Here is a 57,671-nt window from a genome sequence, read left to right as displayed (position 1 = left end):
GAGTTGAACACGCCGACGGCGACGACGCTCTTGCCGTGGTCCTGCGGGGCGGGCAGCACGTCGTCCAGCGCCGACTGGTCAAGGAGCGTGTAACGTCCGGCCAGCATCACCACGTCGGCCGCGGTCTCGCGCAGGAAGCGGGCGAGCATGGCTGACTGGTTCATGCCGGTACCGATCGCGCCGATCACCTTGGTCGCGCAGGTCCGCGAGGATGGGCAGGGCTTCCTCGGCGGCCTGCCGCCAGCGGGCGTCGGGATCGTGCACGTAGACGACGTCGAGGCCGGATCGGGGGTCACCGTCCCAGCCATCCGCCGTCGACCGGAGGCACGGTGCCGTGGACATAGGCGGCCGCGTCGGAGGCCAGGAACACGGTGGCGCCCGCGAGGTCGTCGGCGGTACCCCAGCGCCCGGCAGGGATGCGGTCCAGGATCGCCTTGCTGCGCACCGGATCGTCCTGCAGTGCCTGGGTGTTGTCAGTCGCGATGTAGCCCGGGGCGAGAGCGTTGACGTTGACGCCGTGCGGTGCCCACTCGTTGGCCAGGGCCTTGGTCAGGCCGGCGATGCCGTGCTTGGCGACCGTGTAGCCGGGGACGGTGATGCCGCCCTGTCCCAGTCGGTGTCGGTGTGTTCGGCCGCGGGTGCGCGACGGATGGTGCCGGCGTTGTTGACCAGGATGTCCACCGGCCGCGCCCGTGCGGCGAGGTCCGCGCCCAGAGCACGTACGGCGTCGATGTCGGCGAAGTCGGTGCGGATCGCCTCGAAGGTGCGTCCCGCGGCGAGGACATCCTTCTCCACCTCGCTCCCGGACTCCTCCAGACTGGCGCTGACGCCGATGACATCCCTCGGGGTCGGTCACCAAGCAGTGGACCTACGGAAGCAGCACCAACCTGCTGTGGACGTTCACACCCCTGTGACCAGGACGGACGCGGCCGGCGCGAGCGCGTGCCCGTGGCTTGTGCAGCCATGGCGATCCCCCGAGGAGACATGGGATGAATTTATAGGGTGCCACGGAAATGGTGTCCGTACCTCTCGCGCGCAAAAGTGACCGAGACGCGATCACCTGCGGGTACGGGGAAGTCGATGCGAACCCTGATGATGCGATCACTCCGCTCCTTCCTGGGCTGTGGGATGTATTGGTACGCTGCCGACGCTCGGGGATGAGCAGGGGGTAGCGCGGCATGTCACTCACCGACAAGGCCATCGACCGCATCAGGGAGCTCGTCCAGTCGGGCGAGCTTCCCCCGGGTGCCAAGCTGCCGCCCGAACAGCAGCTCGCCGCGGAGCTGGGGCTGTCCCGCAATCTGATGCGGGAGGCGGTCAAGGCGCTGGCTGTCTCGCGGGTGCTGGAGATCCGGCGCGGCGACGGCACGTACGTGACCAGCCTGGAACCGGAACTGCTGCTGAGCGGCATCGGATCCGCAGTGGAGTTGCTGCGCGGCGACACTCTGCTGGAACTCACCGAGGTCCGCCGACTGTTCGAGCCAGTCGCCACCGGCCTGGCCGCCGGCCGCATCTCGGCCGAGGGGCTCGCGGAGGTGGAGCGACACCTGGAGGCCATGCAGGCGGCCCGCGACGACGTCGAGGAGCTCAACGAGCACGACGCCGCGTTCCACCGCGCGGTGATCGCGGCCACGGGCAACGCGACGCTCGCCACTTTGCTGGAGGGCATCGCGAGCCGGACGCTGCGCGCGCGTGTCTGGCGCGGACTGGTCGACGAGGATGCCGCCGGCCGCACGCTGGCCGAGCACAAGGCGATCTACCACGCGCTGGCCGCCGGCGATGCCGCCCTCGCGCAGGCCGCCGCCCTCATGCACGTCAGCACCACCGAGCAGTGGCTGCGCGAGCACCTGGACCGGGACGGCGCCTCGTAGCCGCGAGCGCTGCGCGTGGGCCCGTGGGCTCCGAAGCCCCATTGACCGCTGACATCGACGGCGCGTTCCTGGCCGTCACAAGCGCTCAACGGGAGGTGTCAGAATGGCGGCGGGAGCAGGCGAGGCGACGGGGAAAGGCGATTGTGCCGGACAACCGATCGGGAAGATCTTCGGCGGATGACGACAGTGAGGGTGGCGCGGGACCCGCGTTGGTGACGATCGCGTACATCGCCGAGTCGGCGGGCGTCTCGGTTCCCACCGTGTCGAAGGTCCTCAACGGCAGGTCCGGCGTGTCGGACGAGACTCGCGCCCGCGGATCGACGACACGGTCGGACGGCGCCCCCATTGCGTTCTGTCGGTGGCACAGCTCTCCGAAGCGGAGCGGGAACAGCTGAAGCGAATGGCATCCCGTTCGTCGTCTTCGACCCGATCGACGAGCTGCCCGACGACGCGCCGTTCGTCAGCGCCACGAATTGGCGGGGCGGCCAGACGGCGACCCGGCATCTGCTCGACCTGGGACACCGGCGCATCGCCATGATCAGCGGGCCGGATCACCCCTACTGCCGCGCCCGGCTGTCCGGTTACTTCTCCGCTCTCTCGGAGGCCGGTCTGCCGATGGCACCCGAACTGGTGGTGAAGACCCAGCTCACGCGCGAACACGGGTACACCGCGGCGCGCGAGCTGTTGTCCCGCCCTGATCGCCCCACCTCGGTGTTCACCGCGAACGACATGCAGGCGCTCGGCGTCTACCAGGCCGCGCGCGAGCTCGGTTTGCGCATCCCGCACGATCTCAGCGTGGTGGGCTACGACGACGTCCCGGCCGTGGCCTGTGCGGATCCTCCCCTGACCACTGTCCATCAGCCACTGGCCGAGATGGCGACAGCCGCCACCGAGCTGGCCCTGGCGCTCGGCCGCGGCGACGATGTGCCGCGGCTCGGACTGGAGATCGCGACGACCCTCACCGTCCGGGAGAGCACGGCTGTGCCGAAGGAGGAGTGAGGTCGCGCGGAGTCGCGGGTGTGCCCTGGCTGCCCGGGGAGCGGGCAACCAGGGCGACGGGCCGGTCGGTCAGGATGTCGTGCCGGTGACCGAGGATCCGGACTTGGCGACGTGGTACGTGACGGTGGCGCCGCTCCAGAAGTGGAACGTCAGCGTCACCGGTGCGCCGTCGCGGAGTGCGTTCAGGAAGTCGGAGGTCAGGATGGTCTTGCCGCCCGGGTAGTCCGGCGAGAAGGCCGCGTTGAACTCCTGGAACGGAGTCCAGGTGGCCTGACCGGCGTTGCTGCCGTCGGCGTACTTGGCCTCCATGGTCGCCAGCACGTCACCCCGGTACTGCGTGGGGATGGTGAACGAGCCGGTCGTGCCGGAGGCGTTCGACAGCACCGGAGGGTCATAGGTGATGATGTCGATCTGCCAGGGCAGCCCGCCGGAGAACCGGGCCTGGAGCGTTGCGTTGACCCCGTAGTCCCGGTTGCCGGTCAGCCGGGTCAGCGCGGCGGCCGTGAGGGTGAGCTGATCGCCGGAGACGGAGTAGTCCCGTCCCTCGACCAGCTTGGTGTCGCCCTGCCACAGGCCCTGGAAAGTGGTGCCGTTCGGGTTGAGGGTGAGTGTCTGGGCGGTGATCGGGCTCGACTTCCGTACGAAGACCTTGTCGAAGGAGGCCGTAGCCGAGCGGGTGGTCCAGCCGGACTTGATCCAGGCGAACAGGGCGGGGTCGCGCCATTGCATGGTGGAGCGGTTCAGGTAGGCGAAGCCGGGGTCCCACAGGGCGGTGGTGACACCGGCGGCGCGTGCCGCGTACCCGACATGCTCGTAGTACTTCAGTGCCTCGCCCCGCTCGATGCGGGAGGGGTGGTTGTCGTCGGGATATCCGAGCAGACCGTACTCGCCGAGGTAGACGGGGATGCCCTTGGCGACGAACGTGTCGCGCATGCGGGCGAACGCGTCGGTCAGGTCCTTCTGGGCGTTGTCGTCGTACCGGGTACCGCCCGCGATGTTCACGCTGAACGGGTACCAGCTGTAGTAGTGCACGGTGGCGACCAGGTTGCTGTCGCGCAGTGCGCCGATCGTGGTGGACAGGTCGTCCATGAGGGTCTGGGACGGGGTGCAGGCCTGCGTGGGCAGGACGAGCAGGCGGTCGGTGTTCCCGCCGCCTGAGGAGCGGACGACCTTGTGGAAGGAGGTGTTCAGCTCGTTCAGGAGCTGGGTCTTCTGCGCGTCCGTGGCGTTGTCGAAGACCGGCTCGTTGACGCTCTCGAAGAGCAGGGTGCGCGGCTCGTCCCGGAACGTCGAGGAGATCTGGGTCCAGGTGGCGTTGAAGCGGGCGAGCACGTTGTCATGGTCGGTGGGCATCTTCGAGATCCACTGCCACGAGTCGTGGTGGACGTTGAGCACGACGTAGAGGCCGTCGGCCAGCGCCCAGTCCACCACCTGCTTGACGCGGCTCATGTAGGCGGCGTCGATGGTGTAGGGGGCGGTGGCTGACTGGTGGTCGTTCCAGGTCACCGGGATGCGGACGCTGCGGAAGCCCTGCGCGCGGATGGTGTCGAACAGGTCCTTGGTGACCTTCGGGTTGCCCCAGGACGTCTCGTCCGGAATCGCGTCCAGGCTGTTGCCCAGGTTCCAGCTGGGCTGCATCGCCGCCACGGCGTCCTTGGCGGCGGCCGGAACCCTCACCGCCGCCCGCGATGGCTCCCTGGTGCCGTCGGGCGCGGCGGACGCGCTGCCACCGGACAGCCCCAGGATGACGAGCAGCGCCAGCAGCAGGGCCGCCAGGCGTCCAGGACCCCGGTTCCGGTGGTGCGCGGGTTGCCGTATGTCCTTCACGTGCCGTTCCTTTCGGTCGGTCGTGCGGATGGTGATCCGATCCCTGGCGATCAGCCGCCACAGTCGGCCCTGCCTGTCCGTGCAGGTCCATTGGGTGGTGCCGGTTCAGCGGCTGATGGGCTCGTAGTCGAACCAGTCGAAATGGACGGTGCCGGCCGCGGCGTACATGCCGATGACGCGGCCGGTGAAGCCGCCGGCGACCTCGGTCGACAGGTAGCGGCCGTCGAGCGTCGCGAGCACGCTGAGGGTGCCGTCGGGCTGCTCGACGCCGAAGGAGACGGTGTCGGGGCCGGTGCGGGCGTCGTGCGGAGGCGGCGGGTCGCCGATCATGAGGCCGAGGACCACCGGCCCGTCGGGTACGGGCTGTGCGGCCACCACCGTGCGCAGGGAGCCGACGCGCGCGACCACCCGCACCTCGCCCCCGGACACCTCGATGGCGTAGTGGTGCCGCTCGTCCAGCCGCACGGCCAGGCCGCCGCGTCCCTCCGAGGGATCGACCAGGGTGCGCGCCCGGCACGACAGGTGCTGCTGACGCCGGCCGGTGAAGACGACGTCGGGCTCGTCCAGGGAGCCGCCCCGCGCGCGCAGCGTCAGCCATCCGGGGCGCTCCTTGGTGGTGCAGTGCTCTGCCGGGCGGTCCCGCACAGAGATCCACAACGGCCGCAGTTCGCTCAGGTCGAAGTCGTCCCGCTGCTCCTCGACGGGGCCGGGGACAAGGGGCCAAGGGAGCTCCGGCAGGTCAAGTGCGACCTCGCCGACGACTGGCCAGCCGTCCACCCAGGTCACCGGCGCCAGAAAGGTCTCCCGGCCGAGTACGTGCCAGCCGGGCGTGCCGCCGCCCGGCCGTACCCCGAGCAGCACCATCCACCACGAGCCGTCCGGGGCCTGGACCAGATCGGCGTGCCCGGTGTTCTGCACGGGATGGTCGGTGCTCCGGTGGGTGAGGATCGGGTTGGCCGGGCAGGGCTCGAACGGGCCGCTCGGCGTACGGCCGCGGGCGATCGCCACGCCGTGGCCGCGCTCGGTGCCCCCCACGGCGATGAGCAGGTACCAGTAGTCGCCGATCCGGTACAGATGCGGCGCCTCCGGCGCCTTGGCGCCGGGTGTGCCGGACCACAGCTCCTGCGGTGGTCCGTACGTCCGACCGGTGTGCGGGTCGATGCGGACCTGCGCGATCCCGGCGACGGTGCACCAGCAGGTGCCGTCCTCGTCCCAGGCCAGGTCGGGATCGATGCCGGGCACGCCGGGGAGCCGGACGGGATCCGACCACGGTCCGGCCGGGTCCGTGGCGGTGACGACCAGGTTGCCACCGCCCTTGCTCACATTGGTGACGATCAGCCAGAAGCGTCCGTCGTGGTACCGCAGGGTGGGGGCGTAGATCCCGGCGGAGGACGGCACGTCGGCCGCCAGAGGCAGCTGGCTCGGCCGGTCCAGAGCGTTGCCGATCTGCGTCCAGTGCACCAGGTCACGGCTGTGGAAGACGGGCACACCGGGGAAGTACTCGAAGCTCGAGCAGACGAGGTAGTAGTCGTCGCCCACCCGGCAGATGCTGGGATCGGGGTGGAAGCCGGGGATCACGGGGTTGGCGGGTCCGGTGTCTGACAAGTCACCAGGTCCTTTCGAGGTGTCGGGTGTCATGGCCTGCGCAGCACTGCGCAACCACCGGGTGGCAGCTCATGGGCCGTGGTGTCGGTGAGCAGGTCGTGGACGGGCTCCGGCAGGGGCACGGCGTCCGCGCCATGGTTGATCAGAACTTGCCAGCGGCGGCCGTCGGGCGCGTGCCGGGTGACGGCTTCCACACCGCCCGGCAGACCCGGCGCTTCCGGGCCGGCACCGGCCTCGTCGAGCAGTCGGCGGATCAGAACGCCGTAGTCGGCGTCGTCGAGGCGAGTGGAGAGATACCAGCCCTGTCCGGTTCCGAATCGGTGCCGGGTCAGCGCCGGGCTGCCGGCCAGCATGCCGTGGGTGTAGGCGGCGAGCGTCTCGGCGCCCTTGGTGTGCAGGGACTCGCTCCAGACCGTGCCCAACGACCCGTCCGACAGGGCGATCCGTTCATCCGCCCGCAGCGGTCGGTGCTCCTCGACACGGATGCCCAGGGCGTCGCGCAGCGGCCCGGCGGGATAGCCGCCGAGCCGGGCCTGCATGCGGTCGTCGACGCATCCGTTCGCGTGCTGGACGAGGAGCGTCCCGCCGTCGGCGACGTAGCGGCGCAGGTTCTCGGCGCCCGCGTCGGAAAGGAGGAACAGGGCCGGGGCGATGACGAGCGCGTAGCGGTTCAACTCGTGCTCGGGATGGGCGAAGTCGACCGTGACCCCGGCGTCCCACAACGCCCGGTGCGCTCGGCTCAGCTCCTTGTGGTAACCGAGGCCGGCGGAGGGCAGGCCGTCGACGCTCAACGCCCACCAGGCGTCCGCGTCGTGCAGGACGGCCACGGACGCGTCGACCGTCGAGCCCGCCAGCTCGCCGAGCCGGGCGACCGCCTCGCCGAGCTGTGTGACCTCCCGGAAGATACGGCTGCCGGGCCCCGCGTGCGGCACCATCGCCGAGTGCCATGTCTCGGCGCCGGCCCGGGACTGCCGCCACTGGAAGAAGAGGGCGCCCTCCGAACCGCGCGCGATGTGGCCGAGGGTGTGGCGCAGGATCTCCCCGGGCTCCTTGCCGAGCACCCGGTCACCGTCGTAGACGGTGTTGGTGCCCTGTTCCATCAGCAGCCACGGGCGACCGCCGGCCAGGGAGCGGGTGCGGTCGGCGTGGAAGGCGACGTCGGCGGCGGCGTCCAGACCCGGTGACCCTGGGTAGTGATCGGAGGCGACCACGTCGAGTTCGCGGGCCAGGGCCCACAGGTCCAGGTTCTGGTAGGCGGGCAGCATCAGGTTGGTCGTCACCGGCCGGTCGCTGTGCGCGCGGATGGCGTCGCGCTGCTCGCGGAAGGCGGCGATTGTCTCGTCGGACCAGAAACGGCGGAAGTCCAGGGTCTGGCCCGGGTTCTTGTGCCACTGCGTCGCGCGTGGCGGCAGCACCTGCTCCCAGGAGGTGTAGCGCTGGCTCCAGAAGGCCGTTCCCCACGCCTCGTTGAGGACGTCCAGCGAACCGTGGCGCGCGCGCAGCCACTCCCGGAAGGCCGCCGCGGCGTACTCGCAGTAGCAGAGGGTGGCGTACTCGTTGTGCACGTGCCACAGCGCGAGGGCGGGGTGGTGGCCGTACCGTTCGGCCAGGGCGGAGGCGATCCGGCGGGCGGCGCTGCGGTAGGCGGGCGCGGCCAGGCAGTAGGTGTCGCGGCTGCCGTGGGTGAGGCGGGTGCCGTCGGGGGTGACCGGCAGTGCGTCGGGGTGGGTGAGGGTGAACCAGGGCGGCGGGGAGGCGGTCGGGGTGGCGAGGTCGATGGCCACGCCGTTCGCGTGCAGGCGTTCGATGTGGGCGTCGAGCCAGGCGAAGTCGTAGCGGCCCTCCTGCGGTTCGAGCAGGGCCCAGGAGAAAACGCCCACGGTGACCAGGTTGACCCTGGCCTTGCGCATGAGTGTGTCGTCCTCCTTCCAGACGGGCTCGTCCCACTGCTCGGGGTTGTAGTCCCCGCCGAAGGCGAGGCCGCTCAGGCGGTCGGTGATGCTGCGGGTGGTCATGGCTGCTTCTCCGGTACGGGAGTCGGGTCGTGCTCCGGCGGGTGGCCGGCACCGGCGCCGCCAGGAGGTGAAGGCCGACGGCCGTCGCAGCCGTGGCGGGGGAGCGATCCCTGTCACGTGGCGGCATAGTCCGACACCCCCTCAGCCGGACAGCAATGGTGTCGGTGCGGCCGTTCCCGCGACCGTGGCTGCTGCGCCGACGAAGCTTGTGCGGTTCAACTCGTGCGTCATGGAGGCGGCCCTTCCCCTGGAGAAGCGTCGAAGCGCTTCACTTGCAGGGCGAAAGGTAATGGACACGTTTCGGGCGAAACAAGAGGCTGAACACAACGAAAGTTTCTTTATGCAGGTCATTGACAGCCCCGCCACGGCGGTGGCAGCGTCGATGCGCTTCGACATTCCGGCCTTCAGCCCGCCATCCACATCCGTCTGTTGAGGGGTCTGACTCGTGGGATCTCCCTCCCTTTCCGCCGCTGGCGTCCGGCTGCCGTTCCGTGATCCCGCGCTTCCGCTCGGGGAGCGCGTCGGCGACCTGCTGGACCGGCTCACACTGGACGAGCGGGTCGCGATGCTGCATCAGTACGTCCCGGCCGTCCCACGCCTGGGCATCGCCTCGTTCCGCACCGGAACGGAAGCGCTGCACGGGGTGGCCTGGCTGGGAGTGGCGACCGTCTTTCCGCAGGCGGTGGGGCTGGGAGCCGCATGGGACGAGGATCTGGTGCGTGCCGTTGCCGAGGCGGTGTCGGTCGAAGTGCGCGCCTTCCACCGGCACCGGCCGACCTCGACCGGGTCCGGCACCAACGGCCTCCAGACCTGGGCGCCGGTGGTGAACCTGCTGCGCGATCCGAGGTGGGGCCGCAACGAAGAGGGTTACTCCGAGGACCCGCTGCACACCGCGCGCCTCGCCACCGCCTACTGCCAGGGCCTGGCCGGCGACCATCCCGACTTCCTGCGCGTCGCCCCGGTGCTCAAGCACTTCCTCGCCTACAACAACGAGACGGATCGCTGCGTCACCTCCTCCGGCCTGCGCCCCCGTGTGCTGCACGAGTACGACCTGGCCGCCTTCCGCCCGGTCGTCGCCTCCGGCGCGGCCACCGGCGCGATGGCCGCCTACAACCTGCTCAACGGCCGCCCCTGCCACGTCAGCCCGCTCATCGAGACGGAGCTGCGGACCTGGGCCCGGACCACCGGCCACGAACTGTTCGTGGTCAGCGACGAGGAAGCACCCTGCAACCTGGTGGAACTGGAGCACTACTTCGAGGACCACCCCACCTCCCACGCCGCCGCGCTGAAGGCCGGCATCGACAGCTTCACCGACCACCGCGAGGACAGCGCCACCGTGATCGGCCGACTGCGCGAGGCGCTGGAGCGCGGACTGATCGAGGAGGAGGACGTGAACCGGGCGGTGCGCCGTCAGCTGCAACTGCGCTTCCGCCTCGGCGAGTTCGACCCCGACCTCGACCCGTACGCCGCGATCGGCCCGGAGGCGATCGACAGCCCCGAGCACCGCGCCCTCGCCCTGCGTGCCGCGACCGAGTCCGTGGTGCTGCTCAAGAACGATGGGCTGCTGCCCCTGAACCCGAACCGCGCACCGCGGATCGCCGTCATCGGGCCACACGCCGACACCTTGTACGAGGACTGGTACAGCGGCACCCTGCCGTACCAGGTCGGCGTCGCGGCCGGCCTGCGCACCGCCCTCGGAGAAGACAGCGGCGAGGTGGCCTGTGTGCCGGGCGCCGACCGGATCACGCTGCGATCCCGCACCACCGGCGAGCCTCTGGGCGGGACCGCCTTCGACGCCGAGGAGTGGGGCGATGGCGTCCTCACCCTGCGCGACGCCGACACCGGCCGCTACCTCAGTCTCCAGGACGACGCCTCACTCGTCGCGGACCGGACGGTGCTCAAGACCTGGTTCATCAAGGAAACTTTCCGTCTGGAACCGGACCCGGGCGGCGACAACGACACCTTCCTGCTGCGCAACGTCTTCACCGGCCGCTACGCCGCCCTCGATCCCACCGACGGCCGGGTGCGCGTCACCGCCCGTACCCCCGAGATGGCCGAGCGGTGGCAGCGCGAGCTGCTGCGCGACGGCGCGGCCGAAGCACGGGCCGCCGCGAAGGAGGCCGACGTGGCGATCGTCGTCCTCGGCAACCACCCGATGATCAACGGCCGTGAGACCGAGGACCGTACCGGAACCGGCCTGCCCCAGACACAGGAAACGCTGCTGCGCGCGGTCGCCGCCGTTCGCCCGGAGACCGCGCTGGTCGTCATGAGCAGTTACCCCTACGCCGTCGACTGGGCCGATACCCACCTGCCGGCCGTGCTGTGGACCTCCCACGGCGGACAGGAAACGGGCCGCGCCCTGGCCGACGTCCTGCTCGGCGAAGCCGAGCCCGCCGGCCGGCTGCCACAGACCTGGTACCAGGGCGGCGACGCACTGCCGCACCCGCTCGACTACGACATCATCAAGGCGGGCTGGACGTACCAGTACCACCGGACAGCACCCCTCTATCCCTTCGGACACGGCCTGTCCTACACCGACTTCGCCCACCGTGACCTGCGGCTGTCCACGCCCCTCATGGACCAGGACGGCGCGGTGCACGTCTCGGTGACCCTGACCAACACGGGCACGCGCTCCGGCAGCGAGGTGGTCCAGCTCTACGTCCGAGCGGTCGACGCCCGCTACGAAGCCCCCCGGCTCCGGCTCGCGGACTTCCGCAAGGTGCGGCTCCACTCGGGGGAGAGCCGGGAGGTGACCTTCGACCTGTCTGCCGAACGACTGGCCCACTGGGATGTCGCCGCGGGCGCCTTCACCGTCGATCCCGGCCGTTACCAGGTGCTCATCGCCCGCTCGGCCGAGGACATCGTCCTCAGCGCGCCGCTCGTCGTCAGCGGTACCGCCCCCACGCCGCGCGAACTGGTGGGCCGACGTACTCTGGCCGTCGACTTCGACGACTACGCCGACATCACTCTTGTCGACGCCACCCGCGCCACGGGCGATGCCGTCACCCCAGCAGAACCCGCTCGCCCCGCGACCCTGCTGTTCCGCTCCGCGGACCTGACCGGTGCTTCGCACTTCGAAGCCGAGGTCGCGCGCGAGGCCACCGGACCGGGTGAGGCGCGACTGGAGGTGCGGGCGGGAGACCAGCTCCTTGCGGAGTTCGCCGTACCGGTCACCGGCGACCGCCACACCTGGACGACCGTGACCGCCGCGATGGCGGCGCGGGGCGACGGCCACCACGACCTGTGCCTCACCCTGCACGGCGACTTCCGACTGGCTTCCTTCCGCTTCACCGCGCCCGACGGCCCCGCCACCTAACCGCTCTTGCCCGGAAAACGCCAGTCCGCCCACGCCCACGTGTGCGGGTCGCCCGGCGCAGCCGAGAGGCTGCAGTACTCCATGGCCCGAAGCAGGTGTTTCAGCGGGTCGCCCAGTCCCGGGCACCACTCAACCGCCCGCGAACGTCACCACGCAGTGCGCATGGCCAGCCAGGCCGCGACGCCTTCGGCGAGGGGCTGGCCGGTCTCCAGCTGTTATATGGGGGTCACGTTGGCCTGGTGGCGCCGCTGGCGCCCGCCTCCGGCACCCGGGTCATCAGCCATGGTGGGCAGGGCGCCGCCAGCGGAAGTGGCGCAAGTGCCGCTGCCACCGTGGAAAAGTATCGCGGTGCCGGTTGCGAGGACCGGTAGCGCGGCCTCCCGGGGGCAACCTGGAGGCGTGAGGCGTGGCGGCGTCCGACTCTGTCGCCGCGAACTCCTGGACCCGACCTTGATCCGTGATCAGCGGCGCCTCCTCCACGCCCTGCGCGATTTCCAGCAGTTCTACAACGCATACCGACCACACCAGGGCATCGCGAACGCCAGACCGCTGCACCCATTACCTCCGCCGATCGACGATCCAGAAACGTGAGCCCGCCTCGACATACGAAGACGCGATCGCATCCGCGGCATCCTCCACGAGTACCGACGTGCAGCGTGAGTGCACGGATGACATTTTCGGCAAGGGCATCGATATGCCAGAAGCCAATGCCTCAAGGGGCCGTCGTCAGCCATGCGCCCCCTTCCTACGGCGGCGCGTGCACGCCTGCCTGGGGCGACCGCTCTTGCCGTGGGCCGCCCCAGGCGCTTCAATGCCTTCACCTCCCGCAGGAGAACACCCATCTCACGCCCATCGAAGGGGTTCTTCTTTGACCACCGTCCGCTACACCGCCGTCACCGCAGTGGCCTGCGCCACCGTGCTCGCCACCGCGATGCCCTCCTCCGCGATCAACTCCTACAACGCGACACCCGCCCCCGAACGCACCGAGGTCGGCGCACTCGTGGCCACCTGGGACAACGACAATGACTCGGCGACCCCGGACCGAGTCGACTGGGTCTGCTCCGGCACGATGATCGACGCGGACACGTTTCTGACCGCGGCGCACTGCACCACGGACTGGCCGGACAACGTGAGGTTCTACGTCTCGCTCGACCAGGACGTGCAAGCCGGACTGGACGCCGCCGCGGAGAAGTACCCGGCCGATCCGGCCGCCCAGGCGAACGCCGTCGCCGTCCAGGGCACGGCCCACAGCCACCCCGACTACCCGGGCCCCGCCTCGGACCCGCACGACATCTCGGTGATCGAGCTGCCCGTCGCGAAAGTCACGTCGCGGTGGTCCTTCACCCCGGCCACCCTGCCGACCGCCAACCAACTGGGCGCACTCGGCCCGCAGGGACTGAACACCACCGACTGGTTCGTCGCCGGATACGGCACTCAGGAAGCGGCCAACGGTCCAGGCGGCCAGACCCATCCGGGCGGCGGCGTCCGCATGAAGGCACCTGTGACCTTCGACGCCCTCAACCACGCCTGGGCGCGTCTGGCCATGACCGCGCCACAAGGCAACGGCGGTGCGTGCTACGGCGATTCCGGCGGCCCCAACTTCGCGATCCTGGGCGGCAAGAACGTCCTGGCGGCCACGACCATAACCGGCGACACCCCGTGCTACGCCACGAACGTGACGTACCGGCTGGACACCCCGGGCGCACGGACCTTCCTGTCGCCGTTCGTGAAACTACCGTAGGTCCGGCCGGCCCTTTCACGGACGAGGCCGTCACGAGGGCGGAATCACAGGCAGCATTTTCAGGTCCTGTTCGCGCCGTCGCACCAGTCGATACCGCAGGCCCCTTCGCGCACCATCCGGTGCCCAAAGGGGCCCACGAGGCCACGACTGGCAGTGCGGGCAGTTGCATGTTGCGGTCGGCTCCAACGGCTCTGGGCCGGGCCCCGAGCGGCTGATGGGTCGTCGGGTGGAGACGGAGACTCGGAGCGTGGCGATGACGGGTGGGGTGGTGCCTGAAGCTCTTCAACCGCCTGCTCGGCTGCCTCCACCGCTGCCTGACGCACGACATCCGTTACGACGAAGCAACAGCATTCCCCTGTGCGACTCTGTCGCCCGATTCTCGAGAATCGGGCGACAGAGTCGCACAGGCCTGGGAAGTGATGCGCCCGTCAAGTCGCCTACCACCCCGCGAACATGACAACCCGGGGCTCGGCGACCTTGATGTCAGATATGCCGTTGGCGCCGTTCCCACCGAGGATGTCGTGCTGCGAAGCCAGCATTCTTGCGGACGTTGCGGCGCGAAACCCAGCGATCAGAGCACAAGCAACAGCAGCCGGTCTACAGCGCCCTGTCATGGGCGGTATCTCCAGGACGACAGTGCCGCACGATCGTCAGCCGGTGAGGACCGGCCTCCAGCCACGGGCTCTTGGGCCCCGGAGGCACCGCCACTGAGGGTGATGTGGTGGCCGGCGGCGGGGTGCGACAGCCGTGCACGCATAGTCAAGTCACTGTGGACTGAGGGTCAAAGACATGCGGGCCCGTCACGGATAACTTCGAATCGGGGATCACGCCGACGGAAACGGCGCTCCTCTCAGAAATGCCTCACGGCCAATCACCGAACGCCCTTCCGTCAACGACGGCCTCTTCGTAAGAGGTAGAAGAATTCGGAGGCAGAAATGAAGAGAATGTCAACGAAGGTGTCGGCCCTGACCGCCGCTGTCGTTGCCGCTACCTGCCTGTCAGCTGGCGCCGCAAACGCCGAATCCCCGCGCCTCCTGGCAAGTACCGAATGCTCCAACACAAGCAATGGAAAGCTCTGCGTCAAGCTTCACCAAGACCCCAAACGCATCCAGGTGTGGTATGACAAGAATTACGGTGACGACATCATCGCCAGGTTGGGGGTCCGAGCAGTTGGGAGCGCCACTACCTGGGATCCAACCTGGTACAGGGTGAAAGCCGGACAAACCCTGTCTCGTACCTTCCCGGTCAACTACAATTGCAACTTCGATTGGAAGGGATTGATGCAAGTCGACGGACAGGGCACCTTTGATACCCCTCCCGCCACTTGCTGAAGCCCAACAGGCGCAAGGCTGTACCCTTCGTGACGGTCCGCACTTGTTCTGGCGGACCGTTTCGGCTTGCCGGGCGGCAAATGGGTACGCCGCCGGCCCGGCTATCGCTTCCATATCGAGGCATCCTCGGCCTTGGATTACTGGTCGGCTCTCGTATTCAACTGTCGCCGGTTCCCCGAGGAACCCAGCCCGCTGGTGACCGGCCATGATCACCAGCGGCGTATTCGCTCCATGTCCCACCGGTCTCTCTGAGGAGGCGGCTGGTGGTTTTGTCGTGGTAGCCGAGAGCGTCCGCAACAATGGGGGCCGGCAGTTCAAGGAGCTGCTGGCGGATGGCGGCGCCGTGGGCGGCGGCAGCCGGGACCCCGGTCTCGTGGAGGAGCGCGGACGGGTGGTCGGGACGGGCCGGCCGGCCCGCCCGGCGGCAAGGGAACAGCCAGCGGCTCGCCGGGTTTGTGACCGTGTTCATGTTGTCGCGGTTGTTGATGTACTCCAGCAGCAGTGAGGCGACAGGTGCGGGAACGGGCGAGGCGGGCTCACCGAGTCGTAGCAGTACGAAGTCGCCGTTGAGGACACGTCGTCCACGTTGAGCCGGACGATGCGGCTCACGGGCTGCGCGTGAAGGAGCACGATGACTCCCACGACACGGGGACGCATGGATATCTCCGTGTCGGTCAGCGGTCGACGAGCAGTACGAACGCTGGTACGTGGCCGAGTGCTGCCGCTGCGGCCGCCGCAGACACAAGGACGGTGCCGTTGTCAGGACGACTAGCCGCGGCCAGGACCGCGGCCTGGGCGACGTGCAGTATGGCGGCCTTGTCTGCGTGCGGTGCACGATCGGCCCACGAAGTCGCGGCCGCTCTGTCGGCGACCCACAGTGACCTCATGGCGAAGCACGAGGATCTCAGCGCTGCTCGCGGCAGACCAACGGCCAACAGCAGAAGGCAACCCAGTAGCCGAGCGCAAGCGGCTCCAATCGTTCCGCTGAAGCCTGTCGCCGAAGGGGAAGCGAGTAGGCACGGATCGGGGCGTCATGGCCACCGTCAGCAGGCGGGTGGTTGTGCTGTTTCCAACCAGGCGGCGTTGCCCAGAGCATTGAATGGCCGAGGGTGGAGGACGCCCTCAGAGGGCGAGGGTGCAGACGACCGAGGGGACGCGCGCGGCCGGGGCGGGCCGGCTGAGGGCTCCGGTGGGCAGGACGCGGAGCGCGGCGAGTGTGCCGCTGTGCTGGTTGGCCACGAGCAGATGGCCGGCGACCAGGGCAAGGCCGCGGGGCCAGATCCCGCCGCTGGGCACCTCGCCGATCGGCTGGAGGCCGGTGCCGGACACCCGGAAGGCGGCCACCGTGTCGGCGCCGCGGTTGGTCACCCAGACGAAACGCCCGCACGGCGAGGCGACAATTCCACCGGGCTGGTTGGAGACGTCCCGGACCGTGGTGGCGGGCACGCGGGAGACCGCGGTCAGGGTGCCGGCCTCGGGGTCGTAGCGGTGGCAGGTGAGGGTCGAGGACAGTTCGTCCGCGCTCCAGGCACAGGTGCCGTCGGGCGCGAAAGCCAGGTGGCGCGGTCCGGATCCGGGGCGTGCCCGGTTCACCGCGGTCTGCCGCAGGTATCCCGTCCGGGTGTCGAGACGGTAGGTGAAGACGGCGTCCGCCCCCAGATCGGTGGCCAGGACGAAACGGCCGTCCGGGGCGACCACCACCTGATGGGCGTGGCTGCCTTCCTGCCGTCCGCGGACCGGGCCCGCCCCTTCGTGGACGGCGACGTCGGTCAGTTCGCCTATGCGCCCGTCCGCGTCGAGCCGGTGCACCGCCACGCTGCCCGGCATGGTGTCGCTGCCGTAGTTGGCCGTCAGCAGCCAGTGCCCGTCGGGGTGGACGGTGAGGTGGCACGGGTTGGCGCCACCGCAGCCGACCGGGGCTCCGAGGGGGGACAGCGCATCGTCGGTCCCCCGCGCGACGGCGCTGACGGCGCCGGTGTCGGCCTCGTTCGTGCTGTAGACGACGTCCAGGGACGGATGCGCCGCGAGGAACGAGGCACCGCTGACGGGCACCGGGGACACCCGGGGCTCGTCCGTCAGCGAGCCGGTTCCCGGGGCGAACCGTACGGCGGCGAGCCCGGCACCGCTGCCGCCGGTGTCCGGTGTGTAGGAGCCCGTGAGGACGAGGAGCTCGTCGGGGGAGGGGGTCGGTGTCGGCATGCGGAGTCCTTGAGGGGCCGGAGGCGTGTTCAGCGGAGTCAGCGGAGGATGTCGTCGTGATGGTCGAGCAGGGCCAGCTCGGCGCGGCGGGGCAGGCCCTCCCAATCGCCGGTCGAGCTGACCGCGAAGGCGCCGAGGAGCGCCGCCGTCCTCAGCCGGCGCTCCGGCGGCTCACCCGCGAGCAGTTCGGCCAGATATCCGGCGGCGAAGGCGTCTCCCGCGCCCACCGTGTCGTGGACGCGGATGGGCACGGCGGGCTGCCGGTACGCCTTGCCGTCCAGGAGGGCGAAGGCTCCCGCGTCTCCTAGCTTGATCACGGCGCCGGCGGGCCCGAGGGCACAGATGCTCTTGGCGAGCTGCTCGGGCTCGCCACTGTCGGGCGTGCCGGGAACCATCAGCCGGGCTTCGTACGATCCCGCGAAGACCAGGTCGGCCCTGCGCAGCAGGGGCCGCAGGGCGTCCCCGGCCCTGGTCTCGTCCCACAGCAGGGAGCGGAAGTTGATGTCCAGCGAGATCGGCACTCCGGCGGCGGAGGCGATGTCGACCGCTCTGCGGACGGCCAGGGCGGGGGCGGCGCCCAGGGCCGGTGTGATCCCGGTGATGTGCAGGATCGCCGCGCCCGCCACGATGTGCTCGGGGATGTCCTGTGGGCAGAGCCGGGATCCGGCGGTGTGGGTGCGGTAGTAGCGGGTGCGGCCGTGGGTGGTGGTGCGTTGTTCCTTCAGAAGGAGCGAGGTGGGGGCAGTGTCCCGGGTGGCGACGGTGGTGACCCCTTCCGCGCGCAGTTCGCGCAGGATCAGCTCGCCTAGCCCGTCGTCGCTGACGCGGCCGATCCAGGTCGCGGACCCGCCGAGACGGCTGACCCCGATGGCGACGTTCGACTCCGCTCCGGCCACCCCCAGGCGCATCGTCGTCCCCAGGGCGAGCGGCCCGGGTTCCGGTGAGGACAGGACCGCCAGTGCTTCGCCGACCGTCACGAGGTACGGCTCCTCGCCCGGACCTTTCACGAGTCGGCCTCCTTTTTCAGTGCGGCTTCCGGTGCGGTGGCATTGACCGCTTCCAGCAGCGTTGCCGCTCTGTCGGTGAGGCGGTCCAGGGCTTCGGGGGGCGGGTCGCGATCCGCTCCGCGCAGCAGCGGGGAGCCGATGCCCACGGCGTGGGCGCCCGCGTCCAGGAAGAACCGGGCCTGGGTGACCCCGACACCGCCGACGGCGATGATCGGGACATGCGGCAGGGGCGCCCGCAGCTGTCGCAGATGGGCGGGGCCACCGGTGGAGGCCGGGAAGAGCTTGACGGCCGCCGCGCCCGCCTCCCAGGCGGTGGCCACCTCGGTCGGCGTCCAGGCGCCCGGATAGAACGGAGTGCCGCCGCGGGCCGCGTCGCCGATGACGGCGGTGTCCACGTTGGGCGCCACCAGGAACTGGGCTCCGGCGGACAGCGCGTCCCGGGCCTGGCCGGTGGTGAGGACCGTACCGGCGCCGACCGCGACGCCGGATCCCAACTCATCGCGGATACGGGCCAGGACGTCGAGCGCGCCGGGCGTGGTGAGGGTGACCTCCAGGCAGGTGATGCCGCCTGCCGTCAGGGCCCGGGCCACCGCGGGCAGCCCGGAGCCGTCGTCCGACCGGAGGATCGCCATGACCCGGGTGCGCAGCAGCTGCGGTGTGATGTCCGGACGGCTGGTCACTTGAGGCCCGAGGTGCTGATGCCGGAGACAAAGCCGCGCTGCATGATCAGGAAGAGGACGAGCACGGGCACGACGTACATCACGGCGCCCGCGGCGACGAGGTTGCTGAGCTGGGCGCCGTGTTCGTTCACGTAGCCGGTGGCGAGCTTCACCGCCAGGGTGGTGCGGTCGCTGTCCAGCAGCAGGGCGGGGGCGATGTAGTCGCCCCAGGTCCAGGAGAAGGACAGGATCAGGCTGGTGGCGATGACCGGCCACGACTGCGGCAGGAAGATGCGCCAGAAGATACGGATATGTCCGCAGCCGTCGACGATCGCCGCCTCCTCCAACTCCTTCGGCATGTTGGAGAAGAACTGGCGGAACAGGAAGATCAGGTACGGGGCGCCGCACAGGCCCCACAGGACCCACGGCATATAGGTGTTCAGCAGATTGAACTTGGCGAACACCAGATAGGTGGGGATGAGGGTGATGACGGCCGGCAGCATCATCGTCGACATCAGCAGGCCGAAGATGACGCGCTTGCCCGGTGCGTCGAGGCGGGCGAAGCCGTAGCCGGCCCAGGCCGAGGCCAGCGTCACCAGCACCGAGTAGATGGTGGCTATCGTCAGGGAGTTGCGGGCGTAGGCGAGGTAGGGGATGCGGGTCAGGGCCTCTTGGAAGTTGCCGAGAGACGGGTGGTGGGGCCACCAGTGGATGGGCAGGGCCCGCAGTTCGCCGACGTCTTTCAGTGCGGTGATGGCCAGCCAGCCGAACGGGCTGAGGAAGAGGACGAGGAGCGCCACCAGAACCATGTAGACGGCGCTGCGCTTGGCCAGGGTCATCGCTTGCCTCCGAGCGTGCGCGGCTTGGTCGTGGCCGTTTCCGGGGCTGTGTTGTAGAAGACCATGCCCTTGCTGAGCCTGAAGACGAGGAAGGTGATGACCAGAATGCAGGCGAACAGGATCCACAGCAGGGCCGAGGCGTACCCGTACCGGCCGTTGGCGAAGTACTGGGCGAAGACGTTGATCATGTAGAAGTAGTTGCTCTCGGGCACGGCGGTGACGCCGTGCGGGGTCGGGTCGAGCGCGATCAGCAGCGGCATGAAGCTCTGTAGGGCGGCGATGATGCCGGTGACGACTTGGAAGAAGAGCACGGGGGAGAGCAGCGGCAGCGTGATGCGGGTGAAGGACTGCCAGGCGCTGGCCCCGTCCATCCGGGCCGCCTCGTGCAGCTCCTTGGGGATGTCCTGAAGCCCCGCCAGCGAAATGATCATGACATTGCCGACTCCCCACAACGTCAGCATGATCAGCACCCAGCGGGCGTAGGGGTCCATCAGCCAGGCGACACCGTTCATGTTCAGGGCGTCCAGCACGCCGTTGGCGGCTCCGGAGTCGCGGTCGAAGATGAGCTTGAAGGTGAGCGCGGCGCCGACCGGCGGTACCACCGCCGGCAGATACAGCAGGGTGCGGAACAGACCGCGGGCCCGGATCGGCTGGTTGATCAGTACGGCCAGCAGGAGCCCCGCCACGATGGTCAGCGGCACGGTGATCGCGGTGAACACTCCGGTGCGGGCCAGGGAGTGCAGCGTGTCCGGATCGGTGAGGGCCTCTTTGTAGTTGGCCAGGCCCACGAAGTGGGTGCGGGGGGAGAGCCCGTCGGAGTCGGTGAAGCTGAGCCACAGCGCGTACCCCAGCGGGTAGACCGTCAGCGCCAGAAAGCCCACCAGCCACGGGCCGGCGAAGAGGTAGAAGGCACGGGCCCGGCGCCCTCGCACCGAGCGGAGAACGCTCGCCCGTGCCGGGCGGGAGTGGCGGGCCCGCCCCGCCGCCCGCCTGTCCGGGGACGGCGCGAGGGACTCGGCGGCCCTGGCGACCTCGACGCTCACCCCAGGACCTTCTTTCCGTTGGCGAGTTGCTTGTTCATGTCCGCGTTGAGCTGGTCGGCCACCTTGCCGGCGGCGGACTTGGACTTGACCGCGCCCGGCAGGATCTTGTTGATGGACGCGTCCAGGGCGGTGAGCTGGGCGTACGGGGAGAAGGTCAGGATGGAGAAGTGCTTCAGCTCCTGCTGCTGCACTTTGTACGCCTGCTTCTGGAACGGCTGGCTCTGGGGCATCTGCGAGTGCAGCGACTTCAGGGTGGGGATGCCCCAGCCGCTGGCCGCCCGGTCCTGGGCCGGCTTGCCGCCGAAGTACCACTCGAAGAACTTCCAGGCCAGGTCCTTCTTCTTGGCTTCTTTGGGAATCCAGTAGCCGGTGGCGCCGAAGCAGGGGCTGATGCGGTGGCTGCCGAGCTGGGGGGCGGGCGCGAACCGGGACACCTTGGCCAGCTTGGCGTCACCGCCGATCGAGCCGCCGAACCAGTAACCGTCGCCGGCCATCGCCATGCGCCCGGCCTGGTACGTGGGCCAGTCCCAGCCGTCCGGGTTGGGGTTGGACACGCTCGGGCCGATGTCGGCCCGGGCGTACTCCAGATACCAGTTCAGCGCCTTGAGCGCCTCAGGCGAGGAGAAGTCCACCGAGGTCAGGTCCTGGGAGAACAGGCTGCCCCCGGCCGAGGCCGTCATCCCCATGATCGTACAGAAGGTGCTGAGCCCCGAGGCGTTCATCCCGTACACCTTGACCTTGCCGAGCCGGCGCTTGACCAGGCGCTTGCCCATGTCCAGCCACTCGTCCTGGGAGAGCGGCTCGGTCTCGCTGGGCAGGTCCAGCTTGGCCTCCTCGAGCAGGTCGGTGCGGTACCAGAACATCGAGTCCTGCGAGTAGTCCTTGGCCATGCCGTAGCGGGGGCCGGCGCCCTGCTTCTTTCCGTCGAAACGCCACACGTCGTTGACCGGGTCCAGGTCGGAGGCCTTGAGCGCCTTGCTCTTGGCGAAGTACTGGTCGAGGTCGGTCATCACCCCCCGCGCGGCGAAGTACGGCGTGTCCGTCGCGCCGAGACCGCGCACCACGTCCGGCGGGGTCTTGCTGGCCAGCATGGCGTTGAGCTTGGTGGTGTCGTAGAGAACGAACTTGACCTTGCAGCCCAGTGCCGCTTCCGCGGCCTTGATCGTCTTTTTGTCCATCTCGCTTTCGACGGACATGATCGTGAGCGTCTCGCTACCGCCGCCGGAGCCGCTGTCGTCGACGGAAGCGGCGCAGCCGGGCAGCGCGGTGGCGGCCAGCGCGGCACCGGCCGAGACGGTGAGGAAGCGACGCCGTCCGAGGGGAGCCGTGTCAGGAAGGGACATCTTTGTCAGCCTTTCGTGTGCGGGTGTCCGGGCAGGGGGAGGAGGGCAGGCCGCAGTGGCCGAGGAGGAAACCGTTCCGGCCAGGGCAGAGGAGGGGGCGCGCGGCGCGTGGTGCCGCCTCGAGATGCCACCGGGCGTGGTGGGTTCGACACAGCTCCGCCCGCGGGGTGAAGTGGCGTCGGCGTGTCGGTTATGGGCTGAAACTTTCGACCTTTGGGCGTCTGCTGAGATTCAGGTACTTCGCCCAAGGAAACCGGTTGACTGGAGGTGCGGCGAACGTTAGGTTCCGGCGTCATAAGGTGTCAAGGGGTTGAACATCGTTCGACTGGTCGAACATCTAGGGGTGTTGGGCCATTGAGAAGGAGAACTGGAAATGCCGGACCCATCCGTCCCCGTGCAGCCGGTCCGGGCGAAACTCGTGGACGTCGCCCAGGCGGCCGGGGTCTCCAAAGCCACCGTGTCCAAGGTGCTCAACGGCCGCGACCTGTCCGTTCGGGAGGAAACCCGGCAGCGCGTCCACGAGGCCGCCCGGACACTCGGCTACCGTCCCCACTCCGGGGCCCGGGCGCTGGCCGGCGCCAGCACCCACGCCCTCGCCCTGCTGGTGCCCGCCCTGGCCAACCCCACCTACGTCACCATCGCGCGCGGCGCCTACCAAAGGGCCCGTGAACTGGGCTATCTCTCCCTGCTCGCCGAGGACTTCGACGGGCAGGAGGCGGACGAGTCCTTCAGCGAACTGGTGCAGGAGGGCCGGGTGGACGGACTGCTCATCGCCTCGGCGCGCCCCGGCCATTCCCTGGTGGACACCGTGAGCCGCAGCTCCATCCCCCATGTGTTCCTCAACCGGTCGGTGGAAGGGTCCGGTCGCAATGTCACCATGGATGTGGCGCGCTCCAGTGTCACCGCCCTCGACCACCTCCACAGCCTCGGCCACCGGGCGATCGGCCACATCGCCGGCCCGCCCGGGATCACCCCGAGCGACGCCCGTAAAGAGGCGTTCTTGCGCCACGCCGGACAACTGGGGCTGCATGCCGCACTCGTCGCCTCCGGTGACTTCACCGAAGACGGCGGCGTGTCCGCCACCCTGCAACTGCTCGGCGCCGCCAAAGGGGGCGGCCCTCCGCCCGTCACGGCCCTCTACACCAGCTCGCTCGCCCAGGCCATCGGCGCCATGGGGGCGATCCGGTCCCTGGGGCTGCGCATCCCCGAGGACGTGTCCGTGGTCGGCAACGACGACCTCCCCGTCGCCGGCCACCTCTGCCCACCGCTGACCACCGTGGCGATGCCCCTGTACGACCTGGGGACCACGGCAGTGGACGCCCTGGTCGCCGCCATCCGGGGGACACCGATGGGAGACATCGTCGTACCCACCGAGCCGCGTCTGGTATCGCGCGGTTCCACGACAGCACCAGGAGCAACACCATGACCTCCGCCGGACTGTCCCGCTTCACCGGCCGTACGGCGCTGCTCACCGCGGCGGCCTCCGGAATCGGCGCGGCCACCGCCCATCGCCTGGCCGCCGAAGGCGCCTTGGCCCTGGTCACCGATGTCGACGGCGAGGGCGCGCGCCGCGTGGCCGAGGAAATCAGGGCCAAGGGAGGGCAGGCCCAGGACCGCCGGCTCGATGTCACCTCGCCCGGCGAGTGGGACGAGGCCATCCAGCACGCCCGGTCCTGGACCGGCCGTCTCGACGTCCTCCATCTCAACGCCGGCCGCAACCTGTTCGGGGCGGCACACGAGTTGGACGACGAATCCTGGCACCACCAGTTGCGGCTGTGCTTGGATTCGGTGTTCTATGGCGTGCGGGCCGCGGTGCCACAGCTCCAAGCGGTCCGTGGCGCGGTGGTGGTCACCTCGTCCATCCACGCGGCCCTGGGGTTCAAGGGCTACCCCGCGTACGCCGCGGCCAAGGCCGGCGTCGGTGGCCTGGTGCGTCAACTGGCCGTCGAATACGGCGGACAGGTGAGGTTCAACGCCGTCCTCCCCGGCTCCGTGTTCACGGCCCTGTGGGCGGACACGCCACCCGAGCAACTCGCCGAGGCGGGCGCGCGGGCGCCGGTCGGACGGCTCGGAATGCCGGAGGACATCGCCGCGGCGGTGGCCTACTTCGCCTCCGACGACTCGTCCTTCGTCACCGGCCAGAGCCTGCTCGTGGACGGCGGCCGCGGCATCAGCGCCCAGGAGTAGCCCGCACGCGCCCCGCGCCCTGCTAAGCCCAGCCCCTCTTCCGCCCCCTCCCCGCACAGCAGCCGCCGGCCTTGGAGCCGTGCGCCACCAGCACCTGGAGACCGCACGTGAAGATCACCGGATACGAACTCTTCCTCGTCGAACCGCGCTGGCTCTTCCTGCGCATCGACACCGACGAGGGCATAGCCGGCTGGGGCGAGCCCATCGTCGAAGGCAAGGCACGCACCGTGGCCCAATGCGTCGAGGAGATGTTCGACTACCTCATCGGGCAGGATCCCACCCGCATCGAGGAACACTGGCAGGTCCTCGCCAAGGGCGGCTTCTACCGCGGTGGCGCCGTCCTCAACAGCGCCCTGGCGGGCATCGACCAGGCGCTGTGGGACATCGCGGGCAAGTCGCTCGGCGTCCCGGTCCACCAGCTTCTCGGCGGCCATGTGCGCGACCGGGTGCGCATCTACGGCTGGGTGGGCGGGGAGACCTTGCAGGAGTTGGCCGAGTCGGCTGCCGAGCAGGTCGCGAAGGGCCTGACCGCGGTCAAGATGAACCCCTGCGGTCAGCTGGAGCCGCTGGACACGCCGGCCACCATCAACGCCATGGTGGCCCGGGTGGCCGCGGTACGAGAGGCCGTCGGGCCGGAGTGCGATGTGGCGCTGGACTTCCACGGCCGCTTCAGCGGGGCCATGTCCCGCCGCGTGCTGCCGCTTCTCGAGCCGCTGCTGCCGATGTTCGTGGAGGAACCGGTCCTGCCGGAGTTCACCCAGGACCTCGGCGCCGTGGTGCGCTCCACCTCGATCCCCATCGCCACCGGCGAGCGGCTCTACTCCCGCTGGGACTTCCGCTCCGTGCTGTCCGACGGCATCGCCGTGGCCCAGCCCGACATCAGCCACGCCGGGGGCATCTCCGAGACCCGGCGGATCGCGGCCATGGCGGAGGCCCATGACGTCCTGGTCGCGCCGCACTGCCCGCTCGGCCCGATCGCCCTGGCCGCGAGCCTGCAACTCGACCTCGCCGTCCCCAACTTCCTCATTCAGGAACAGGCGCTCGGCATCGGATACGGAGACAGCAGCGGGCTGCTGAACTACCTCCTCGACCCCTCGCCCTTCACGCCCGAGGCCGGCTACATCCCCCGGCTGACCGGGCCCGGCCTCGGTATCACCATCGACGAAGACGCCGTACGTGCCGCCGCCGAGCGCGGACACAGCTGGCGCAACCCCGTGTGGCGCAACGCCGACGGCTCCCTGGCGGCCTGGTAGCGGCCGACGGTACCCACGGAGGGGGTGGCGGCGGCCGGCCATCGCTGTCGCCCCCGCCCGCGGTCCTCTGAACGAGCTGGAGAAGTAACTCATGCCTGTTTTCCGCATCGCTGAAGCCGCCCTCGAGATCCAGCAGGGGCACGAAGTCCTCCGGGTCGAACCATGGGGCGCCGACAGCGCCCGGGTGCGCGCCGCCCGGTACCGCATCCCCGCCGAGAGCATCGGGGCCCTGGACGAGCGCCCGCCGTCGGCCGACGACACCGTGTCGGTGAGCGTCGGCGACTCCTCCGGTGTCCTCGTCCACGGGGAACTCACCGTCTCGGCCGTCCACCACTGGGACCAGGTGCGGCTGACCTTCACCCGCACCAGCACGGGCGAGGAACTGCTCGCCGAGCAGACCCGCGGCTGGCAGGGCAACCGCACGGGCGTGTACGAGGCCCAGCAGCGGTTCGCCGCATACCCCGGGGAGCGGCTGTACGGCCTCGGCCAGCACGCCCACGGCAGGCTCGACCACAAGGGCCTCCGCCTGGACCTCGTGCAACGCAACGGCGAGGTCAGCATCCCGTTCGTGCTGTCCAGCCGTGGCTATGGCCTGCTGTGGAACGTGCCCGCCCTGGGCTCCGTGGAGTTCGCCGAGAACGGCACCTGCTGGACGGCCGACCAGACCCGCGAGATCGACTACTGGATCACCGCCGCCCCCACCCCGAAGGAGATCCTGGCCCGGTACGCCGACGCCACCGGCCACGCCCCCGAACTGCCCGAGTGGGCCAGTGGCTTCTGGCAGTGCAAGCTGCGCTACCGCACCCAGGACGAACTCCTGGCCGTCGCCCGCGAACACCGACGCCGGGGCCTGCCGATGTCCGTGATCGTCACGGACTACTTCCACTGGTCGGCCATGGGCGACTACCGCTTCGACGAGGCGGAGTGGCCCGACCCGAAGGCCATGGTCGACGAACTGGCCGACCTGGGCGTGGAGCTGATGGTCTCGGTCTGGCCCACCGTCTCACCGCTCTCGGAGAACTACGCCGCCTTCCGCGACCGGGGTCTGCTCCTCGGCTCCGACCAGGGCGCCGAGTTCCACCACCTCGTCCAGGACAAGGGCATGGCCACACAGATGCCCGTCGCCGTCTACGACCCGACCAACCCGGACACCCGCTCCTTCGTATGGGACCTGATCCGCCGCAACTACCTCGACCTCGGCATCCGCGTGTTCTGGCTGGACGCCTGCGAGCCCGAACTCGTCCCCGCCCACCCGGCGAACCTCACGCTGTACGCCGGTCCGGGCGCACAGGCCACGAACGTGTTCCCCCGCGACAACGCACGCCTGTTCGCGGAGGGCATGGCCGCCGCCGGACAGCCGGGCACGGTGCTGCTGTCCCGGTCCGCCTGGGCCGGCGCGCAGAAGTACGGGGCCGCCGTCTGGTCCGGCGACATCCCCGCGACCTGGGACTCCCTGAGGCGGCAGGTGCGTGCCGGGCTGTCCATCGCCGTCTCGGGCATCCCCTGGTGGACCACCGACATCGGAGGCTTCCAGGGCGGGGACCCGGACGACTCCGGCTACCGGGAGCTGATGATCCGCTGGTTCCAGTACGGCGCCTTCTGCCCGCTCTTCCGGCTGCACGGCGACCGCGAACCACGCATGCCATGGGGCCACGCCCAGACCGGCGGCCCCAACGAGGTCTGGTCGTACGGCGAGGAGGCCTACGAGATCCTCAGCGCCCATCTCCATCTGCGGGAGCGGCTGCGGCCCTACCTCCACGGGCAGATGCGCACGGCCTCCGAACACGGCACCCCACCGATGCGGCCGCTCTTCGTCGACTTCCCGCACGACCAGGCCGCCTGGACGGTCGACGACCAGTTCATGTTCGGCCCCGACATCCTCGTCGCCCCTGTCACCACCCCCGGTGCGTCCGAGCGGCAGGTGCACCTCCCCGAGGGCGTGACCTGGACCGACGCCTGGACCGGCCGCGAACACGCCGGCGGCGCCACCGTCACCGCCCACGCCCCGATCGAGCGCATCCCCGTATTCGTCGCCCAGGGGGCCGATGTGCTGGGGCTCTTCACACCGGCGGAACCGGCGCACCGCTGACCGCGGACCCCGAGCCCGCCGCCAGCCCGCTCACCTTTCTTGACACCCTCGCCATGCGATGCAAGTTTTTTATCGATACAAACACTCATCCTGGAGTACCTCCGTGCCGAACGCCACCGCGGTCATCAACCTCGACATCGAGGGCCCGAAGATCAACCGCCATATCTACGGCCACTTCGCCGAACACCTCGGCCGCTGCATCTACGACGGCTTCTGGGTCGGGGAGGACTCGCCGATACCCAACGAGGGCGGCATCCGCCTGGACATCGTGCAAGCGCTGCGGGCCCTGAACATCCCCAATCTTCGCTGGCCCGGCGGCTGTTTCGCCGACGAGTACCACTGGAAGGACGGCATCGGCCCCAGGGAGCAGCGTCCCAGGATGGTGAACACGCACTGGGGCAACGTGGAGGAGAACAACCACTTCGGCACGCACGAGTTCATGGCCCTGTGCGAACTGCTCGGCGCCGAGCCGTACATCAGCGGCAACGTGGGCAGCGGCACCGTCCAGGAGATGAGCGAGTGGGTGGAGTATCTGACCCGGGACGGCGACAGCCCCATGGTGCGGCTGCGCAAGGCAGGCGGCCGCGATGAGCCCTGGCGGGTGAAGTTCTGGGGCATCGGCAACGAGACCTGGGGCTGCGGCGGCAACATGCGCGCCGAGTACTTCGCCGACCTGGCCCGTCAGTACTCCACGTACTGCCGGGACCACGGCGACAACAAGCTCTACCGCATCGCCTCCGGTGCGAACGCGGACGACTACAAGTGGACCGAGACACTGATGCAGCAGATCAGCTGCTTCGGCTGCGAGGCCACCCCGCGCAACTTCTTCCAGGGGATCTCCGTCCACTACTACACGATGGCCGGCCCCTGGGACGCGAAGGGCAGCGCCACCGTCTTCGAGGCGGACGACTACTACCGGACGATGCTCTCCGCCCGGAAGATCGACCGCATCCTCACCGGCCACTCCACGGTCATGGACATCTACGACCCCGGCCGGTCGGTCGGCCTGGTCCTGGACGAGTGGGGCACCTGGTGGGACGTCGAGCCGGGCACCAACCCCGGCTTCCTGTACCAGCAGAACACCCTGCGTGACGCACTGGTGGCCGGCACCCACTTCGACATCTTCCACAAGCACGCAGCCCGCCTGTCCATGGCCAACATCGCCCAGACCGTCAACGTCCTCCAGGCGATGGTGCTCACCGACGGCGACGCGCTGGTCCTGACCCCGACCTACCACGTGTTCGAGATGAACAAGGGCCACCAGGACGCCACCTCGCTCCCCGTCCACCTGCGCACAAACGACGCCCGCCGCCGCGTCGGAGACACCGAACTGGACACCCTGTCCGCCTCCGCCAGCGTCAAGGACGGCACGGTCCTCATCTCACTGTCCAACCTGGACGCCGAGGAGCCCGCCGAGGTGACACTCGACCTGCGCGGCGGCACCGTCGGCGAGCCGACCGCCCGCCTCCTGACCGCCAACCGGCTCCAAGCCCACAACACCCCGGAGGCACCGGAGGCCGTCCACCCTCGCGCCTTCGACGACCTGAAGGTCACCGACCGGGGCCTGACCCTGACGCTGCCGCCCCACTCGTTCCTCACCGTCCAGGCCCCCCTGGCCTGACCGGCGCACCACCGCCCATTCCCGGGCCCAAGGAGTAGACGACGATGACTGAATCCACCGGACCCGCCGAGACGGTCGTCGAGGTGGACACGAACGCACCGGGCACCGCCATCTCGCCCGATCTGTTCGGAGTGTTCTTCGAGGACATCAACTACGCGGCGGACGGCGGTCTCTACGCCGAGCTGGTGCAGAACCGGTCCTTCGCCTACAGCCCCGCCGACCGGCCCGAATGGCACGCCCTGACCGCCTGGGAACTGCTGGAACGGGACGGCGCCACCGGGTCGGTCACGGTGTCCACCGACGCACCACTGCATACGGCCAGCCCGCACCACGCGGTGCTGCGCACCACCGCCGCCGGTGCGGCGGGCCTCGGTGTGGGGCTGCGCAACGAGGGTTTCGACGGCATCGCCGTCCGGGCGGGCGAACGCTATGACGTCAGCCTCTTCGCCCGCCTGGCGGACGGGGCCGCGGACCGTCTGGTGGCGCGGATCGAGAGCCGGGACGGCAGCCGGGTCCACGGCCAGGCGGAGCTGGGCCCGTTCCACGGGGCCTGGCAGCGCCACACGGCGGTGATCACATGTGAGGGGACCGACCAGGACGCCAGGCTCGCCGTGGTGGCGTCCGGGGTCGGGACCGTCCATCTGGACCTGGTCTCGCTCTTTCCGCAGGCCACCTTCCGCGGTCGGCCCGGCGGGCTGCGCGCCGACCTGGCGCAGGCAATCGCGGACCTGAAGCCGAAGTTCGTGCGTTTCCCCGGTGGCTGTGTCGCGCACGGGCTGGGACTGGCCAACATGTATCGCTGGCCCGCCACCATCGGACCGGTGCAGGGACGTCGGCAGCTGTCCAACCTATGGGGCTATCACCAGTCGATGGGCCTGGGCACTTACGAGTACTTCCAGTTCTGCGAGGACATCGGAGCCAAGCCGCTGCCCGTCGTGTCGGCCGGGGTCTGTTGCCAGAACACGCGGGTGACCGGCCAGGTCGGGCTTCCCGAGGAGGAGATGCCCGGCTATATCGAAGAGGTACTGGCCCTGGTGGAGTGGGCCAACGGCCCCGCCGACTCCCCATGGGGCGCCCTGCGCGCCGCCGCCGGGCACCCCGAGCCGTTCGGCCTCGAATACCTGGGGGTGGGTAACGAGGACACCATCACCGATACCTTCCGCGACCGCTTCTCCCGTATCCACGACGCCCTGAGCGAGCACCACCCCGAGATCACGGTCGTCGGCACCGTGGGCCCTTCGCCCTGCGGTGACGAGTGGGAGAAGGGCTGGGCGTTCGCGCGCGAACGGAGTGTCCCGGTCGTCGACGAACACTCCTACAAATCCCCGCGCTGGTTCCTGGAGAACACCCGCCGCTTCGACACGATGGACCGCCAAGGCCCGCACCTGTACATCGGTGAGTACGGGAGCTGGGGCAACCACGGCCGCAGCGCGGTCGCGGAGGCGGCCTACATGATCGCCATGGAGCGCAACGGCGATGTCGTCCGGCTGGCCTCCTACGCGCCGCTGCTCGCCAAACGCGGCCACACCCAGTGGGCGCCCGACCTGATCTACTTCGACAACACCGACGTCTGGCCCACCCTCAACTACCACGTCCAGCGGATGCACTCGGCGAACTCCGGGGACACCGCCCTGCCGGTCACCGTCGCCGGAGCGCCCCAGGCGCCGCCCGTCCCCGACGCGGCCCGGCACGGTGTCCACATCGGGACCAGCGCGGACACCCGCGCCGAGTTCACCGACGCCCGTATCGGCCCCCTGGGCGCCGAGCCCGCACCGGCCCGGGATCTCGCGGGCTGGGACACCGAATCCGGCACCTGGGAGCCGGACGGCGCGGGCGGCATCCGGCAGACGGTGACCGGCAGCGGCGCCAGACTGCTGCTGGCGGAGGCGGTGGACGGCCCGTCGTACGCCTTCTCGGTGCGGGCCAGGAAGAACGGCGGCGGCGAAGGCTTCGTCATCGGCTTCGCCGTGACCTCGCCCGGCGACTGGTACCAGTGGTCGGTCGGCGGCTGGCAGAACCGCTGGACGCGCCTCCAGCGCGTGGACGACGGCGTGCTGCACGACCTCAACGACCCCGTGGCCGTCCCGGTCGAGACCGGCCGCTGGTACGACCTGCGGGTCGAGGTGGACGGCCGGCGCATCCGCTGCTACCGCGACGGCGAACTCGTCCACGACATCGAGGACGCCCCGGCGACCCCCGAGGTCTTCGCCGTATCGGCCGTCCGCGACAGCGCCGCCGGTGATGTGATCATCAAGGTCGCCAACGCCACGCCCGAGCCCGTCACCGTCCGTTTCCGGCTGGCCGGCGCTGACGCCGACGCCGGTTTCGCGCGGACCACCCTCGCCGTCGCCCCGGATGCCACCAGCCGGTTCGAGCCCGCCCCGGCCACCCCCGCCGAGGACCGGATGACCGGGCCGGTCTGCGACATACCGCCCCACTCCTTCACCGTGCTGCGCACTCGACCAGGAAGAGATCAGCTGTGACCCGATCAGCACGCCCGATCCCCGAACCCGACACCGGGGGCCGCCGGGCTGAGGTGTAATGGTGTCGAGTGGGCCTGGAACCGCAGACCGGGGGTGAACGTGGCGACGATCCAGGACGTGGCAAAGGCCGCCGGGGTCTCCGCGATGACCGTCTCCAACGTCATCAACGACCACCCGAACGTGCGCAAGGCGACCCGGGAGAAGGTCCTTGAGGCGATGGCCCGGCTCGACTACCGCGTCAACGTGGCCGCTCGAAACCTGCGCAAGGGCCGCACCGGAACCATCGGCCTCGCCGTCCCCGAGGTGAACAGCCCGTACTACGGCCGGCTGGCCGCCGCCATCATCGCCGCGGCCGAGCGGCACGGCCTCCGGGTGAGCATCGAGCAGACCGGCGCCCTGCGGGAGAACGAACTGGAAGCGTTGTCCATGTCGCGCAACCGGCTGTACGACGGGCTCATCCTCAGCACGGTGGGCATGGGGCAGGCCGACGCCGAGTGGCTCAAGGTGGACTACCCGGTGGTCATCCTGGGCGAGCGGATCTTCGGCGGCCCCGTGGACCATGTCGCCATGCCCAACATCGACGCGTCACAGGCGGCCACCCGCCATCTGATCGAACGGGGGTGCCGGCGCGTCGCGATCCTGTGCGGAGCGGTGGAGGAGGTCGACGTGTCGAGCCTGCGCCATACGGGCTACCGGCTGGCCCTGGAGAGCGCCGGGCTGTCCGTGGACCCCGACCTGGTGCAGTGCCTGGACACGCTCACCATGCACGCGGGCGCTCGGCGCGCCCGGGAGATGGCGCACAGCGGGCTCGACTTCGACGGCGTGTTCTGCGTGACGGACACCGTGGCCATGGGTGTGCTGCGGGGCCTGGCCGACGCCAGTGTCCGGGTGCCGGAGCAGGTCAAGGTGATCGGTTTCGACAACGTCGACGAGAGCGAGTTCCTTGTCCCCTCGTTGTCCACCATCGACCCCGATCACGACACGATGGCCGAGCGGGCGGTGGGACTCCTGGCCGGACGGATCGACCGGGCCGAGCCCCGGGGGGATCGGCAGGAGTTCGTCAGCCGCTTCTCCGTGGTGGTCCGGGAGTCGACAGGCGGCTGACCGTACAGCTCGGCAGACAGCCTCCACCAGGCATTCAGGCGGATCAGGTTGAGTGCCGGGTTCGGGTGTGCCGGAGTGCCTCGGTCGTCTGTCTGGGGTGGAGGGAGCGTTGGCGGCGGTTCTTCTTCGCGGTGGTGCACTGGGGTTTGAAGGGGCAGGGGATGCGGTCGAGGGCGGCGAAGGTGACCACGGTCTTGGGGATACCTTCGCTCACGACGGGGTTCCAGGTGGCGCTGGTATGTCCGGCGGGGCAGGTGGCCTTCTTGGCTTCCCAGTCGATGGTGAAGTCGGTGGCGGCGAAGTCTGCTTGGGCTTTGGCTTGCCGGGAGGTGTCCAGCAGGACCGGTGTGATCAGTGCGATTCCGTAGGTTGTCACCGAGCCGTGGATGAGTTCGGCGGTGGCGTATCCGGAGTCGGGATAGTGCTCATCGGGGAGCAGGCCGCGTTGCTGGAGCGCGTGGTGGACGGCGTCGAGAGCCTTGCTGTCGTGAAGTGTGGAGTGGGTGGTGGCGATGTTTGTGATCAGGTTCGGGTGTGTGCGTGCCTTCTCGGGGGCGGAGGTGCAGGTTTCGCTGATGTGGAGTTTGTAGCCGTTCCAGAAGGTGTCGCGTTTGGCGGACCAGCGGGCGTCGGGGTTTGCGGCGAGGACAGACGTAGGTGGCCGGGCGGGCGGCCGTCACCGTGTGCCGTTCAGAAACCCTGCGTTTGCCCGTAGCGCTTCAAAAAGACTTCATCGGTTGTGAGCTGGGATTTTTCCTATGGTCAGCTGGCTCGGTGGTACTCGTTGATGAGGCTGGCGACGGCTTGTCGGCGTTTGATCCTGGCTGATGGCGGGGGGATGGCGTTCGGGTTGTCCTTGGGCGCGAGTTGGTCTCGGCCTTGGCGGGGTCGGGGATCTGCTCGACGAGCCCTTGCGGACCAGCGCGGCAACGACTCCGGTCATCGTTGCGGGTTCCACGCGCAGGACCCGTACGAGATCGCGCTGTTTGCTCGGGCCGTCATGGGCCAGGTGGTACAGCACATACCACAGGGTCGGGCCGAGACCGTGGGGCCGCAGAACCGATTCCAGGACTGCCTGGCTGGCCTGGTAGTACCGCTTCGCCCATGGTCCGGCCGATTCATGCTGATCACGTGTAATGTCGCTAGCCACCTAACAAAGTTAGGTGGCTAGCGACATGTCAAATCGGCGGCACCCTGCCGACGGCTGTCAGCTGTCCTGGCCGACGGGGATGAAGTTGGCGTACTCCTCGATGCGCTTGATCTGTCCGGCGTCGTCGAAGCCGAAGTAAACGGCGGCGTGGACCTCGCCGCGCATCCCGTTCGTGGTGGCGACGTGCACCACGTGCTGCTGAAGAACTTCGCCGGGCTGGGACATCTGGCGGGTGATGTCGTAGCGCATCGACTCGATGGATTCGATCTGCCCCTCCATTCCCGCGATGTTCTCCTCGATGGACTGCTCGCCCTTGCCGTCGTTGTGCCAGACGGTGGTCGTCTCGGCGCACAGGGCGCGGGCGCCCTTCCAGTCCCGGTTCTCCAGTGCGCGGAGATAGGTGACGGCCTTGTCCTTCAGGTCCTGGCTCATGAGGGTCTTCTTCCTTGTGTGGGCTACGAGTTATCGGGCGGTGGCGGTATGAATGAGGGCGCGCTCGCCGACCTCGATGCGCATCGGCAGGTGGTTGCCGGGCGGTGAGAGCGGACAGACGAACACGTCCGTGTTCAGGTGGTGGTGCGAGAGCGTGGCCTTGTTGAAGTCGACCGTCACCGTGCTGCCGGGCTCCAGTAGCGGCAGCACCAGCCAGCGGCCGATCTGCGGCGTTGAGTCGCCGTTGGTCTCGTCGGTGAAGATCACCAGGCGTTGCCCCGGCGACTCCTCCAGTACGGCGAGGACATATTCGGTGCCGTGGACGGTCACGACCAGGTCGACGGGGGCCAGGATCGCTTCGGTGGTGCGCGGGGCGGTCAGCCGTTCCACCTCGATCCGGCGTCCCTCCGGCGCGGCCCGGTAGTGGCCTTCGAACACCCATGTGGGGTCGTAGGGGAAGCGGTCGATGCCGCTGAGGCCGGAGCATTCCACGCGGCCCTGATCCATGACGATGACGCCATAGAAACCGTCGGCGCCGCCGGCGAACCCGTTCAGGCCGCCGGGGAAGTCCAGGGAGGCGCCCGAGGGCACTTCGGTGGTGCCGTCGACCGCCTCGCCGTTGACGCGCACGCCGTCCTCGGCCTTGGCCGTCACGGTCAGAGCGCCGGATTCGGTGGTGGTCCATGTGCCGGGCAGGCCGTCCAGGGTGTGCGCGTCGTGGCCGCTGATCTTGGCCTTGGCGGTGACCGTGCCCTTCCCGTTCGCTCCGGCGATCTCCTCCCACCGGCCCTGGCGCCAGGCGTCGTAGTCGGCCGGGATCTGAGGTGCAGTCATGGAGGTGTTTCCCCTTCCTCTCCACCGCGCCGTGGCGTGTGGCGTCGCGGCGGTAGCGCTGCGCGAGGCGTGCGCGGGCATGGTTGCTCAGCCCAACGACGCGCACGCCGGTGCGCGGCAGTGGTTGCGTATGAGGCAATTAATTGGGCGCTGGTGCTGCCCGGCAGGCAATCCGGGCGGCCCGGGTCAGGTGCGGCGGGCGGCCCAGACGGTGCGCTCGGTACGGACGGCGAGGTCGTCGCGGCGCAGGATGCTGTTCGGGCTGTCGGTGTCGAGGAGTTCGTCGAGTGCGGTGAGATCCTCGGGGCTGAGTGCGGGTGCGGCGACGCCGCGGATGCGCTGCAGGCTGCCGTAGGCGTAGCGGCCGATGGCCTCGCTGCGGCTGCCTTCGATGTTCACGGTGATGATGCGCTCGTCTTCGACGGTGAACCCGGCAGCACTCAGCATCGGCCCCCAGTCGGCGCCGCGGTGGGGGACGTGCTCGGCGTGGAAGCTGTCTGTGGCGGCATGGGCGCGGTCTTCGAGTCCGGGCCGGTCCTCGGGTGCGTCGGCGGGCAGGAAGCGGGGGAAGCCGTCCAGCTCGACGACGGCGAACAGGCCGCCCGGCGCGAGGAGTTCGTGCACGCTGTGCAGGGTGCGGTCGGGGTGGGCCATGTGGTGCATCGATGCCGAGGCCCACACCAGGTCCGGTGTGCCGAAGTCGGGCCAGTGGTTGGTGTCGAGGTCGGCCTGCACGGTGCGCACCCGGTCCGAGACGCCGCAGGCGCATGCCTTCTCGCGCAGGAGCTGCAGATGGCCGGCGGACGCGTCGACCGCGGTGACGTGCGCCTCGGGGAAACGCTCGAGGAGCGCGAACGTACCCGCGCCGGTGCCGCAGCCCAGGTCCACGATCTGGCGCGGCTCGGACTTCAGCGGCAGCCAGCCTGTAACGGACGCGATGTGCTCGGCGAGGACCTCGGCGTCCAGGTCGAGGATCTCCGCTTGGCCGCTGTCGCCGACGCCGTGCTCCTGGTGGTGGCCGTGCGAGCTGCCGTGGTGGGGGGTGTGCTGGTGTGCTGGGGGCATGACCCCACCGTAAGCAGCCCATGCGTGTACCGCACGACCACTTGCGTACTACGCAAAGAGGTGGCTTGGTGTGCTGCCCGCCACGCAAGATCGCCACCTTGATGGTGGCACGGGCCACTACTCGCAGGGGCCCTGCGCGCCGTCGCAGTCGACGGATTCGCCTGCGTCGCGTTGGTGGCCGCGGCGGGCATCGCGGTCGAAGATGCCCAGGATCTCGCACGGTCCGCCCTCGGCGCCGATCGCGTGCGGCATCATGGTGGGGAACTCGGCGGCCTGGTTGGTCTCGATGCGGAAGCGTCGGTGACCGAGCATGAGGATCGCCGTGCCGGACAGGACGACCAGCCATTCGCGGCCGGGGTGGGCGCGCATGCGGGCGGGATTGTCCGGCGGGGGTTCGGTCATCCGCTGACGCATGACGCTCATGCCGGGGTCGCCCTTTATGGGCCAGCGCATCAGGCCATGGGTGCCGTCGATCATCGGGCTGATGACGACGTCGTCGGCGGCGTTCTCCACGAGCTGGTCCAAGGTGGTGTCCAGGGCGCGGGCGAGGGTGACGAGCTGGTCCAGGGCGAGGCGGCGCTGACCGTTCTCGATACGGCTCAGTGAGGACTGGCTGAGGTTGGCGCGGGTGGCCAGTTCCTCCAGGGACCAGCCCTGTGCGACCCGCAGTGCGCGGATCCGTTTGCGTACGAGGCCGTCCAGCTGCCCATCTTCTTGCGTCACAGGCAACGTTGTATGCCCTGGCTGCAATGTGGGCTTAACCCGCGGGTTGGCGTCGGGCCTGGCTCACCGGAGGATCCCGGTGTCGCTCTGGACATACCGGAGCCCGGCGCGTTTGAAGGTCGTGAGGATCGGGGTTGTCTCGAGGGCGGTGATGTGTGGGAGGCCGTCGAGGGTTTCGGTGAACAGGCGGTAGAGGGCCTCGAGGTCGGTGGCAGCCACGGCGGCCAGGAGGTTGGCGGGGCCGGTGGTGGCCGCGGTGAATCGGACCTGCGGGTTGCCGCTGAGCGCGTGGGCGGTGGCGTCGAGGGCGTGGGGTGCGACGGTGATCCACAGCAGTGCGTCGGCGCCGATGCCGAGCAGGGCGAGGTCGACCTCGGTGGCCAGCCGTACGGCGCGGCCGATGAGCCGTTCGGTGCGCCGACGGGCGGCGAGCGGCGTGGTGCGTGCGCGCCGGGCGAGGTCGGTATAGGTGGCGCGTCCATCGGCGCACAGGGCCTGGATGAGGGCGTGGTCGGTGTCGTCGAGGGCGAGCGGACCGGGTGGTGGGGTCGGCGGGCGGAGGCCGAGCGCGTCGGTCTCGGCCTGGGTGAGCAGGCCGCCGGTCCAGCCGAAGGCGACGGGGAAGACCCGCAGCAGCGTGTGGGAGGTCCAGGACGTGACCGCGTCGGTGGCGGGCAGGTCTCGCAGGAGCAGCGTGTTGCGTGCCTCGGGTCCCTGGAGGAAGAGCACGGTGCTGATCTCGTTGCCGTCGCCCAGGATGTCGACCCAGACGGTGTCGGGGCGACGGGCGAGCGCGGCAGCGACCGTGCGGATGTGCTGCGGGCGGCAGCGGATGCGCAGCGCCAGCGGGACCAGACGGGGGAAGCAGCGAGGATGGCGGACGGCGGTGACGCGCACGGTGCCGTCGTGCAGCAACGGCCCGGCCCGGCGGACGACGGTCCGCTCGGACAGGTCCAGTGCGGCGGCCGTGCGACGCCAGGAGGCGCGCGGCGCGGCCAGCAGGGCGGCGACGATCCGGCGGTCGGTGTCGTCAAGGTCGTGGCGCATGATCACCTTTTTCGTGGGTCACTCTGTCTCATCTCCTGCGTGAGAATCCCCGCGGATGGCGTATTCGGGGCGGGCACCACAGGGTGGGAGTGGGTGTGACCGGACCGGGCCACACGGGCCGCCCCAGCCCTGCGCGGCACTCCGTATCGGCACGCCTTCCTCGGCAACCGGACGGCGGACAGGAGTGATGACGATGACCGGCAGGTCGGCGAACTTGGTGGTGCGCCCGGGCGCGGTGCACGCCACGCACGCGGGCGAGCGGCCCACGACCGCGCTGGCGGTGCGCGGGGACCGGGTGGTCGCGGTCGCGGGGCCCGGTGAGGAGGAGGCTCTGCTGCGGGAGTGGCGGGGCGCGGACACCGAGGTGTTCGACGATCCGGGGCTGGTGGTGCTGCCGGCGTTCGTCGACACGCACAACCATCTGATGCTGGCCGCCCGCAACGTCTTCGGCGTACCGGTCGCCCAGGCCGAGGACATCCCAGGGTTCATCGAACTGATCCGCCGGCGGGCCGCACAGACCCCGCCTGGGCAGTGGATCGTCACCGGCGCCAACTGGCACGAACTTCAACTGGCCGAACGCCGGATGCCCACCGCGCGGGAACTCGACCGGGCCACCACCGACCACCCGATCCTGGCCATGCGCGGGGCCCACAACGGCGTTCTGAACACCGAAGGGCTGCGCCTGGCCGGCTTCGGCCCCGACACCCCGGACGTGCCCGGCGGCTTCATCTCCCGCGACGCCGCCGGCCACCCGAGCGGCTGGTTGCAGGACGCCGCCCTGGACCTGGCCCTGAAGGTCGTGCCGCCAGCCCCTCCCGAGGTCCTGGCCGACGGACTGGCCACCGCCTCCGCCCAATACGCGGCTCACGGGATCGGCACGGTGCGCGACCCCGCGGTCACGCCGGATCAGTGGGAGGTCTACCGACAGGCCGAGGCCGCCGGGCGGCTGGCGGTCCGCAGCCACGCCATGATCCTGACCACGCCGGCCGCTCTCTCGGACGCCGGCTCGGTCGCCGCCTACCTCGACGCCCTCGAAGCCCAGAACATCACGCCGAAGACGGTGCAGGGACACCTGCGCCTGTGGGGGTTGAAGTTCGTCCTCGACGGCGGTGTCGAAGCCGCCGCGCTGTCCGAGCCGTATGCCGACCGCCCCGACTTCGACGGCGAGCTGCTCTGGGATCGGGGCGAGTTGATCGAGGCCCTGGCCATGTGTGTCCGGCGTGGCTGGCCCGTGGGCACGCACGCCTTCGGTGACCGGGCCATCGCCCTGCTCCTGGACGCCATCCGCGAGGTGACCGACAAGGAAGGTCCCATTCCGCCCGGCATGCTGGTGGTCGAACACGGCGGTCTGATCACCCCGGACCGGATCGCCGACGCCACCGCGCTCGGCGTGCACATCACCGTCCAGCAGGCCCTGCTCACCGGGCTGGCCCCCGCCCTGGTCGCCGCCTGGGGCCAGCAGCGGACGGCCTCTCTGTTCCCCCTGCGCGAGCTGATCGACGCCGGCGCCTGGATCAGCGCGGGCACAGACCACCCCATCGGCCCGCTCAACCCGCTGCACGGAATACACGCCATGTCCTCCCGTCAGACCTCCGCCGGGGTCCTCGGCCCCCAGCACGCCATCAGCCGTGCCGAAGCACTCCGCCTGTACACCGCCGCCGGGGCCTCCCTCCTCGGCCACCCCGCCGACACCACCCTCGCCCCCGGCTCCCCCGCCGACTTCGTCGTGTACCCCGCCGACCCCCTCACCTGCCCCGTGGACCGGCTGCTCGACCTCGCGCCCACCCTCACCAGCGTCGGCGGCCGCGTCGTGCACCACACCGGCTGACGTCCCCTGCACCCGCCGGCCGCCCCTCGACGAGTGCCGTCGAGGGGCGGTTCGCGCGGGACGCACCGATCGTGCGGGCGGGCGCGTCGCCGCGCCGACCCGCACGATCAGGCTTCGCCGCCGCTCGGGGCGGTCAGTCGCGTGCCAGCGCGCCGACACCGCCCCCGGTGGGGGACTCCGGTACGGACACCGGGGCGGAGGTGGCCGGTTCGGGGGCCGGGGCGGGCCGGTGGGGGACGAAAACGGTGACCGCCGCTCCGAGGACGGCGACGGCCGCGAACACGTAGAAGGCGTACCGCGTGGAGATTCCGGCGCCCAGGATCGCACCGGTGATGACAGGGCCGCCGATGCCGCCGAGTCGGCCGAACCCGGCGCACCAGGCGACTCCGGCCGCACGCGCCATGGTGTCGTAGTAATTGGCGACATAGCCGTAGATCAGGACCTGGGTGCCGATGGTTCCCACGCCCGCGACGGCGACGAGGGCCAGGAGCACACCGAGCGGCAGCCGCAGCGGGAGCAGCGCCAGGGAGGCGGCGGCCAGGACGAACGTAATGGCGACGAGACGCCCCGGGCCGAGTCGGTCGGCTTTCCGGGAGGCGATGAGGCCGCCGATGATGGCACCGCCGTTGAGGGTGAGCAGGAAGACCATGGAGAACGACTTTCCGTAGCCGTTGCGGCCCATGATCTCGGGCAGCCAGGTGTTGAGGCCGAAGCCGAGCAGCAGGGCCGAGAAGCTCATCAGGCCGAGCAGGAGCGTGGCGAGGGCGTAGCGCCTGGTGGCCAGGGCGGCGAAGCCGACCTTGGTCTTCTCCCGCGCCGTGTCCGATGCCGTGTGTGATGCCGTGCGTGATGCCGTGTCGGGCAGGGGGACGCCGGTGCGGCGGGAGACTTCGAGGGCCCGGGTGGTGTGCCCGCGAGCAAGCAGCCACTTGGGCGACTCCGGCAGCCGCAGCAGGGCTGCCGGCAGCAGCAGGACCAGCGGCAAGGCGCCGAACAGGAACAGCCCGCGCCATCCGACGGCGTCGGAGGTGAGCAGTGCCAGCAGGGCCGCGAGGACGCCTCCGGCGGGGAATCCGCTGTAGACGATCGCGTTGTAGAAGTTGGCCCGGTGCGGTGGGGCGAACTCCGCGACCAGGGCTCCGACCGTGGCCACGAGGGCCCCGATACCGATGCCCGTGAGGAAGCGCAGGACACCGAAGACGGTGATGTCGGTGGCGAGCGAGGTCAGGCCCATGCAGATCGAGAACCAGGCGATGTTGACCAGTACGACGCGGCGCCGCCCGATGTGGTCGCCGATGGCGCCTGCGATCAGGGCGCCGATCATGACACCGACGAGGGCGTAGCTGCTGAGGGCGCCGGCCTGGCCCGCGGTGACGGGGCCGAGCTGGCTCGGGTCGCGCAGGAGCAGGGGGACGACGGTGCCGTAGACGACCAGGTCGTAACCGTCGAAGACGAGGGTGGCGGTGGCGATGACGACGATCCAGCGGAGGCCGGCGCGTTGGCGTGGATCGGCCGTGCCGTGCTGTTGGGTGTTCATCTGGTGACCCCAGGTGTGTGAGCGGATGGGTGTTTCTCCGCCGCGCGGACGAGGGGGCGGCCGGGCGGCGGCGCACAGGGGTGGGGAGGTGATGCTCATGAATGCGATTGCTGCGGCGCGCCCGTCCGGCGCGCCGTACCGCTTCATCGGGGGACGAGACGGCGGTCCGGTCGACGATCCGCCGGCACCAGGACTTCTCCCGGTTCAGTCGGAGCGCTCTTGCGTGCGGCGGTGGGCGTCGTCCTCGAGAGCGGCGCGCCATGCGGCGGGCCACGGTGCGCTGTCGCGTTCACCGCGGGGGACGTGGACGGTGACGTAACGGCCGGAGGCCGCGAGCCGGCGCGGGTGCTGGTCGGTCTCTTCGCCCCACACCCCGAACCGGAAGGTCATGGAGGACGTCCCGATGTGTTCCAGTACGAGGTTCGTCGTGACCTCCTGCCCGAACCACAGGGGCGAGCTGAAGTCGACCTCGAACCGCACCCGGGGCGCGGCACCGAAGTAGCCGGTGATGCCGCGCTCCCGGATCAGTGTCGCCTCGGCCGCCTCGACGAAGCGCACGACGGCGGTGTTGTGGTGGTGTCCTGCGGCGTCGGTGTCCATCCACTCCACCCGGGAGCGGTGGACGGCGCGGGCGATGGCCGCGCCGTTCACCGGCTCAGGCGACCGGGGCCGGCTCACGGCGCGGAGTCCAGCGCAGGTGGATGTTCCGGTCGGACTCGTCGGCCCGCAGCAGCGACAGACGGGGCCGTACGGCGTCGGTGCGTGCGCTCGGTGGCTTGCGGCGGCCGGCCTGGTACTGGTCCGGCCACTCCGCGGCGGCACCGCGGTACTCCTGTTCCGCCGCCGCGTGCAGGGTCCAGTGCGGGTCGTAGAGGTGGGTGCGGCCGAGGGCGCACAGGTCGGCGCGGCCCGCCAGCAGGATCGAGTTGACGTCGTCGTAGGAGGCGATAGCGCCGACCGCGATGACCGCCGTGCCGGTGGCCGCGGCGACTTCGTGCCGGATCCGGTCCGCGAAGGGCGTCTGGTACGAGCGTCCGAAGGCGGGGCGCTCGTCCTTGGTGACCTGTCCCGAGGAGACGTCGATCGCGTCCGCCCCGTGGGCAATGAAGGCGCGGGCGATCTCGACGGCGTCGTGCTCGCTGTTGCCATTCGGTACCCAGTCGGTCGCGGAGATCCGCACGATCATCGGCCGCTCGGCCGGCCACGCGGCGCGGACCGAGTCGAACACCTCCAAGGGGAACCGGAGCCGGTTCTCGAGCGAACCGCCGTACTCGTCGGTGCGTTGGTTCGCGACCGGGGAGAGGAAGGAGGACAGCAGGTAGCCGTGTGCGCAGTGGAGTTCGAGCAGGTCGAAGCCCGCGTCGGCACCGCGTCGCGCGGCGGCGACGAAGTCGGCGGTGATCCGGTCCATCTCGGCGCGGGTGATCTCCCGGGGGACTGGGGATCCATCGCCGTACGGCAGCGGCGACGGCCCGGCAACCTCCCAGTTGCCCTCGGGCAGCGAGGCGTCCATGCCCTCCCACATCACCCGCGTGGAGCCCTTGCGGCCCGAGTGGCCGAGCTGGAGCCCGATGCGCGCGGTGCTCCGGTCGTGGACGAAGGACACGATCCGGGCCCAGGAGTCACGCTGCTCGTCGGTCCACAGTCCCGTGCAGCCGGGGGTGATGCGGCCCTCGGGCGAGACACACACCATCTCCGTCATCACCAGCCCGGCACCGCCCATGGCCTTGGAGCCGAGGTGGACGAGATGGAAGTCACCGGGTATGCCGTCGACGGCGGAGTACATGTCCATCGGGGAGACGATCACCCGGTTCCTGAGCTCCAACCGCCCGAGCCGGAACGGCTGGAACATCGCCGGCGCGACGCTGTCGAGGCCTTGGGACGCGGCGAACGCGGCGTCGACGCGGTCGGCGAACTCCTGGTCGCGGGTGCGGAGGTTGTCGTATGTGATGCGGCGCGAACGCGTCAGCAGATTGAAGCAGAACTGGGTCGGCTCCTGGTGGACGTACATGCCGATGTTCTCGAACCACTCCAGCGACGCCTGCGCGGCCCGCTGCGTGGACTCGACGACGGGCCGCCGCTCGGCCTCGTAGGCGGCCAGCGCGGGGGCCACGTCCGGGTGTTCGTGCAGACAGGCGGCGAGGGCGAGCGAGTCCTCCATCGCCAGCTTGGTCCCCGACCCGATCGAGAAGTGCGCGGTGTGCGCGGCGTCACCGACGAGGACGAGATTGCCGTGGTGCCACCGCTCGTTGCGTACGGTGGTGAAGTTGAGCCACTTGGAGTTGTTGGCGAACACCTCGTGGCCCGCGAGCTCCTCGGCGAAGAGTTCACGGATCCGCTCGACGGCCTGCTCGTCGGAGACACCGGGCGGGAACTCGACCCCCTCGGTGGCGTCGAAGCCGGCCCGGCGCCAGACGTCCTCGTGCATCTCGACGATGAACGTGGAGCCGTCCTCGGAGTAGGGGTAGCCGTGGACCTGCACGGTCCCCCACTCCGTCTCCTTGACGAAGAACTGGAAGGCCTCGAAGACCCGGTCCGTGCCCAGCCACATGTACTTGTTGTGCCGTCGGTCCAGGGCGGGTCGGAAGGCATCCGCGTAGACCGTTCGGGCCAGGGAGTTGAGCCCGTCGGCCCCGACCACCAGATCATACGAGGCGCGCAGGTCCTCGACGGCGGGGGCGAGCGTCGAGTAGTGCACGACGACGCCGAGGTCGCGGCAGCGTTCCTGTAGAAGGCGCAGCAGTTCCTTGCGGCTCATCGCGGCGAAGCCCTGGCCGCCGACGGTGTGGCTCTGCCCCCGGTAGTGGATGTCGATGTCGGTCCAACGGGCGAACCGCCTGGCCATGGCGTCGGCGAACTCGGGATCGGCGTTCTCGATGCCGCCGAGGGTCTCGTCGGAGAACACCACGCCGAAGCCGAAGGTGTCGTCGGGCGCGTTGCGCTCCCAGACGGTGATGTCGTGGGCCGGGTCGAGCTGTTTCATCAGAGCGGCGAAGTAGAGCCCGCCGGGGCCGCCGCCAATTATCGCGATCTTCAAGGGGTTCCTCTCACTGCTCGACGGTGGCCGCGGCGGCCTGCTCGTCCTCGATGATCTTACGGAGCGCGAAACGTTGCAGCTTGCCGCTGATGTTGCGGGGCAGGGAGGTGCAGAACCGGATGTCGCGCGGGTACTTGTAGGGAGCGATGACCTGCTTGACGTGGTCCTGTATCTCCTTGGCCTTGGCGGCGTCGCCCGCCTCGCCGTCGCGCAGTACGACGAAGGCGCACACGACCGAGCCTCGTACGGCGTCGGGACGGCCGACGACAGCGGACTCCAGCACATCGGGATGGGTGTCGATGGCGGCTTCGACCTCGGGGCCGCCGATGTTGTAGCCCGAGGAGACGATCATGTTGTCGCCGCGGGCGTGGTAGTGGAAATAGCCGTCCTCATCACGGTGGAACACGTCACCGGTGACGTTCCAGCCGCCCACGACGTAGGCCTTCTGGCGCTCGTCGTCGAGATAGCGGCAGCCGACCGGGCCTATGACACCGAGCCGCCCCGGCTCGCCGGGCCCGAGCTCCGAGTCGTCCGGGCCGAGGATGGTGGCGCGGTAGCCGGGTATCGGTTTGCCGGTGGCGCCGGGCCGGATGTCGTCACCGGCGGCCGAGATGAAGATGTGCAGCAGCTCGGTGGCGCCGATGCCGTCGATGACCCTGAGCCCGAGCCTGTCCCGCAGGTGCTCCCAGGTGTCCTGGGGTATGTGTTCGCCGGCCGACACCGCGGTCCGCAGCCGGGCGAGTCTGTCTTCCTTGCCCTCGCGCTGGATCACCTTGTACGCGGTGGGCGCCGTCGCGAGCACGGTGACGCCCTGCTGCTCGACGATCTCCGCGAGCTCCAGCGGGGTGGCGGCCTCGATCAGCAGGGCGCAGGCGCCGGCCCGCAGCGGGAACACCACGAGCATGCCGAGGCCGAAGGTGAAGGCGAAGGGCGCGGTACACGCGACCAGGTCGTCCGAGACCAGCCGCAGCACATGCCGGCCGAAGGTGTTGTCAATGGACAGGATGTCCCGGTGGAAGTGCATGGTGATCTTCGGGACGCCGGTACTCCCGGACGTCGGCGCGAGGAGCGCCACATCGTCTGCGGCGGTGTCCACGTTGGTGAACTCGCCGGACTTGGCCATGGCGCGGGCCACGAGGTCGTCCGGTCCGGTGCCGCCGTACTCCACCACGGTCAGCGACGGCAGGACGGTGTCCCGGACGGCTTCGGCCTCCTCGGCGAACCGATGGTCCACCAGCGCGATCGAGGGCCGGGTCCGTTCCACGATCGGGGTGATCTCACGGGCGCGCAGGGCCGCCATGGTGGTGACGACGATGCCGCCGGCCTTGAGCACGCCGAGCCAACTCGAGACGGTCCAGGGGTTGTTGGGCGAGCGCAGCAGGACGCGCTGTCCGGGTACCAGGCCGAGGTCCTCGGTCAGCACCTGGGCGACCTGGTTGGCGCGCGTGCGCAGCTCGCCGTATGACCAGGTCTCCCCGGCGGGCGTACGCAGCGCCGGCCGGTCGGGCCCGTATGTCGATACGGGGATGTCGATGAGCGCCGTGGCGGCGTTGAGCCGGTCCGGGTAGTGCAGCTCCGGCGTCGTGAACTCGATCGTCGGCCACAGGTCCGCGGGAGGAAGGTGGTCGCGAGCGAAGGTGTCCAGGTGGGCGGAGGTCGAAGGGGAGGGGGGAGGAGTCAACGCGGGAGTCCTTCCGGGAGCCCGTCGGCAGGACGGCGGATCAAGCGGGGCGGATCAGGCCCTCCTGGACCACGGTGGCCAGATGACGGTGGTCACGGGTGAAGAAGCGGCCGGAGCCCAGGCCGCGGCCCGCGTCGGCGGCCACCGCTTCCTGGACGTAGAGGAGCCAGTCGTCGACGGGCCCCGGGCGGTGGAACCACATGGCGTGGTCGAGGCTCGCGGTGACCAGTCCGGGCCTGGCCCACGGCAGGCCGAGGACCCGCAGGACGGGTTCGAGGATCGTATAGTCGCAGACGTAGGCGAGGGCGGCCAGGTCCCGCTGGGCGTCGCTCAGTCCCTCGACGGGCCGCAGCGGGTCGAACGGCTTGAGCCACACCGCCTGGTGCGGGAGCCGCTCGCCTTCCACGGTGAGGTAGACGGGCCCGGGCACATGCCGCATGTCGAAGCCGCGGCCGCCGGACCAGTAGGCCTTCGACTCCTCGGTCATCGAGCCGCCGCTCTGCCCGGCGAGGTACGCCGCCGAGCCGGGCAGGTCCTCCGGAGCGGGCACGCCCTCGGTGAACTCGGCCTGGAACGTCCCGCCGGGCTCGCCCGCGGCGAAGTTCGCCAGGCAGACGTAGAGGGGTTTGCCGTTCTGGTAGCCGCGCACCTGCCGGGTGGCGTAGCCGCGGCCGTCGCGCACCACCTCCACCTCGTAGCGAACGCTCGCGCCGATGTCCGCCGGGCGCAGGAAGTAACTGTGCATCGAGTGCAGCGTCTTGCTGTCCGTCACCGACCGCATGGCCGCCGCCGCCGCCTGGGCGACCAGGTCGCCGCCGTACGCCTTCGGCCACGGGCAGGGCTGGGTGACGGCGGTGAAGGCGAGGTCGAAGTGGACCGGCTCCGCGGGCGTCAGGGTGACGGCCGCGGTGAAGACCGCGGAGGTCGGGAGCGTCCCGGTCGTCGTCGGGCCGGCGCTCGTCATCGGTTCAGCCAGTCGCGCAGTTCGGCGTCGGCGACGTCGGGCAGGTTGACCACAATGTTCTCCGGCGTCCGGGTGGTCATCCAGGTCAGCGGCTTGCTGCGGGAGAGGTTGCACTCGATGTGCGGCATGAAGGGCGGTACGAAGACCCAGTCACCCTCCGCCATGTCAACGTAGTCCTCGAACTTCTCACCGAAGTAGATGCGCGCCCGGCCCGACAGGACGTAGCCGCCGGTCTCGGCTTCGCCGTGGTGGTGGGTGACCGAGCGGTAGCCGGGTTCGTTGCTGACCTTGCCGAACCACAGCTTTGTGGCCGGGGTGTGCTGGATGCTCACGCCCGAGACGCGGATGGCGCCACCCGAGTCGGCGGTGCCCGCGTCCTCGAAGCCGCCGCGCGTCACCACCGGAGCGACGAGCCCGCTGGGCAGCCGGTACATCGAGTTGTCACCTTCGAGGCGGTACTTGCTGAGGTCGGGCTCCATGGGATTCGGCTCCGTTTCAGTCGTAACGGGTCTGGCAACGGCTTGTCGTGCCTCGCGGTGCGGGGGAAGGTGTCGGGATTCGCTCTTCGGGGTCCCGAAGGGCCGTTGCGGTGTCCGTGTCGCCGGGTGTGCCCTCGCCCTTGCCGATCAGCAGGGCGGGCAGATGGTGTCTCGTATTTTTCACGGTCGTCATTTATTGTCAATATGCATCCGCCGGATTGGCCGGACCGCACCCCACCCCGACCTGGAGGCCGCATGACGCCCATCGCCGTGAACCCGGACGCCCTTCCCGCACCCAGCGGCTACTCGCACGGAACCCTCGCGGGGAACACGCTCCACCTGGGCGGACAGACCGCCCTCGACGCCGACATGAAGATCGTCCCGGGTGGCATCGTCGAGCAGTTCCGCCAGGCGTTCGGTAATGTCCTCGCCACCCTCCGTGAGGCGGGTGGCGAGCCGAAAGACCTGGTCAGCGTGACGCTATATCTCACCGACATTCCCGACTACCAAGCCCACGGGAAGGAGATCGGCAAGGTCTGGCGCGAGCTGGCCGGCCCCGTCTACCCGGCCATGGCCGGCATCGGCTGCACCGCCCTGTGGCAGCCCGAGGCCATGATCGAGATCCTCGGCGTGGCCGTCATTCCGGAGCACCGGCTCGTGGTGCCGCGCGGCTAGCAGCGCGCTGCACCAGAACGCCTCGCACGCCTCCTCCCGGGCTCAGATATGTCGTTCTCCTGACGGATGAAAGGAAAACGTTCCGCGCTTCGGGCGGCGCGCCGCCGGCATTCCCGTATGTGACGTACCATCAGGAAAGGTTCAGGAGTGAAACTCGCATCCCTCACCGTCGGCGGCGTCCGGCGCGCCGGTGCCGTGAACGACGCCGAGCAGGGGCTGGCCCTGCTTCCCTCGTCCATCGGCACGGTCGACGACATCGTGCGCGGCGGCCCGGCCGCACTCGACGCGGCGAGGGCCGCGCTCGCCACGGTCCCCGGCGCCGACACGCTGCCGCTGGCCGGGGTCCGCCTCGAGTCGCCGCTGCACCGCTTCAACCGCGACATCCTGTGCACCGGCTGGAACTACTGGGACCACTTCGAGGAGTCCAAGGGCAAGCGCGACGGCCAGGATCCCGCCTCGCACCCCGACCACCCCACCTTCTTCACCAAGGGTCCGGACACCGTCATCGGCCCGGCCGACGACATCGCCTACGACCCCGGCGTCTCCGCGAAGTGGGACTACGAGGCCGAGATCGCCCTCGTCATCGGCCGCGACGGGAGGTCGATCCCGGAGGAGAAGGCCCTGGAACACGTCTTCGGCTACCTCGTCGCCAACGACGTCTCCCAACGCGACCTCCAGCGGGCGCACGGCGGGCAGTGGCTCAAAGGCAAAAGCATCGACGCCACCATGCCGCTCGGCCCGTGGATCACCACCGCCGACGAAATCGACGACCTTGGCGGCCTGCGGGTGCAGTGCGAGGTGAGCGGCAGGCTGCTGCAGGACGCCACCAGCGCCCAGATGGCCTTCTCCTTCGCCCGGATCATCGCCGAGCTGAGCCACGGCATGACCCTGCGCGCCGGGGACGTGGTGCTCACCGGCACCCCGAGCGGCATCGGCAACGCCCGCGAGCCGCAGATCTTCCTGGGCGACGGCGACATCGTCGTCACCCGCGTCAGCGGACTGGGCGAGCTGCGCAACAAGGTCGTACTTACCCGGCTGACGTGATCTGGGCGAGGGCGCGCCGCCAGAGGCGTGGACCTTGACCGCGGGATCGAACGATAAACTTCCGCACGGCTGATCCAACAGCCGGAAGCGGCCCGCGGGAAGGACAGGAAGGGCACGGACGTCGAGTGCCGACGACAGTGACCATGGTGCAGACATGACGACGGAGCCGACCCCCCACACCCCAGGCGGACGCGACACCCGCCTCGGCCCACTCATCATCACGATCTTCGGTCTCTACGCGCGGGGCGAGCGCAACTGGCTCTCCGTGGCGTCCGTGGTCCAACTCATGGCGGACCTCGGGGTCGAAGGCCAGGCCGTACGGTCGTCGATCTCCCGCCTGAAGCGCCGCGGTGTGCTGCTCAGCCAGCGCCACGCGGGCGCCGTCGGCTACGCCCTGGCTGACTCGACCCTCGAGACACTCGCCGAGGGAGACGTGCGGATCTTTGAACGGAGCCGGGCGACCGTCGAGGACGGCTGGCTCGTGGTCGTGTTCTCCGTCCCCGAGTCCGAGCGCGAGAAGCGGCACGAACTGCGCACGAGCCTGACCCACCTGGGCTTCGGCACCGCGGCACCCGGGGTCTGGATCGCACCCGGGAACCTGGCCGCGGAAACCCGGCGGACCCTGGAGCGCCGCGGCCTGTCCGAGTACGTCGACATCTTCACCGGCGACCACTTCGCCTTCGGGGACCTGCGGTCGAAAGTCCGCACCTGGTGGGACCTGGACGAGCTCACCGAGCTGTACGCGGGCTTCCTGCGGCACTACCGCCCCATCCTCGACGCGGCCTCGTCGGGCGGGACGACTCCGCGGGAGGCGTTCCGGACCTACATACCGATGCTCACCCAATGGCGCCGACTGCCCTACCGCGACCCGGGGCTTCCGCTGTCGCTGCTGCCCCCGGGCTGGAACGGGGTGACCGCGGGCCTGCTGTTCGACGAGCTCAACATGACGCTGGGCGCACCGGCACGCGAACATGCCCTGGCGGTGATCCACGGGCGCGGGTAGCGCCGCCCTGATCACCGGCCGGCCCGTTGCGTCAGGCACTGCTTCGCGCATTCGAGACGTGCATTGTGGTGCGTGGTACGAGACCTGCGTTGTGGCAGCGGCGGCCGAAGACCTGCCACTCCTGCTCCGGCTCATGCCAGGGAACCTGTGCCGTTCGGAAACCCGTCGTGGCTTGTCAGGCCGCGTGTCTGTACTCGTTCATCAAGCCGCCAAGGACACGCGTGCGGAGTAGCCATCACCTGTAGTTCGGGGCGGTCAGCGGCGCGGTCTGGCCGTCGGCGAGGGGAGGCAGTTGCCCTCGGGCCTGATGCGGTCGATGCCTGTTGTAGTGCCGCGCATAGGGTTCGAGAACGTGTCGAGCGTGGGTCTCGTGCCAGATCAGCACCTGGTCGAGGGCCTCGCACCGTAGCGTCCCGATGGCTCTCTCGCAGTGCGCGTTCATCCGCGGGGACCGCGGGGCGGTCTTCATGGTCTCGATGTCCTCGGCCGCGAAGACCGCGTCGAAGGACTCGGTGTATTTGCCGTCCCGGTCGCGGATCACAGAGCGCAGCGACTCGAAACGCTCGCCCATTTCGACGGCGAGGTCGCCAGCCTGCTGAACTGTCCACCGAGCGGTCGGATGCGCGGTCACTCCAGCGATGTGGAGGCGGCGCGTGCCGTGCTCGAGGAAGACCAGCGCGTAGACCCGCCGAAGATCCACCAGATCGAGGTGGAGGAAGTCGCAGGCGATGAAGGCCTCGGCCTGGGATGTAAGGAACTTGCGCCATGTCGGCCCGCTGCGGCGGGGAGCCGGGTCGACACCGGCTGCCGTCAAGATCTTCCGGACCGTGGAGGCGCCGATCCTGTGGCCCAGCCGGGCGAGTTCCCCCTGGATCCTGCGGCAGCCCCAGCGCGGGTTCTCCCGCGCCAGCCGCAGCACCGCCTTCTTCACGGCTTCCGCTGTCGCCGGCCGGCCCGGCCTGCTGCGGCACTCGCTGTAGTCCCACCTGCGTGCAACGAGACGCCGATGCCAGCCCGGCAACGTCCCTGGTGTCACAGGGAACACCTGCGCCCAGCGACACCGGGGTATCCGCGAGGACAATGCCGCGAACCACAACCGGTCCGCCCACTCGTACCGCACCCGCCCCGCGAGTTGCCTGTGCAGCACCGCGTTCTCGTGCCGGAGCACGAGTAACTCAGCGTCTCTGGCCATCCGCCGAGGCAGCAGCACCGCTGGGATCGACAGAAGCTTCCGCGTGACCTGATACACCAGTGAAACGATCACCTGGACATGGTCCCAACGCGCCCACTGATCCCGCCATACCGCCTACGACCTGCAGCGACGCATTTCCCAACGGCACAGGCATCAGGTGGCTGCGGCACGGTCTGGTGCTGGGGTGCCTGGGAGCGGCCGCCTTCTCGACCCGGTTGATATTCCCCGACACTCGGGAGAATGTGGCGAACGTGGTGTCTGACCAGTCAGGTTGCGAGTGCCCCGGGTCACGGCTGTGGGCCCTCAGGAACGGGTGACCGAGACAATCCACGGGCGCAGGCGTGTGATGTCCGCGAATGACGCGACAGTCTCCCGGTCGGATCCGGAGAGAACCCCTACCAGCACCTCATGACCGGCCTGGTTCCGGACCGTCGCCGGGCCGCCCGAATCGCCTCCCGCGGGGAGGCCGTTCCCCCGCGCGGCGCAGAAGTCGTCCGCTCCCACCATGAGTTCGCACCGCCGGTCCGAGTGTGCCGTGACCTTCAACTGCGCCTGCTTGAGCACATTGGACTGGCATGAGGACTCAGGCTTCGGGGGAGCGCACGTGGCCCCCCAACCGTATGCGCGAACACTCCGGCCCACCTTCACGTCTCCGCTGCGCCCCAGCTCGATCGGCTTGACCTTGAGTCGGGGAACCTTCACGAGTGCCACGTCGGCTTTGGGAGTGAACACGGTGGCGTTCTCGATCCGGCGCACGACGGTGCCGTGCCGCTGGTCGAGGCTGCCGACCCGCAAGGTGATGCGCCAATTGTCGTATCGGACGCAGTGGCCGGCAGTGAGCACCCACTCGGGGTCGACCACCGTACCTGTGCAGGAGGGGTCGCCGTCGGCGTAGACACGGACGGCCCACGGGCCGTGCTTGCTGACGGACCCGCCCTGGATCGCCCAGGCCGATTCGGGCAATGCCAGGACGGCGAGGAGCGTGGTGAGTATCGCGCCCACTCCACGTAGTTTGATCAAGATGCGTACTCCTTGTCCGGTGTGCCCACTGGCCGGTGAGCCTCTCTCCGTGAAGAGTTGTGGTTGGGCCTTGGGGTTCCCTGAGAACACGCCGTCTCAGGTGGCGTTCCACGGGCGTCGGTAGAAGTCGATCCGTTGCGGTCGGGACCGATGCCGTAGGCGTCAAGGAGGGCGTCCGCCCAACCCGGCCTGTAGTCCAAGTCGGCACTCCAGGTGGCGACGGCCAGGTCCGCCCGCCGGTCGGCGACGCCGAGGGGGGCCAGGTCCATGTGAGCGGACCACGAACGTTTCTCGTGCGGGAGCGTGTTGGGGGCGCAGGGGTCGCCGTGGCACACGGCGAGGCGGTCGACCGGCGGCGCCTCGGGTAGGTCTGCGGGCACCTCGATGCCCGCGCGCCGGGCGACGCCCAAGCGGTGGTCGACCGGCCAGCTGAAGGGGCAGACGGCCACGGGCAGCCGCTCGTGCAGGGCCCGGAGCGCGGTGTGCCGATCGAGTCATGGGTGGGCACGGACCGAGCCGTTGCTCCCGGACCGGACGCCGATGCGGGGCGGTCGCTGGAGGGATCACCGGGAGGTGATCGACGCGATCGCCTTTAAGTTCCAGACGGGAACGCAGTGGGCGCGCCTGCCGGAGACGTACGGAAACTGGTGCGGCGTCTCCAACCGGCTGCGGATGTGGGCCGTCGACGGCACCTGGGAGCGGGTGTTCACCGCTTTGATGGCTCAGGCCGACACCGATGAGGACCTCGACTGGGCGGTTTCGGTGGACTCCACGATCGTGCGAGCCCACCAGCATGCGGCCGGGGCCCGCAAAAAGGGGCCCCGGCCGGCGAACCCGACGACCATGCCATCGGACGGTCCCGCGGCGGACTGACCACCAAGATCCACCTCGCCTCCGACGGCCGCGGGCGTCCCCTGGCCATCCTCGTGACACCGGGCCAACGACACGACAGTATCTGCGCACGCACCCTGCTGGAGCGCATTCGGGTTCCTCGTCTCGGCCTTGGCCGACCACGCTGCCGACCCGGCCAGATCATCGCGGACAAGGCGTACAGCTTGCCCGGCCTCCGCGCTTACCTGCGTAAACGCGGCATCGCACACACCATCCCCGAGAAGACCGACCAGCAAAGGCACCGTCACAATCGCGGCAGCCGCGGCGGGCGGCCGCCAGTCTTCGACCGCGAGACCTACCGCCGACGCAACACCATCGAACGCTGCTTCAACCGGCTCAAGGGCTTTCGCGGCATCGCCACGAGATACGAGAAGACCGCCACCTCCTACGAAGCAGCGGTCACACTCGCGTCTTTCCTGCTCTGGGCAAGATCCGTTTGAAGACGGACTCTAGTGCAGTTCGGTTACAGAACGGCGGTTCCCCGCACCACCGATCTGTACGAGGATTCCAGGCATCGACACACTGACCTGGATCAGTCGTCATACTGACCTGGTCCATCGGGAATGCACGGGGGGATTTCATGCGCCGTTCCATCGCGGCTGCCGCCGCAGTCGTCACGCTCACCGCCACCCTTGTGGCATGCGGGGGTTCGGACGGGGGCAGCGACAAGGCCGGGCCCACGGGGCCCACGAAGGGCGCCGGCTCCAGCAGCACCGCCCAGCCGGCCGGCGAGCAGTCGCCCGGCGCCACCGCCGGTAGCACGCAGGCGCCGGTCGGCAAGCTCGGCGACACCCTCAAGCTGGTGGGGATGGAAGGCAGCCTGAACGGCACTGGCACGATCGAGGCCGACTTCACGTTGGAGAAGTTCGAGGACCACGCCAAGCCGGCGCTCGGCGCACCCGAGCCTGCCGCCGGGAACCGCCTCGTGGCCGCCAAGTTCACCATCGTCGAGACCGGCACCGGCACCTACCAGGACTCCGGGTACGCGGAGGCGATGGTCTACGACGCGAACGGGCAGGGATATCAGGGCAAGCCCGGAAGCCCCACCGTCGGCAAGTCCCTTGGCGGCCTCCAACTGATTGTCAAGCCGGGTCAGCGGGTCTCCGGCTGGATCGTCTTTGAGGTGCCGGAGGACGCGAAGATCACGTCCGTGACGTACGTGATGGAAAAGGTCGGGCCGGACCCCGAGCGCACGGGCAAGTGGACCCTCGACTAGGCGGTTTCGTTTGGATCATCGGGCGGACCAGAGGAAGATGCCGGCGATGTGGAGTCCGGCCAGGTAGATGGTGGCTGTCTTCTGGTAGCGGGTGGCGATGCCTCGCCACTGGCTTGGGGCGGTTGATGCACCGCTCGACGGTATTGCGCTGCTTGTAGGTCTCGCGATCGAAGGCCGGTGGTCTGCCGCCTCGGCTGCCGCGTCGCAGTCGATGGCCGCGTTGGTCCGCCGGAACGGGGGTCACGGCCCGGATGCCGCGTCGGCGCAGGTGCTCGCGGATCGCGCGGGACGAATACGCCTTGTCCGCCAGGACCACGTCCGGTCTGGTGCGTGGCCGGCCCCGTCGGCGGGGAACACGTAGGCGGGCCATGACCTCGGTGAAGGCGGGTGCATCGCCTGCCTGTCCGGCGGTGAGGACGAAAGCCAGAGGCCGACAGCCGGCATCGGCAGCCAGGTGGATCTTGGTGGTCAGTTCGTTGCGGGACCGTCCGATGGCATGGTCGTCGGGTTCGCCGGCCGGGGCCCCTTTTTGCGGGCCCCGGCCGCATGCTGGTGGGCTCGCACGATCGTGGAGTCCACCGAAACCGCCCAGTCGAGGTCCTCATCGGTGTCGGCCTGAGCCATCAAAGCGGTGAACACCCGCTCCCAGGTGCCGTCGACGGCCCACATCCGCAGCCGGTTGGAGACGCCGCACCAGTTTCCGTACGTCTCCGGCAGGCGCACCCACTGCGTTCCCGTCTGGAACTTGAAGGCGATCGCGTCGATCACCTCCCGGTGATCCCTCCAGCGACCGCCCCGTATCGGCGTCCGGTCCGGGAGCAACGGCTCGGTCCGTGCCCACTGCGCATCAGTCAATGACACATCAGACCAACGATCCGATGATCCAAACGGCACGGCCTAGATGGCCCGAATCGCCACCCTGGACACCGGCAAGTCGCTGTTCTTCGAGCACCGTGCCCCGGCCATGGTCAGCCGGCTCGGCAACGTCCGCCTCCCTGACTGACCAGCGGTGGTCGACCACGATCGCCGAGGCCGGACCGGCCTCGGCGATCGTGCTGCCTGCGATGGGCTGTGGTCAGCGTGTGGCTCGGGTCTGTGCCCGGTGTTCCGTGGTCCAGTAGAGGAGGGCGATCAGGGGGAGGGCCGCGCCCAGGACGGTGAGGGCGGTCCAGCCTCCGGAGTGGTAGACGACGGAGCCGAGTTCGGAGCCGGCGGCGCCTCCGGCGAAGAAGATGGCGATGAAGGCGCTGTTGAGGCGGGCGCGGGCGGCGGGGTCGAGCTGGTAGATGGTGTGCTGGCCGAGGATGAGGGTGGTCTGTACGGCCATGTCGATCAGGATGGCGGCGAGGCCGATCAGGACGATGCTGTGCCGGCCGAGGCCCGCGAGGGCGAAGGAGAGTACGGCGACCGCGAAGGCGGCACCGGTCATGGGACGCGCCAGCTTGCGGTCGGCCCAGTGTCCGGCGAACGGGGCGATGGCGGCTCCGGCCGCGCCGACGAGGGCGAAGACGCCGACGCCGATCGAGGAGTAGTGGAAGTAGGGACCGGTGAGGACGAAGGAGACGGTGGTCCAGAAGGCGCTGAAGGCGCCGAACATCGCCGCCTGGTAGAGACCGCGGCGCAGCAGCACGGGGTGGGTGCGGACCAGCCGGACGGTGGAGCGCAGCACGTGGTGGTAGGGGATGGCCGTGGTCGGGGCGTGCTGGGGCAGGGCCGCGCGCAGGGCCACCGCGAGCACGGCCATCAGGACGGCGGAGCCGAGGAAGACGGCGCGCCAGCCGGCGAGGTCGGAGACCAGGCTGCTGAGGGTGCGGGAGAGCAGGATGCCGGTGAGCAGGCCGCTCATCACCCGGCCGACGATGCGGCCCCGGGCGTGGTCGGGGGCGAGGCTCGCAGCGAAGGGCACGAGGATCTGGGCGACGACTGAGGTGGCGCCGCTGATCAGTGCCGCGATCAGCAGCATGGGGAAGCTGGTGGCGAGTCCGGCCGCCACGAGGGCGAGGGTGGTGACGGTCAGCAGGGCGGTGATGAGGTTGCGCTTCTCCAGCCGGTCTCCGAGCGGGACCAGGAAGAGCATGCCCAGGACGTAGCCGACCTGGGTGAGCGTGATCAGCCCGCCGGCGGTCGCCGTGCTGATGTGGAAGACGTTGCTCAGCGAGGACAGCAGGGGCTGGGCGTAGTAGAGGTTGGCGACCGTCATGCCGGAGGCGACCGCTAGAAGCACGACCAGCCAGTTCGGCACGCCGTGGGTGGCCTTTCCGGTGGTGGGCGCGGTCGCGGTCGCGGGCCGACGCGAGGTCTGGCGGTGAGTGGTCGCGGACACGGGCACCTTCTCGGAGACAGAACCGCGGGTGCGGTTCGGGGAAATACTTGTCGTTGGTCGAGCAGCCCCGTCGCTGCCCGCACGCTCCGTCCAGCGCCTGACGCGCCTCGTTGCTTCCCATGTCAAGGAGATGGTTCTCGATAATGGTTATCTCGATAAGAGATTAGTGTCGGAACGGACCGGCCCTGGGACACCGCGGCGTCTCAGGTGACGGGGGGCGGGAAGGCCATCCAGGCGATCTTCCCGCCGTCGTCCGCCAGGCGGAAACCCCATTCCCCCGCGGTGAGTTGGTCGACGATATGAAGGCCACGGCCGCGTTCCGGGAGCTCCTCACCTGGCTCACCCCACCCGCCGCCATGCGCGTCCGGGCCGGCCGCGAGCGGTGCCACTGCCGGGAAGGCCGGGATCCGCGGGTCGCGGTCGTGGATTTCGCACATGAGCTGTGCGCCTGTGTGCCGCAGGGCCATCAGATACGGTCCGGTGGCGTGCTCGGTGGCGTTGGCGACGAGCTCCGACGCGGCCAGCACGGCGTTACCGACGACCTCTGCCGACAGCCCCGCGCGTTCCAAGGCGAGCCGAAGGGCCCGACGAGCCGAGGACCCATAGCCCGGTGTGCCGCTCGTCCACTTGTAGAGCGTGCGGCATCCCGCGTGGCGGTGCGGGTCGGATGACGATTCCGGAGATGGGGACCGGGTGGGGACTTGGCGGTCGTGGGGCACGGAGGACACCTTCTCGGGACGAGTTCCGGTAGTGCGCTTCGGGCGGAAACGCGCCGCTGTGCTCGAGCGACTCGTCGCGCTCGTACATCGGACAAAACTGGATCAGCTGCCCATGGCTTCCTCAGTGGTGGCGATCATCCAAGAGAAGAGTCATCTCTACATGAGATGAGCGGTGCCGCCGACATCGGCTGCCGCGAGTGCGGCGGTGAGCTGCAGCAGCGAATCGGGCTGAGCCACATTGACGTCGAGCAGGTCTTCGATGCGTTTGAGCCGCAGGCT

Annotated in this window: 43 protein-coding genes and 5 pseudogenes (1 of these 48 running past the window's edge); 18 read left to right on the top strand and 30 right to left on the bottom strand. The window is 69.7% G+C overall.

The window, feature by feature from the left end:
- A pseudogene (locus ACH4U7_RS51285) lies at positions 1–279 on the bottom strand (aldo/keto reductase); its annotated part reaches 306 nt to the left of the window's first position; the annotation flags it as partial.
- A 13-nt stretch (positions 280–292) separates the two neighbouring features.
- Positions 293–840: pseudogene (locus ACH4U7_RS51280) on the bottom strand (SDR family oxidoreductase); the annotation flags it as partial.
- A gap of 338 nt (positions 841–1,178) precedes the next feature.
- On the opposite strand from ACH4U7_RS51280, the gene ACH4U7_RS51275 reads away from it, so the two are divergent.
- Both ACH4U7_RS51275 and ACH4U7_RS51270 read left to right on the top strand, forming a co-directional pair.
- Positions 1,179–1,871, top strand: a complete 693-nt coding sequence (locus ACH4U7_RS51275) for a FadR/GntR family transcriptional regulator (RefSeq protein WP_043488386.1) — start codon at positions 1,179–1,181, stop codon at positions 1,869–1,871.
- A gap of 212 nt (positions 1,872–2,083) precedes the next feature.
- A pseudogene (locus ACH4U7_RS51270) lies at positions 2,084–2,870 on the top strand (substrate-binding domain-containing protein).
- 69 nt (positions 2,871–2,939) lie between these two features.
- Here ACH4U7_RS51270 and ACH4U7_RS51265 read toward each other — a convergent pair.
- From ACH4U7_RS51265 to ACH4U7_RS51255, 3 genes are all read right to left on the bottom strand, one after another.
- Positions 2,940–4,697 carry a cellulase family glycosylhydrolase gene (locus ACH4U7_RS51265; protein ID WP_398534636.1) on the bottom strand — a complete coding sequence of 586 codons (1,758 nt, stop codon included), beginning with the start codon at positions 4,695–4,697 and terminating at the stop codon, positions 2,940–2,942.
- A gap of 105 nt (positions 4,698–4,802) precedes the next feature.
- On the bottom strand, positions 4,803–6,335 hold the full coding sequence (locus tag ACH4U7_RS51260) for a glycoside hydrolase family 43 protein (protein ID WP_398534635.1): 1,533 nt from the start codon (positions 6,333–6,335) through the stop codon (positions 4,803–4,805).
- A complete protein-coding gene (locus ACH4U7_RS51255; RefSeq protein WP_398534634.1) occupies positions 6,332–8,317 on the bottom strand; it encodes a beta-galactosidase in 1,986 nt (661 codons plus the stop codon). The genes ACH4U7_RS51260 and ACH4U7_RS51255 overlap by 4 nt, the downstream gene beginning before the upstream one ends.
- A 445-nt stretch (positions 8,318–8,762) precedes the next feature.
- Here ACH4U7_RS51255 and ACH4U7_RS51250 point away from each other — a divergent pair, with 445 nt between their 5' ends.
- The 3 genes and pseudogenes from ACH4U7_RS51250 (at position 8,763) to ACH4U7_RS51240 (ending at position 13,374) form a co-directional block, all read left to right on the top strand.
- The gene (locus ACH4U7_RS51250; RefSeq protein WP_398534633.1) at positions 8,763–11,633 is read left to right on the top strand and encodes a glycoside hydrolase family 3 C-terminal domain-containing protein; all 2,871 of its coding nucleotides are present in this window, start codon (positions 8,763–8,765) and stop codon (positions 11,631–11,633) included.
- Between the two features lie 414 nt (positions 11,634–12,047).
- Positions 12,048–12,293 (top strand): annotated as a pseudogene (locus tag ACH4U7_RS51245) (hypothetical protein); the annotation flags it as partial.
- 208 nt (positions 12,294–12,501) lie between these two features.
- Complete coding sequence (locus ACH4U7_RS51240; RefSeq protein WP_398534632.1) at positions 12,502–13,374, top strand: trypsin-like serine protease; 873 nt, start codon at positions 12,502–12,504, stop codon at positions 13,372–13,374.
- A 2,453-nt stretch (positions 13,375–15,827) separates the two neighbouring features.
- On the opposite strand, the gene ACH4U7_RS51235 is transcribed toward ACH4U7_RS51240, so the two are convergent.
- Genes ACH4U7_RS51235 through ACH4U7_RS51210 form a run of 6 tightly spaced genes read right to left on the bottom strand, consistent with a single transcriptional unit; the run spans position 15,828 to position 21,795 of the window.
- The gene (locus ACH4U7_RS51235; RefSeq protein ID WP_398534631.1) at positions 15,828–16,904 is read right to left on the bottom strand and encodes a lactonase family protein; all 1,077 of its coding nucleotides are present in this window, start codon (positions 16,902–16,904) and stop codon (positions 15,828–15,830) included.
- Between the two features lie 38 nt (positions 16,905–16,942).
- Positions 16,943–17,911 carry a sugar kinase gene (locus ACH4U7_RS51230; RefSeq protein WP_398534630.1) on the bottom strand — a complete coding sequence of 323 codons (969 nt, stop codon included), beginning with the start codon at positions 17,909–17,911 and terminating at the stop codon, positions 16,943–16,945.
- Positions 17,908–18,591 carry a bifunctional 4-hydroxy-2-oxoglutarate aldolase/2-dehydro-3-deoxy-phosphogluconate aldolase gene (locus ACH4U7_RS51225; RefSeq protein ID WP_398534629.1) on the bottom strand — a complete coding sequence of 228 codons (684 nt, stop codon included), beginning with the start codon at positions 18,589–18,591 and terminating at the stop codon, positions 17,908–17,910. Before ACH4U7_RS51225 ends, ACH4U7_RS51230 begins: the two co-directional genes overlap by 4 nt.
- Positions 18,588–19,409, bottom strand: a complete 822-nt coding sequence (locus ACH4U7_RS51220) for a carbohydrate ABC transporter permease (RefSeq protein ID WP_014173921.1) — start codon at positions 19,407–19,409, stop codon at positions 18,588–18,590. The genes ACH4U7_RS51225 and ACH4U7_RS51220 overlap by 4 nt, the downstream gene beginning before the upstream one ends.
- Positions 19,406–20,452 carry a carbohydrate ABC transporter permease gene (locus ACH4U7_RS51215; RefSeq protein WP_398534628.1) on the bottom strand — a complete coding sequence of 349 codons (1,047 nt, stop codon included), beginning with the start codon at positions 20,450–20,452 and terminating at the stop codon, positions 19,406–19,408. The genes ACH4U7_RS51220 and ACH4U7_RS51215 overlap by 4 nt, the downstream gene beginning before the upstream one ends.
- Complete coding sequence (locus ACH4U7_RS51210; protein WP_398534627.1) at positions 20,449–21,795, bottom strand: extracellular solute-binding protein; 1,347 nt, start codon at positions 21,793–21,795, stop codon at positions 20,449–20,451. The genes ACH4U7_RS51215 and ACH4U7_RS51210 overlap by 4 nt, the downstream gene beginning before the upstream one ends.
- Positions 21,796–22,168: 373 nt before the next feature.
- On the opposite strand from ACH4U7_RS51210, the gene ACH4U7_RS51205 reads away from it, so the two are divergent.
- The 7 genes from ACH4U7_RS51205 (at position 22,169) to ACH4U7_RS51175 (ending at position 32,532) form a co-directional block, all read left to right on the top strand.
- Positions 22,169–23,221: a LacI family DNA-binding transcriptional regulator gene (locus ACH4U7_RS51205; protein ID WP_014173924.1), complete on the top strand. Its 1,053-nt coding sequence runs from the start codon at positions 22,169–22,171 to the stop codon at positions 23,219–23,221.
- Positions 23,218–23,982: an SDR family NAD(P)-dependent oxidoreductase gene (locus tag ACH4U7_RS51200; RefSeq protein ID WP_398534626.1), complete on the top strand. Its 765-nt coding sequence runs from the start codon at positions 23,218–23,220 to the stop codon at positions 23,980–23,982. The genes ACH4U7_RS51205 and ACH4U7_RS51200 overlap by 4 nt, the downstream gene beginning before the upstream one ends.
- A 107-nt stretch (positions 23,983–24,089) precedes the next feature.
- Positions 24,090–25,235, top strand: a complete 1,146-nt coding sequence (gene dgoD / locus ACH4U7_RS51195; protein WP_398534625.1) for a galactonate dehydratase — start codon at positions 24,090–24,092, stop codon at positions 25,233–25,235.
- Positions 25,236–25,326: 91 nt separating this feature from the next.
- Positions 25,327–27,324, top strand: a complete 1,998-nt coding sequence (locus ACH4U7_RS51190) for a TIM-barrel domain-containing protein (protein ID WP_398534624.1) — start codon at positions 25,327–25,329, stop codon at positions 27,322–27,324.
- Positions 27,325–27,427: 103 nt separating this feature from the next.
- Complete coding sequence (locus ACH4U7_RS51185) at positions 27,428–28,945, top strand: alpha-N-arabinofuranosidase (protein WP_398534623.1); 1,518 nt, start codon at positions 27,428–27,430, stop codon at positions 28,943–28,945.
- Positions 28,946–28,989: 44 nt separating this feature from the next.
- Entirely contained in the window at positions 28,990–31,428 is a 2,439-nt protein-coding gene (locus ACH4U7_RS51180; RefSeq protein ID WP_398534622.1) for an alpha-L-arabinofuranosidase C-terminal domain-containing protein, read from the top strand.
- Between the two features lie 99 nt (positions 31,429–31,527).
- Entirely contained in the window at positions 31,528–32,532 is a 1,005-nt protein-coding gene (locus ACH4U7_RS51175) for a LacI family DNA-binding transcriptional regulator (RefSeq protein WP_398534621.1), read from the top strand.
- Positions 32,533–32,575: 43 nt separating this feature from the next.
- Here the strand turns inward: ACH4U7_RS51175 and ACH4U7_RS51170 are convergent, their stop codons facing one another.
- From ACH4U7_RS51170 to ACH4U7_RS51140, 7 genes are all read right to left on the bottom strand, one after another.
- On the bottom strand, positions 32,576–32,908 hold the full coding sequence (locus tag ACH4U7_RS51170; RefSeq protein ID WP_398534620.1) for a hypothetical protein: 333 nt from the start codon (positions 32,906–32,908) through the stop codon (positions 32,576–32,578).
- Between the two features lie 354 nt (positions 32,909–33,262).
- On the bottom strand, positions 33,263–33,553 hold the full coding sequence (locus tag ACH4U7_RS51165) for a hypothetical protein (RefSeq protein ID WP_398534639.1): 291 nt from the start codon (positions 33,551–33,553) through the stop codon (positions 33,263–33,265).
- Between the two features lie 186 nt (positions 33,554–33,739).
- Positions 33,740–34,114 carry a nuclear transport factor 2 family protein gene (locus ACH4U7_RS51160; protein WP_398534619.1) on the bottom strand — a complete coding sequence of 125 codons (375 nt, stop codon included), beginning with the start codon at positions 34,112–34,114 and terminating at the stop codon, positions 33,740–33,742.
- Between the two features lie 30 nt (positions 34,115–34,144).
- Entirely contained in the window at positions 34,145–34,948 is an 804-nt protein-coding gene (locus tag ACH4U7_RS51155; RefSeq protein WP_398534618.1) for a DUF1684 domain-containing protein, read from the bottom strand.
- Between the two features lie 186 nt (positions 34,949–35,134).
- On the bottom strand, positions 35,135–36,013 hold the full coding sequence (locus tag ACH4U7_RS51150; RefSeq protein WP_398534617.1) for a class I SAM-dependent methyltransferase: 879 nt from the start codon (positions 36,011–36,013) through the stop codon (positions 35,135–35,137).
- 117 nt (positions 36,014–36,130) lie between these two features.
- A complete protein-coding gene (locus ACH4U7_RS51145) occupies positions 36,131–36,736 on the bottom strand; it encodes a helix-turn-helix domain-containing protein (RefSeq protein WP_398534616.1) in 606 nt (201 codons plus the stop codon).
- Positions 36,737–36,799: 63 nt separating this feature from the next.
- Complete coding sequence (locus ACH4U7_RS51140; protein ID WP_398534615.1) at positions 36,800–37,783, bottom strand: Lrp/AsnC family transcriptional regulator; 984 nt, start codon at positions 37,781–37,783, stop codon at positions 36,800–36,802.
- A gap of 193 nt (positions 37,784–37,976) precedes the next feature.
- Here ACH4U7_RS51140 and ACH4U7_RS51135 point away from each other — a divergent pair, with 193 nt between their 5' ends.
- The gene (locus ACH4U7_RS51135) at positions 37,977–39,611 is read left to right on the top strand and encodes an amidohydrolase (RefSeq protein ID WP_398534614.1); all 1,635 of its coding nucleotides are present in this window, start codon (positions 37,977–37,979) and stop codon (positions 39,609–39,611) included.
- Between the two features lie 133 nt (positions 39,612–39,744).
- Here ACH4U7_RS51135 and ACH4U7_RS51130 read toward each other — a convergent pair whose 3' ends face one another.
- The 6 genes from ACH4U7_RS51130 to ACH4U7_RS51105 form a co-directional block, all read right to left on the bottom strand.
- Positions 39,745–41,148, bottom strand: coding sequence for an MFS transporter (locus ACH4U7_RS51130; RefSeq protein WP_398534613.1), 1,404 nt, complete (start codon positions 41,146–41,148; stop codon positions 39,745–39,747).
- Positions 41,149–41,352: 204 nt separating this feature from the next.
- Positions 41,353–41,799 carry an acyl-CoA thioesterase gene (locus tag ACH4U7_RS51125; RefSeq protein ID WP_398534612.1) on the bottom strand — a complete coding sequence of 149 codons (447 nt, stop codon included), beginning with the start codon at positions 41,797–41,799 and terminating at the stop codon, positions 41,353–41,355.
- Positions 41,800–41,803: 4 nt separating this feature from the next.
- Positions 41,804–44,185, bottom strand: a complete 2,382-nt coding sequence (locus ACH4U7_RS51120) for a bifunctional salicylyl-CoA 5-hydroxylase/oxidoreductase (RefSeq protein ID WP_398534611.1) — start codon at positions 44,183–44,185, stop codon at positions 41,804–41,806.
- 10 nt (positions 44,186–44,195) lie between these two features.
- A complete protein-coding gene (locus ACH4U7_RS51115; RefSeq protein WP_398534610.1) occupies positions 44,196–45,866 on the bottom strand; it encodes an AMP-binding protein in 1,671 nt (556 codons plus the stop codon).
- Positions 45,867–45,906: 40 nt separating this feature from the next.
- Positions 45,907–46,830 carry an acyl-CoA thioesterase gene (locus ACH4U7_RS51110; protein WP_398534609.1) on the bottom strand — a complete coding sequence of 308 codons (924 nt, stop codon included), beginning with the start codon at positions 46,828–46,830 and terminating at the stop codon, positions 45,907–45,909.
- Positions 46,827–47,309, bottom strand: coding sequence for a cupin domain-containing protein (locus ACH4U7_RS51105; protein WP_398534608.1), 483 nt, complete (start codon positions 47,307–47,309; stop codon positions 46,827–46,829). Before ACH4U7_RS51105 ends, ACH4U7_RS51110 begins: the two co-directional genes overlap by 4 nt.
- A 255-nt stretch (positions 47,310–47,564) precedes the next feature.
- On the opposite strand from ACH4U7_RS51105, the gene ACH4U7_RS51100 reads away from it, so the two are divergent.
- The 3 genes from ACH4U7_RS51100 to ACH4U7_RS51090 all read left to right on the top strand — a co-directional run bounded on the left by ACH4U7_RS51100 (position 47,565) and on the right by ACH4U7_RS51090 (position 50,031).
- A complete protein-coding gene (locus tag ACH4U7_RS51100; protein WP_398534607.1) occupies positions 47,565–47,984 on the top strand; it encodes a RidA family protein in 420 nt (139 codons plus the stop codon).
- A 147-nt stretch (positions 47,985–48,131) separates the two neighbouring features.
- Complete coding sequence (locus tag ACH4U7_RS51095) at positions 48,132–49,028, top strand: fumarylacetoacetate hydrolase family protein (protein WP_398534606.1); 897 nt, start codon at positions 48,132–48,134, stop codon at positions 49,026–49,028.
- A gap of 154 nt (positions 49,029–49,182) precedes the next feature.
- A complete protein-coding gene (locus ACH4U7_RS51090; protein ID WP_398534605.1) occupies positions 49,183–50,031 on the top strand; it encodes a PaaX family transcriptional regulator C-terminal domain-containing protein in 849 nt (282 codons plus the stop codon).
- Positions 50,032–50,266: 235 nt separating this feature from the next.
- Here the strand turns inward: ACH4U7_RS51090 and ACH4U7_RS51085 are convergent, their stop codons facing one another.
- The 3 genes from ACH4U7_RS51085 to ACH4U7_RS51075 form a co-directional block, all read right to left on the bottom strand.
- Positions 50,267–51,295: an integrase core domain-containing protein gene (locus ACH4U7_RS51085; RefSeq protein ID WP_398534604.1), complete on the bottom strand. Its 1,029-nt coding sequence runs from the start codon at positions 51,293–51,295 to the stop codon at positions 50,267–50,269.
- 231 nt (positions 51,296–51,526) lie between these two features.
- The gene (locus ACH4U7_RS51080) at positions 51,527–52,243 is read right to left on the bottom strand and encodes a S1 family peptidase (protein WP_398534603.1); all 717 of its coding nucleotides are present in this window, start codon (positions 52,241–52,243) and stop codon (positions 51,527–51,529) included.
- Positions 52,240–52,578, bottom strand: a complete 339-nt coding sequence (locus ACH4U7_RS51075; RefSeq protein ID WP_398534638.1) for a phosphotransferase — start codon at positions 52,576–52,578, stop codon at positions 52,240–52,242. Before ACH4U7_RS51075 ends, ACH4U7_RS51080 begins: the two co-directional genes overlap by 4 nt.
- A 145-nt stretch (positions 52,579–52,723) precedes the next feature.
- On the opposite strand from ACH4U7_RS51075, the gene ACH4U7_RS51070 reads away from it, so the two are divergent.
- Positions 52,724–53,574, top strand: a protein-coding gene (locus tag ACH4U7_RS51070; protein WP_398534602.1) for an IS5 family transposase whose coding sequence is annotated in 2 segments (ribosomal slippage) — positions 52,724–53,080 and positions 53,083–53,574 — 849 coding nt in all. Because the reading frame shifts where the segments join, the coding sequence is not laid out codon by codon here.
- Positions 53,575–53,714: 140 nt separating this feature from the next.
- Positions 53,715–54,350, top strand: a complete 636-nt coding sequence (locus ACH4U7_RS51065) for a hypothetical protein (RefSeq protein ID WP_358636343.1) — start codon at positions 53,715–53,717, stop codon at positions 54,348–54,350.
- A 15-nt stretch (positions 54,351–54,365) separates the two neighbouring features.
- On the opposite strand, the pseudogene ACH4U7_RS51060 reads toward ACH4U7_RS51065, so the two are convergent.
- The 3 genes and pseudogenes from ACH4U7_RS51060 to ACH4U7_RS51050 form a co-directional block, all read right to left on the bottom strand.
- Positions 54,366–55,211, bottom strand: a pseudogene (locus ACH4U7_RS51060) (IS5 family transposase).
- A 214-nt stretch (positions 55,212–55,425) separates the two neighbouring features.
- The gene (locus ACH4U7_RS51055) at positions 55,426–56,673 is read right to left on the bottom strand and encodes an MFS transporter (RefSeq protein WP_398534601.1); all 1,248 of its coding nucleotides are present in this window, start codon (positions 56,671–56,673) and stop codon (positions 55,426–55,428) included.
- Between the two features lie 203 nt (positions 56,674–56,876).
- Positions 56,877–57,392, bottom strand: a complete 516-nt coding sequence (locus ACH4U7_RS51050) for an ATP-binding protein (protein ID WP_398534600.1) — start codon at positions 57,390–57,392, stop codon at positions 56,877–56,879.
- Positions 57,393–57,671: the final 279 nt, after the last annotated feature.

Origin of the sequence: Streptomyces sp. NPDC020845, assembly GCF_044334165.1 — a bacterium.
GTDB lineage: Bacteria > Actinomycetota > Actinomycetes > Streptomycetales > Streptomycetaceae > Streptomyces.
Note: the sequence above shows the minus strand (reverse complement) of the source record. Positions and strands in the feature narration are given on the sequence as shown.

Coding starts and splice junctions, on each gene's coding strand:
- ACH4U7_RS51190 (WP_398534624.1), top strand. CDS start 25,327: ATGCCTGTTTTCCGCATCGCTGAAGCCGCCCTCGAGATCCAGCAGGGG.
- ACH4U7_RS51100 (WP_398534607.1), top strand. CDS start 47,565: ATGACGCCCATCGCCGTGAACCCGGACGCCCTTCCCGCACCCAGCGGC.
- ACH4U7_RS51275 (WP_043488386.1), top strand. CDS start 1,179: ATGTCACTCACCGACAAGGCCATCGACCGCATCAGGGAGCTCGTCCAG.
- ACH4U7_RS51210 (WP_398534627.1), bottom strand. CDS start 21,795: ATGTCCCTTCCTGACACGGCTCCCCTCGGACGGCGTCGCTTCCTCACC.
- ACH4U7_RS51105 (WP_398534608.1), bottom strand. CDS start 47,309: ATGGAGCCCGACCTCAGCAAGTACCGCCTCGAAGGTGACAACTCGATG.
- ACH4U7_RS51155 (WP_398534618.1), bottom strand. CDS start 34,948: ATGACTGCACCTCAGATCCCGGCCGACTACGACGCCTGGCGCCAGGGC.
- ACH4U7_RS51160 (WP_398534619.1), bottom strand. CDS start 34,114: ATGAGCCAGGACCTGAAGGACAAGGCCGTCACCTATCTCCGCGCACTG.
- ACH4U7_RS51235 (WP_398534631.1), bottom strand. CDS start 16,904: ATGCCGACACCGACCCCCTCCCCCGACGAGCTCCTCGTCCTCACGGGC.
- ACH4U7_RS51200 (WP_398534626.1), top strand. CDS start 23,218: ATGACCTCCGCCGGACTGTCCCGCTTCACCGGCCGTACGGCGCTGCTC.
- ACH4U7_RS51110 (WP_398534609.1), bottom strand. CDS start 46,830: ATGACGAGCGCCGGCCCGACGACGACCGGGACGCTCCCGACCTCCGCG.
- ACH4U7_RS51130 (WP_398534613.1), bottom strand. CDS start 41,148: ATGAACACCCAACAGCACGGCACGGCCGATCCACGCCAACGCGCCGGC.
- ACH4U7_RS51150 (WP_398534617.1), bottom strand. CDS start 36,013: ATGCCCCCAGCACACCAGCACACCCCCCACCACGGCAGCTCGCACGGC.
- ACH4U7_RS51260 (WP_398534635.1), bottom strand. CDS start 6,335: ATGACACCCGACACCTCGAAAGGACCTGGTGACTTGTCAGACACCGGA.
- ACH4U7_RS51065 (WP_358636343.1), top strand. CDS start 53,715: ATGCGCCGTTCCATCGCGGCTGCCGCCGCAGTCGTCACGCTCACCGCC.
- ACH4U7_RS51090 (WP_398534605.1), top strand. CDS start 49,183: ATGACGACGGAGCCGACCCCCCACACCCCAGGCGGACGCGACACCCGC.
- ACH4U7_RS51135 (WP_398534614.1), top strand. CDS start 37,977: ATGACCGGCAGGTCGGCGAACTTGGTGGTGCGCCCGGGCGCGGTGCAC.
- ACH4U7_RS51255 (WP_398534634.1), bottom strand. CDS start 8,317: ATGACCACCCGCAGCATCACCGACCGCCTGAGCGGCCTCGCCTTCGGC.
- ACH4U7_RS51220 (WP_014173921.1), bottom strand. CDS start 19,409: ATGACCCTGGCCAAGCGCAGCGCCGTCTACATGGTTCTGGTGGCGCTC.
- ACH4U7_RS51140 (WP_398534615.1), bottom strand. CDS start 37,783: ATGCGCCACGACCTTGACGACACCGACCGCCGGATCGTCGCCGCCCTG.
- ACH4U7_RS51180 (WP_398534622.1), top strand. CDS start 28,990: ATGACTGAATCCACCGGACCCGCCGAGACGGTCGTCGAGGTGGACACG.
- ACH4U7_RS51205 (WP_014173924.1), top strand. CDS start 22,169: ATGCCGGACCCATCCGTCCCCGTGCAGCCGGTCCGGGCGAAACTCGTG.